We start from the raw sequence: 57,671 nt of genomic DNA, 5'->3' as shown, positions 1-57,671 counted from the left end.
ATCAACACCGCCAACAAATCCAATGACATCGCTTTTCGTTGTCATCGCAGCAAGTGCACCTGCTAAATAGCTGCCTTCCTCTTCTTTAAACGTCACAGAGGTCACATTTTTCAGCTCAGATACGGCATCGATCAGAAGAAACTGCTTCTTCGGATATTTCTTTGCGACTTTTTCTAGGTCTTCTTGCATACTAAAACCTACACCGATAATGAGATCATTACCATCTTTTACGAGTTCTGTCAGCCCTTTTTCATATGTATCAGTTTCTGCAATTTCTCTATAATCAAATTCAATGCCAAGCTCATCACGTGCTTTTTCTAATCCTTTAAATGATGAATCGTTAAATGATTGATCACCAAGACCATCATCTGTGAGCATAACGCCAATATGCTTCGCAGTTGATTTTGGCGACCCCTCCTGTTGATTACCGCATGCGGCGAGCACCATAAGCATGGCTGCCATCAGAAGCAATGAAATCTTCACTTTCATCCAAAAACACACTCCTTTTATCATCCTTACTCCTTTTTTATCGGATTTGAGGGGCGTTGTTTCAATGATATAGTGAAGGTTTTCATGACTTTTTTCATAGAAAAAATCCATTATTTAAGACAAAAATAAAAAAGTGAGCAAATGCTCACTTTTAGATCATTGACAAAGGGCTAAAATAAACTTTATTTTAGAACTTTGTCTTCTTTTCAGCGTGACCTGAAAACCTTTGCAGCCCTAGGAGGGACGAGTACCGGAGCGGAGCGAATTTGACATTCGTGAGCACCGGCACGCAGGACTGACACCGAATGCGAGGGTTTGTCTGCACGCTGAAGTGAGCAAATGCTCACTTTTTCTCGTATGTCCAGCCTTCTTTTTGATAAACGAGATCATTTTTCATCAGATGACCTAGTGCTCGTTTAAAGGCTGCTTTGCTCATTTGAAATCTTTCGCGGATATCCTCTGGATCACTTTTGTCTCCGTAAGGCATGGCGCCGTTTCTTGTTCTCATATAGGTTAAAATTTCTTCTGCATCGACAGATAATGCATCCTGTTTTCTAGGAAGCAGAGAAACGTTCACGGTTCCATCCTCTTTCACTGCAATAACGCGTCCTGTAACGGTCGATCCTAGTCTTGGCTCTTCCTTTCGTTCCGTGCGGTGAATAAACCCTCGCACGCCTGTATCTGTCAGCATAAAAGAACCTGTCGCAATTAAACGATAGATTGTTCCAGTAATTTCTTTGTTCATTAAGGTTTCTGGTGCCTCAGTAAACAATTCACTGATCACGTCTTCTGTGGCTGGTTTTGCGAACATTCTGCCGTAACTTGTGACTTTCAGCATACAGTAGAGTTTGTCTCCTTTTTTAGGCCATGCTTCCTCAAATGGCGGGAGGTGTTCTGTTGCCACAAGTGCATCCTTTGACAGTCCAACATCGACAAATGCGCCCATGTCTTCTACCACGTCTACAACTTCTACCCAGCCATATGTATGTGCGTTAATTGTAGGAATTTTCATTGTGGCAGCGAGTCTTTCTTCATGATCTACATATAAATAGACCTCTACTTCATCTCGGTCATCAAGATCCTCTGTCATTTCACTGCGGTGTAAGAGGACCGAATCTTCACCATCTGTCAAAAAGTAGCCGTATTCCATTTCGTTCTCTATTTGCAAGGTCAGTTGCTCACCTGGTCTCATGTTCTCTTCCTTCCTATCTGCCCATAAAAGAGCGTTCGTTCATCTTTTGATTCACTTTATTCTACTATACTTCTCCCCGCATGAACATCTCTAGTTCTGTTAGCTAAAGTGGACAAACTGGTCACGATTTATACCGCAGCCGGCTGAACTCTTTGCCTCATCTCTTCGATAAAGTTTCTTCTTCGCCTATTGGCATGATAAAATAGACGCAATATCAATACTTGGAGGTCATGTGTGATGGCAAAAGAAAGCTCATTTGACATTGTATCGAAGGTCGAACTGCCTGAGGTGCAAAACGCTGTTCAAGCAGCGCTGAAAGAAATTAAAAACCGTTATGATTTTAAAGGAAGTAAAAGTGATATTTCTCTCGAAAAAGAAGAACTTGTTCTCATTTCTGATGATGACTTCAAGCTTGAGCAGCTAAAAGATGTACTTGTGACAAAGCTGATCAAACGAAATGTGCCAACTAAAAACATCGATTACGGAAAAACCGAGCATGCTCTTGGCGGTACAGTACGCCAGCGTGCGAAGCTGATCAGCGGGATTGATCAAGACAACGCTAAAAAGATCAACGCACTCATCAAGCAGTCTGGCATCAAAGTGAAATCACAATTTCAGGATGACCAAGTGCGTGTGACAGGGAAAAATAAAGATGATTTACAAGAGGTTATTTCTCTTATGCGTAAGGCTGATTTGCCGATTGATGTCCAATTTATAAATTTTCGATAAATTTCAAATTTTCCATTGATTATTTCTGCATTTTTCGTTACAGTTGATGGAAGTTCAATTCATTGAAATGTTCATATTGCTTTCTTATCAAGAGAGGCAGAGGGACTGGCCCTGTGAAGCCTCAGCAACCGGTGTAGTAGAAATCTATTTTCTATGACCAAGGTGCTAAATCCAGCAAGCAACTGCTTGGAAGATAAGGAGAAGAATTACGATACAGCCAAAAAGTCTTCTTCTTATCAGAAGGCTTTTTTTGTTACATAGAAATAAGGAGGAATACAATGGGCCTATTACAAGACTTACAAAATCGCGTGCTGATAGCTGATGGAGCGATGGGAACACTTTTATACTCTTACGGCATTGACCGCTGTTTTGAAGAATTAAATTTATCGAAAGAGGATGAAGTGAAACGCGTGCACGAAGCATATGTGCAGGCAGGCGCTGACATCATCCAAACGAACACATACGGTGCGAATTATATTAAACTATCCCGCTACGGCTTAGAGGAAGAAACGAAACGCATCAATACAAAAGCGGTACAAATTGCAAAAGCAGCCGCTGGCTCTGCTTATGTTCTCGGAACAATTGGCGGCATTCGAACGTTTAACAAAAATGCCTACTCTATAGAAGAAATCAAACGAAGCTTTAGAGAGCAGCTGTACATCCTATTAAATGAAGAGCCTGACGGATTATTGCTTGAAACGTATTATGACATAGAAGAAGCGAAGGCTGTTCTCCAAATTGCTCGCAAAGAAACGACTCTCCCGATTGTCATGAATGTCTCTATGCATGAACAAGGCGTTTTGCAGGATGGTACCCCGCTGAAGGATGGTTTATCTGAGTTATCATCTCTTGGTGCAGATGTCGTCGGCATCAACTGCAGGCTGGGCCCTTATCACATGATTCAGGCACTCGAAGGCGTTCCACTTTTAGAAAATTCGCATTTATCTGTCTATCCTAACAGCAGTCTCCCCTCTCTTGAAGAAGGCAGACTCGTCTATGATACAGATAACGATTATTTCCGGAAAAGTGCACTTGAATTTAGAAATCAGGGTGCACGCATTATCGGAGGCTGCTGTGGAACAACACCTCAGCATATTAGCGCAATGGCTGAAGCGGTCAAAGGTTTAGCACCGATCACTGAAAAAGAAGTGAAAGTGTTAAAAGAAGAAATCATTTCCATCCAAGATCAGCGCACTGAACCAGGTCTTGATGAGCTGGCTGTGAAAAAACGATCGATTATCGTAGAGCTCGATCCACCGAAGAAGCTGAACTTCGAAAAATTTCTCGTTGCTGCAAATGAATTAAAGAATGCTGGCATTGATGCGTTGACTTTAGCCGATAATTCTCTTGCGACTCCGCGCATTAGCAATGTCGCTTGCGGCGCATTATTAAAGCAGCAGCTTGATATGCGTTCTCTTGTTCATATCACATGCCGCGACCGTAATTTGATAGGGCTACAATCCCATTTAATGGGGCTCGACACTCTTGGATTAACCGATATTTTAGCGATCACAGGCGATCCATCTAAAATTGGAGACTTCCCAGGTGCAACATCTGTATATGATTTAACCTCCTTTGATTTGATTCGTCTCATCAAGCAATTTAATGAAGGCCTTTCTTTCTCAGGAAAACCTCTTGGCAAAAAGACCAATTTTTCAGTGGCTGGCGCGTTTAACCCAAATGTGCGTCATATTGATAAAGCGGTCAAACGTCTTGAGAAAAAAATCGAATACGGCGCTGATTATTTTATTTCACAGCCTGTTTATTCTGAAGAACAACTTGTGAAAATTCATGAGGAAAGCCGCCACTTGGATAAACCGATTTACATCGGCATTATGCCATTAACAAGCAGCCGAAACGCCGAGTTTATTCATCACGAAATTCCAGGCATCAAATTATCTGATTCTATTCGTGACATTATGGCCAAAGCTGGCGAAGATAAAGCAAAGCAACGAGCAGAAGGTTTAGCGATTGCCCGCTCTTTATTAGATACAGCCTGCGAATTGTTTAATGGCATTTATTTAATTACTCCTTTCCTTCGATCAGATTTAACAGCAGAACTGACCACCTACATCCATCAGAAAGAAAAGGAGTCTAACATCCATGTCAACTATCACTGAACAGCTCAAGAAACGCATCCTCGTCCTTGATGGTGCAATGGGCACAATGATTCAAAACGCCAACCTGACAGCAGAGGACTTTGGCGGAGAAGAGTATGAGGGCTGTAACGAGTATTTGAATATGACAGCCCCTCACATCATCCGTGCGATCCATAGGGAATACCTCGAAGCAAGTGCCGATCTCATTGAAACAAATACGTTCGGTGCGACAAAGCTCGTTCTTGATGAATATGGGCTTGGCCACCTTGCTTATGAACTCAATGTTCGAGCTGCGCAGCTGGCAAAGGCAGAAGCTGACCGTTTCTCCACACCCGAAAAGCCTCGTTTTGTTGTAGGCGCAATGGGCCCAACAACGAAAACATTATCTGTAACAGGCGGCACAACCTTCAGTGAGCTCGTCAGAAACTATGAAGAACAAGCCCGCGCTCTAATTGACGGAAAGTGTGATGCCCTTCTTTTAGAAACAAGCCAAGACATGCTGAATGTAAAAGCTGGTTTCAAAGGAATTCAGGAAGCCTTTCAGAAGGCAGGCATTCAATTACCACTCATGGTATCAGGTACGATTGAACCAATGGGCACCACCCTTGCAGGTCAGGATATCGAAGCCTTTTATATCTCTCTTGAGCATATGAAACCCATCAGTGTGGGCCTGAACTGTGCGACTGGTCCAGAATTTATGACAGACCACATCCGCACGCTCTCCTCCATCGCAAAGTCAGCGGTGAGCTGCTATCCGAATGCTGGTCTCCCAGATGAAGAAGGCCAATATCATGAATCCCCTGCTTCTCTTGCTAAAAAAATCGCCGCCTTTGCTAAGGAAGGCTGGTTAAATATTGTCGGCGGCTGTTGCGGAACGACACCTGCACATATTCAAGCATTGTCAGATGAAGTACGCACGATTCAGCCGCGTCATATCACTCGCGAATCACCGCAGCATACCGTATCAGGAATTGAGCCCCTTATTTATGAGGATTCAATGCGTCCTCTTTTTGTAGGTGAACGGACCAATGTCATTGGTTCTCGCAAATTCAAACGGCTCATTGCGGAACAAAAGTTTGAAGAAGCAGCAGAAATTGCTCGTGCTCAGGTGAAAAATGGCGCTCACGTCGTTGATGTGTGTCTGGCTGATCCAGACCGTGATGAGGCAGCAGACATGGAAGGCTTTTTACAAGAAGCCATGAAAAAGGTGAAAGCTCCTTTTGTCATTGATTCAACGGATAAACACGTGATTGAAAAGGCACTCACCTATTCTCAAGGGAAAGCCATCATCAATTCTATTAATCTTGAGGATGGCGTGGAACGTTTTGAAGAGATTCTACCTCTTGTGAAGCTATATGGCGGTGCACTTGTTGTTGGCACAATTGATGAAATAGGAATGGCTGTGACAGCAGAACGAAAGCTTGAAATTGCTATACGTTCGCATGATTTGTTAACGAAGAGATATGGAATTCCTGCAAGTGACATCATTTTTGATCCGCTTGTCTTTCCCGTAGGCACTGGAGACGAGCAATATATTGGCGCCGCTGAAGAAACGATCAAAGGCATTAAAATGATCAAGGAAACCCTGCCTGAGTGCCTCACCATTTTAGGCATCAGCAACGTATCTTTCGGACTTCCGCCTGTTGGCAGAGAAATCTTAAACGCCGTCTATTTGTATCACTGCGTGCAAGCAGGGCTTGACTATGCCATCGTGAATACGGAAAAGCTTGAGCGCTTCGCATCCATTCCAAAGGATGAAATCAAACTAGCTGAAACCTTGCTTTATGAAACAAATGACCAAACACTGGCTGAATTCACCCAATTTTACCGCGGCAAAAAGAAAACGGAGAAAAAACCAAAGGTCTCCTTATCACTTGATGAAAGGCTGGCGCTCTACGTCGTCGAAGGAACGAAAGAAGGTCTCATCGATGATCTATCCCTTGCTTTGGAGCAATATGAATCGCCGCTTCATATTATCAATGGTCCGTTAATGCAGGGAATGGCTGAGGTTGGTCGTCTTTTTAATCAAAACGAACTGATTGTCGCCGAGGTGCTTCAATCGGCAGAGGTCATGAAAGCATCTGTTTCGTTCCTTGAGCAATATATGGAAAAGCAGCATGCGAGCGGGAAAGGAAAGATTCTTCTTGCGACCGTAAAAGGAGATGTCCATGATATCGGGAAAAACCTTGTCGACATCATTTTGAGCAATAACGGCTTTCAAGTAGTCGACCTCGGCATCAAGGTGACACCTCAAACATTGATTGAAGCTGTGCAAAAGGAAAAACCAGATATGATCGGATTATCAGGCTTACTTGTAAAGTCCGCACAGCAAATGGTACTAACCGCTCAGGATTTACAAAAGGCCAATATTTCTGTTCCTATTTTGGTCGGCGGTGCTGCCCTTTCTCGCAAATTTACGAAAATGAAAATTTCGCCTCATTATGATGGACCTGTTCTTTATGCAAAAGATGCCATGGACGGTCTGTCATTAGCCAATGAGTTAAAAGCGAATCCACTGCAATTTCAAACAAAGCCCGAAGAGGAGCCAGCGGCACCTTTCAAGGAGAAAGAAGGAAAGCAGCCGAAAGCTGTCATTGAATTACTAGAAAAACGCGCATCTCTCCCGCAAGCACCGGTATTTACACCAGAAAATACCACACGCCATTATGTGAGGGACATCGATTTGCATCATATTATGCCTTATGTGAATGAACAAATGCTCATTGGTCATCATCTCGGCTTAAAGGGAAAAGTCAAAGCCTTATTAGCTGAACAGCACCCAAAAGCATTGGAATTAAAACAGCTTGTCACAGACCTTCTAAACGAAGGCAGAGAGAAAAACTGGTTTGCGCCAGCATTTGTGTATCAATTCTTCCCTGCCGGTTCAGACGGAAATGATTTGCATATTTATGATCCCGAAAAGCCTGACCGCATCATTGAAACGTTCCAATTTCCAAGGCAGGTGAAGCTCCCGTACCGCTCCATTTCTGATTATGTACGGAAAAGTGATGAAAACGAGAAAGATTATATTGCCTTATTCGCCGTCACAGCCGGCGCGCGTATACGTGAAGTCGCGCAGCAATTTAAGCAGGAAGGAGATTATTTAAAAATGCATGCTGTCCAAGCTCTGGCACTTGAGCTTGCAGAAGGATTAGCTGAAAGAACCCATCAAGTGATTCGTGACAAATGGGGCTTCCCTGACCCAGTCGATTTTACAATGGAAAAACGATTTCAAGCGAAATATCAAGGGCAGCGCTATTCCTTTGGTTATCCAGCGTGTCCAAATCTTGAGGACCAAGAAAAGTTGTTCAAGCTGCTTCAGCCTGAAAAAATCGGCATCCACCTGACAGAAGGATTCATGATGGAACCTGAAGCATCTGTTTCAGCGATTGTCGTCTCCCACCCTGAAGCTCGATATTTTAATGTTCATTAACTCTAGAACCTCCGTGATTGGGGGTTCTTTTTTGTTATAAAAATGGAATAAATATCAATTTTTACAATAATCCACCGATAATATAAATGAAAGAAAATGAATGAATAGGAGATGTTTGTCATGTTTAAAAAGAAAATTGGTTTTTTACTGCTTGCCGGCCTCTTCATCGCTGCCTCTCTCTTCCAATCACCTGCACTAGCAAGTGAAGCATCTACGAAACAAACAAAAAATTATACAGAAGAATTGGAGCACCAGTATCCAGACAGTGATTATGCCAACAATGATACGATGGAAAAAGCTCAGTTCCTGCAGCCTTCTCTTTATTTGAATAAATCTTATTTATATCACGAGGGAAGTATTTCTTCTATAAATGACGTCGACTTTTACCATTTCACCAGTTCCAAATTTGATGGTGCGGACGGTCGTTTTTCCATTAAACTTGTGAATGTAAAGTCAGGAAATGATTTTGATCTCTATCTTTACAATAAGGACGGCGCGCTTGTGTCTTCCTCTGTGCGGACATACAACCAAAATGAGATCATTCATATGCCGAAAATTGCCGCCAGTACGGATTACTACCTAGCGGTTAAGCCTAAACAATTACTAAATGAAGAAGATAAAATGTACCGCATTGTCTTTGATAAAAGCATTGAAAAAGCAACACTCAAACGATATGGGTCGCCAGCCACACTCAACAGCTTCAATGAAGCCGGTTCTCCAAATTCTAATTTTGATTTAAGCAGTCTGCCGCAGGATGCTGTCGTAACTGGTCTTTCATTAGAGGCTGATAAAGGCAGTACCAACGCACACAATTATGTTTTCACCGTTTCTTCTTTAAAAGGCGGAGCAGTGAATGTACCTTGGAACGGTCAAAAGGTTGATATCTCTTCCTATAAAACAAGCCAGGTTCCAGCAAAAGACCGCTTTTTTGTTTCTTTCAACGCGATAGAGGTCCCTCAGCTTATCGGTGGACGATTAATTAAAGTAGGCGTCGTGTCGATTAAAAACTTGCAGCTCACCTTCGAATATGAATACAACCGTGACCTGAATTATTAATAAGAGGACAAAAGGAAAAGGATCTCCCTTTTCCTTTTTCTTATGCTTTCTTATGGTACGATACATATAGATGAAATCAGCTAAGAAGGAGTTGCGTGTATTGGAAAACGTTGTACAACGAACATTAACACTCGATGACATACCCGATCTTATCGCATTGTCAAAAGAGGTCGACTGGCCTGATTACAATGCGGATGAGCTTACATCTCTTTTAACAAACGGATATTTTACTGGTTTTTCAACAACGGATGGACAAGTCATCTCATGTGCGGGACTTTTCCAATATGATAAAGCAGCATCAATTGGTGCTGTGATTGTATCTGAGACGCATCGCGGCTTAGGCCTTGCACGGAAAATGATTGACACCCTGCTTCGCCGGAGCAATCAAAGCGTTCCTGTCGTTTTAACCGCTACTGTACAAGGACAGCCCGTTTATGAAAAAATCGGATTTCAAACGGCCGGCTACATTCATACATACAAAGCACAGACCACGAATCCATCGGCTTTTCGTGTGTCAGGTGGGATTCACCTTTCTCCTGCTGATGAAGCGGACCTTCCGTCTATTGAAGCACTTGACGAAAAAGGTGCAGGTACCAATCGATCAAGCTTTATAAGAAAGCGAATGGATCGAGCATCGTTCCGGCTGATCGCACAGAATGAACATCATGAAACAACTGGCTTTGCATTTGGCATCGAAACCCCTGCTAATCTCATGATTGGGCCGCTTGCAGCAAACGATGAACAAACCGCTCTCTCGCTCATCCAATCACTCATCTCGTCTTATTCAGGGGCAATTCGTTTAGATATGCAGGAAGAAACAGCTGAGCACCTGCATGAAACACTTGTTGAAGCAGGATTTACGAAAACAAACGTAGCCCATTTTATGATGATTCGTGGGAAAGAAAAACTAAATGATCCCGCCCTATTCTATTTCCTCGCCTCTCAAGCATTTTCTTAAAAAACAAAAAAGCTGTAGACACTAGATGTCTACAGCTTTTTTATTACTTCTCTCCAACTGATGAAAGAACATGAGCGAGTGCATTTGTGACCTTCCCATGCTCTGATGCATGCGGGCGGTCATCACCATCTCCATAGCCGTAATCAATCATTCGATTACGATTTAAGCAAAGCTTTGTCAGCTTCGGCTGGAATAGATCAAATAATTCAAAACGGTCTTTTAGCTGTGGGAATTGATTTTGATACTGCTGAATTTCTTCAGCAAGCAAACGCCAAAGAGTCGTTTCATCTAACAGATCGTGATTGTCTAATACGTTGGATACATAGCGCAGATTGCAAATAAATAATCCTGTAAAAATAAATTGTACTAAACCTTCTGGCGGCTCACTGCGCAGCACTTCTTTTAAATCTTCTTCTAGTGAAGCTAATTCAGGCAGCGGCTGGTCACTTATATTCACATCATCAACGAAATCTTTGATCGCCAAACGATGCGGCTGATGATTTTTTAACACAAGAATTGTATTTTGCCCATGCGGTGAAAAGACTGTGCCGTATTGATACATAAAGTGTAAAAGCGGCGGCATCACGACATGGAAAAACTTCGCCATCCATTCTTTTGCGGAGAGACCTGATTTTTCAATCAGCTGCTTGATATACGGCTCTCCTTCATGATCCTCATATGTGAGTGCCGCAAGTGTAACAGGGCTCTCCCCTTCATCTAAGTACGTATAAATGCTTTCTCTAAAAATGACACCGAGCATCTCGAGATATTGATACGGCGCACCAGGCAGTTTGCTGTAGTATGGATGATCGACATTGATACTTGCATTCTCACCTGGTAAAATGACGCGGCACACATCAGATAAAAATGAGTCTTGATCGGCAATCCCTTTAATATGCGCTGTAATGCGCGGGGCAATGACCGTACGTTCTGATGGGAGTCCACGGTATACAAGTGTATTTAAAATACTCATTGGCAGTTTAATATGATGCTTGCCTTTGTTTGAGATATTTGTAAAGGTTCTGATCGACTGCTGCGGGATATATTGATCCAGCCCCTCTCCCAAATACACAATCCGGCGCAAGGCCAAATCTTCCGGGAAATGCTGAATAATCATATGCGTCCACTGCCACTGATGAACAGGCATCATATAATAGTCAGCTGCATTCAGTCCTTCATCCTTTAACACACGTTGAAATTGACGAATCGTGACTTCATCTAATTCTTTGGCGATCACCTGCTCATAGTTTTCTTGATCGACTGCATGGAATGTCGCAAGTTCCCTGTGAACAGCAATCCAAGACAGCTGCACACATTCTTGACGTTCTGGTGCATAGGCTAAGTAATCATCGTAGCTGAATCCTATACGTCCTTTGTTATACACAATCCAAGGATGGCCTGTCATTTCTCCTTCAATCCATGCATAATCCGTATCTGTCAGCTCATCCGCACGAAGCGCTTTTTTCGACAGCAAATGGACATCGGCTAACAAAGTATGGTGAAGCTCTTTGATAAGATGGCCTGTTGTGTCAGAGGACATTGGAATGATCGGCTGAATGTCTAGTAAAAACACAATGGCACTGACATCCTTTGACCACTTTCCATCTTGACAGTACTCAATTGATTCAGCGATTGTATCAAAACTATCAAACAACCGAGGTTTTGCTAGATAACGATATTTCTTATGTTCGTGAATGATTAATTCATACTGCGCGATGCCATCCTTACAATCCAGCTCAACAGGATGAAGCATGTCCTCATACATATATTCAGACAGCATTTTTGCCACCATTCGCTGGTTTGCCTTTTTCCAAGCAGCAGGATTCACCGCTTTTTTCAATTCATCTTGTACACTCATCGCTTCATCCTCCTTAACCTTTGATTTCTTCAAATGTGTGTGCGTTCTTGTGTGTACCAAATGTCTGGAAGACGTGCTTTTGATAAAGTGGATACACGGTTTGACGAGCAAGTTCATTGATGATCACACTGTTTCGATAAGCCCCCAGCCCCAAATCTGGAGCGCCGACCCCATGTGTATGAAGCTCTGCATTTTGTACAAAAATATCATTTTCACCCATCGTATTTGTTTTCAAACGATATTCACGTTCCACTTGGAAACGTCCTTGATCATCCCATTGAATGTGGTGAGAAATAGGGTTGATAAATGGCGGCAGAACGGATTGATAGCCAGTCGCCAATACAACAATATCTGTCTCATGCGTAAAAGATTCTTCCTTGACCCACTGCGAGCAGGAAAGTGATAATCCGCCCGCTGTTTCCTCAATCAAGTTGACCTCCGTCATGGCTTGAAGCACTGTGTTCAGCTGCGTTCCGCAGGCAGAACGTTCATAAAGCAAATGATAAATATCACGAATCATTGCCGAACTGATGCCTTTATACAGCAAGTCTTGCTGTTTTAATAACGCATCCTTTTTTGTTTGCGGAAGCTCATAAAAGAAATCAATATAGTCAGGGGAGAAATACTCAAGCCCTAGGTTTGAATATTCCATTGGGAAAAATCCTTTTGACCGTGTGAACCAGTGAATATCCTTCGCTTCATCATCTGATAAAATGTCATAAAACACTTCTGCCGCACTTTGACCAGAGCCGATAACTGTGACAGATTTCCCTTTGAAACAGCCTTCTTTCTTTCGTTTTAAATAGTCAGCTGAGTGAAAAACCTTCTCTCCTAAAGCTGGCTGGAGCGATGCTGGCACTGCGGGCTGCGTGCCAATTCCCAAGACAAGATGTTTGCTTTCAAACACCTCTACAGTTTGGTCCTTTACATGACGGACATGCACTTCATACCGTTTTTCCCCTGACTTTTCAATCAGTGAGACAGATTCGACGTTCATGCCAAATCGGCAAGAGTCTAACTGATCAGCGACCCAGCGGCAATAATGACTGTATTCCTTGCGCGGGATATGGAAGTCCTCTAGAAAGTAAAATGAATACAAACGGTTTTGTTCCTGCAAATAGTTGAGAAAGCTATATTTGCTTTTCACATCTGCCATACTGACAAGGTCCGCTAAAAATGGGACTTGCAGTGTCGTCCCTTCAATGAGCATCCCTGGGTGCCAGTGAAAGATTTCACTTCTTTCAAAAAACAAAGCGTCGATTTCATTTACCTCTTCAGATAATGCGGCAAGTCCGAGATTAAACGGGCCAATGCCGATCCCAATTACATCCACTATATTATTTTGCTTGTTGAACCGCGTCATGGTTATACTTCCTTTCGAATCGTTCTCGATCACAAAACATCAAAAGACCTGTTTTATCCGGTAAAGTGACTGGTTTTACACGTTCAAAGCCGCATTTTTCAAATACATGAATCATTTTTTCATTGCGAATATCCGGCTCAGCGACGATTTTTTCTGTTCGTTTGTTCTGCTCAAATTGAAATGCTGTCATTGCCTGAAGGAGCGGCGTAGCAAATCCTTTTCCCACATAATCCGGCTCCCCTATTAACAGGTGAATGCCTTGATCATGCGGAGAAGGCTCATAGTAGGATTCAATGATATCTCCTTTCACGTTGTAAGCCTCAAAATAACTCATTGGCGTCCCATCAATCGTGCCTAAATAAAGGGTTTGATGCGGATCATGTATTGCCTGATAAAAATGCTTTTCAAAATCAGGAAACGGAATATTCAAATGCCAAAATGGGTGAACATACTCTTCTTGCATCCACTTATGGACAAGCTGGACGTCTCTTTCATATTCAGCACGAATAAACCTAATACGATGCCTCATCCAATCAGCGCCTCCTTATGTAAAAAGAGCGGATTCAAGACAGCTGTGTAACGAGACTGTGTTTCCAGAGATCCTGTCAGCTCATCCATATCTTCAAATCGTGTCAGCAAATTCGCTTTTGAAGGAAGTTCTTTTGAACGGAGAAGGCTGTTTGTCAGATCAGAAGCTCCATACATCTCCTCATGAGCAAGCAATGTATCTCTCACGAGTGCCAGCAAGTCTTCTTCCTTTGCTAGTCCTTCTGTGCCAAAGCCATTAATGAGACCAAATAAATGATTAAAGAAGAAATAATAACGGAGTCTCTCAACGGCGACATCATCCGCACAAATGGTTTCACTTCTTACGCTCAAGTTTTGAACTAGATTTGCGAGCTTATCTTTTTTTGATTCACTATAATAGTAGCCTTGATTGTCACGGTAATAGAAGGTGTCTGGATAACCATCCTTCATTTGCACAACAGCATTTTGCTGATGGGCCTCGAGTGCAAGACCATACGTTTCAAACAGCCAGAGCATCGGCTTTAACGAAATGGTTAAGTATTGTTTAAACCAATCTTGGCTGACCGCTTCTGTTGACCGGCCTTCTGCATCTGCAAGTTTATAAATAATTCCTGCTAATCTTGATTTTCCTCCGTACGCATGATCCTGACACAGCCCAGCAATTAAGCTTGCGCCTTTTTCACGATGCAAGAATGGATTTTGACGAATGACCACTTCAAAGCCAGATTCCGCTTCATCTCCTCGAATAGATAGATATGCAGGATCTTCAATGACCCGGAATCCAGAGAATTTTTCATATAAAGAAACGCCTAATTCTGTTTTTAAGATGCGGGACATCTCTACTCCTCGATCCAGTTCCTTTTGTTTATTGATGCGTAACGAGTTCGTAATTTTCACAGGAACAGAGAATTTGAGCATGTAAGCAGAATCCTTTTGATAGACCGTTCTAAAGGATGAGGTCGCAGTGTATTCAGACCCCAGCGGTCCTAAATAAGTCAGTTTCCCCTCCTCTATATACCGCTTCACGAATGCCTTCTCCATGACCACTTTGACTTGCAGCGGATGAATTGGAATGAGCACATATTCTCCGTTTTCTGTTAACCTATTCAGTCTCTCTGTTTCTTCTGGCACCTGACGCGAAAGCTCTTCTAACATGAGGGTTGCCGCAGGTTGTGAAATAGATGAATCCTGAAGCACAATCGAATGGTGCGCTTTAAAGTAATGAAGCTGGAAAGCCCCTTTCAGCTCAGGAGAATAGACGGCTTCCTCCTCTTCTGTCATCCCTTGTCTGCTTTTTGGTGTAGGATGTGTTAAATGTCCTAAAAGAAGTGACTGTTCAGCCTCGATGTACTCAAAATCAGCTTGAGATAAAGCAGCTTGATCACTTTCTCTCTCCCGTAAGAATCGTTCAATATTTCGGCAGCTTAAAATGATGCGAAGCATGAATTCATCCTCTGCATCTGTGCGGCCATATGCAATGAGAAGCTCCTTTGAACATAAAGCAACAAGGGTCGTGTAATCGACGATCGTCCCCTCTTGCTCGCTGCCACTCGGACGAAAGCGAATCGGAAAATCAAAGAGATGGCGGCCTACAGATGAAAAGTATCGGATCGGAATCACAAGCTCAAGGTCTTGCTTTGCTAGTTTTGCCACGAATACAAGCGAACCATCTGCTTTCGTCTCTTTTTTTGCAGATCGATCGATTCCTGTTTCACGTAAAAAACAGTTTAAAAAGCTTTGCATAGTTGCATTTTCAGCCATTTGTTTATATTGACTCAACGTAGTACCCTCCCGGATTGAATATGAGCGATCCCGATATCAACGATGTCAGAAAGGATTTCCTCAATATGTGTGATTGTCGTTCTCGGATTTAACAAAGTGAATTTCAAGCATGTTTGACCATCCACCACTGTTTTTGCAATGACAGCAGTTCCTGATGTGAATAGCGTTCGATGGATGATTTTATTGATGTCATCCGCACCCTTAAATCGAAACACTACTGCATTGATTTCTGGCTCAGGATTGATCACTTCAAGGTGATCATTGCTCTCGATAAGCGCAGCCACATCCTTCGCAAAATCAATGGTATGGTCAATCATGTCACCAAACCCTTCCTCCCCAATCAGACGAAGAGAAAGAAGCAATTTCAGTGCATCAAACCGGCGCGTCGTTTGGACAGATTTATGGACGAGATGTAGTATTCCATCCAGTTCATCTTCTTTTGGATTAAGATAATCTGCATGATAATTGATCAAACCGAAATGCCTTTTATCCTTCAGCAGAAATGCCCCGCAGGAGATCGACTGATAAAATTGTTTATGAAAGTCGATCGTGATGGAATCAGCAAGCTCAACACCATCTAATTTATCTCGGTAGTTTTCACTTAATACAAGCGCTCCACCATAGGCAGCATCTGCGTGTATCCACAGACCGTATGGTTTGACGATGTCATACACATCTCGAACCGGGTCAATACTGCCAAAATCAGTCGTCCCGCAAGTCGCCACTAGCGCAAAAGGCAGGAGATCCTGTTCCTTTAACTCAACAAGTTTCTTCTTCAAATCGTTGAGGTCCATGCGGTGATGCTCATCTGTCTCTATCAGAACAACCGCCTGCTCCCCTAAGCCTAGCTGGGATGCAGATTTTTTCACAGTGAAGTGAGCATTCTTAGAGCAAAGAATTCTCATGCGGTGAGCCTCACTCGGCAAGCCTTTCTGCTGAACATTCCATTGCCATGTGTTTTCACAAAATGCATCTCTTGCAAGAAGCAGCCCCATATAGTTTGATTGGGTTCCACCGCTCGTAAATGTCCCATCTGCTAGATTTCCATAAGAAAACTTCGCACATAGCCACTTTAAAATTTTCTCTTCAACCAAAGATGCAATACCGCTTTGATCAAAGGAATCCATTGATTGGTTAAAAGAACTTACTATCACCTCTGCGGCAAGCGCAGGAATAAGCGGCGGGCAATGCAAATGTGCCAAGCATTTAGGATGCGATACATCAACCAGATGTGGCAAAAGGTGCTGCTTTATATCTTGAAAGACAGATTCAATTGATTCGCCAGACGGTTGAAACTGAAATAATGATTCGACACTAGCCGCTAATTTCCCAGGCAATATTCCACTGTATGGTCCTTGGTCTTTTTGCCATTGGTCCAGTAAGCTGTCGATAGATGTATGAAGAGCCGCTTGGAAGGACTCTCTTCCAAGCTGGCTTTGATTGATAAATAATGAATCCACAGAAGCTTTAGTTGATTGCATCGTATACGGCCTCTTTGAAAATAGCGATAACTTGTTCAAGCTGTTCTTCTGTCATGATCAATGGCGGTAAGAATCGAATGACGCTGCCGAAACGGCCTCCTGTCTCTACAATTAAGCCTTTATCGAAGCAATTCTTTTGAATGAGACTGGCTAGCTCAGGATTTGCTGGATAACTTCCATCCACATCCTGCTTTTCATTTGGATTAACTATTTCAGCACCAATCATTAATCCTCTTCCTCGAACATCACCGATAGCAGGTACATTTTTTTGAATGTCTTTTAGATGAGCCTGCATGCGATTCCCTAACTGGTCAACATGATCAAGCAGATTCGTTTCTTTTATAAATTTAAGCGTAGCGGTTCCTGCAGCCATTGCCATTTGATTTCCTCTAAATGTGCCAATGTGTGCCCCTGGATTCCATTGATCCAAATCTTTATCATAAATCACAACTGAAAGCGGCAGGCTTCCACCAATGGCTTTAGATAATACAATGACGTCCGGCACAATTCCTGCATGTTCAAAAGCAAACATCTTACCTGTTCGGCCAATGCCTGATTGAACCTCATCGATGATGAGCGGAATGCCTTTTTCATTTGTGATTCTTCTCATTTCTTGCATCCATTCAATAGATGCTGGAATTGAGCCTCCCTCACCTTGTACTGCTTCAAAGATCATACCTGCTGGCGGAAGAATACCACTTTCAGGATCATTTAATACACGCTCAATATAAGAGCTGGAAATGCGGTGTGAATCTTTCCCGCCAATTCCGAATGGGCAGCGATATTCATATGGATAAGGCATGAAATGCACATCTGGGATTAACCCTTGCACTCTTTCCTTTGGAGACAAATTCCCGCTTAATGACATCGTGCCATGTGTCGCACCGTGATAAGCACCGTGGAAAGAAAGAATGGAACGATTTCCTGTCGCTGTCTTGACTAATTTAATCGCAGCTTCTATGGCATCACCGCCAGTTGGTCCACAAAATTGAATTTTTGCTCTCTTTGCAAACTCTTCTGGCAGGTGAGAAAAAATTTCATTCACAAACTCTTCTTTAATTTCTGAGGTTATGTCCAACGTATGCAATGGCCTTTTTTCATGAAGCATACGTTCAATCGCTTCTATCACAACCGGATGATTGTGGCCAAGTGCAAGTGTTCCTGCGCCTGCTAGACAGTCATAAAACTCTCTGCCATCCGCATCTGTCACGATCATGCCCTCGGCTTTTTGCATGGCTAATGGGAACCGTCTCGGGTAAGACCTTGCATTAGATTCTCTTTGACTTTGCTGCTCTAAAAATTGCTGATTTTTAGAAACGGTTTTGATGGACATAATAAAACACTCCTCCAATTGATAAAGATTATCATTTTCATTTACTAGCCTAGAGGATGTAAGATATGAAAGTCAATTGTATTCAAAAAGATGATTCTAAAAGCATATGAATGCAATATTCTCTTTTTAATGAGTATTTTCGAGTAATTTTTACAAACCTTACTGCCATAAGGAGATGGAACGCATGAGATGGATTGACATTGAAAAAAATTACAAATCATTTTTCCTGGTTCATTTGTTCTATTCAATTCAAAGCACTCATTTTATGCAGAAATTTGGATGAAATGAAGGTAGAAAATTGAAGAAATCACACTATTTTTTCTTGATATAAATGGTTTGGATGGTATAATTTCTCTGAAACATAAGGGGATGGAGAGGGGAATTTTGATGATTTTAACAAAGCAAGATCTTCACCATTACTTAACGCAGGATAAGAAAGCATTAGCTATCACGCGCAGAAGGCCAAAATGGTTTGGGGACGATATATGGAAATATCAAAGGTATTTACGAAAATATGAATACTATTCTAATAGCGGTGCTACATTGCGCAAATGGTTTTACCGCTATTTACATAAAAAGAAAGGGATGCAGCTTGGCTTTGATATCCCGATTGGCGTCTTTGGCCCCGGCCTTAGAATCAATCATACTGGCCTCTTAATTGTGAATAAGCACGCAAAAATTGGGGCATTTTGTGATATTCATCAAGGGGTGAATATTGGTCAAAACCATTCCGAAAAGGATGTACCAACCATTGGAGATCACGTATGGATTGGGCCCGGTGCTAAGCTGTTTGGAGACATTTATATCGCAAATCATATCTCAATTGGAGCAAATGCCGTGGTGAATCATTCCTTTCATGAAGAGGAGATCGTTATTGCTGGTGTGCCGGCTCAAAAGGTAAAAGAAAAAGGCCCTTCTTCATGAAGGCGCCTGATAAAAAAGAATTACACCGATTAAAACAGAGATGAGCAGCATGAGATAAAACAAGATGGTTAAAATCAAGATCGTCCAGCCCAGCCCCTTCCTCTCTGTCTTGATCAAATAAATACCGAGTACGATGGTACTAAAAAGCACGCCTAAAATGGCCCACAGCCATTTGTCTTTGTGATGCTTTGGCGCATCAAACCATAAATAGATAGCAACAGCAAGTGAAACGAATAGACCCGTTATTCTCAAGATTAAACTCCCCCTTATTATGTATACGCGCTCTCTATGATGCGTTTGAGTATCCGATGATCAGCAACAGGAAGTAAAAAACATAGACTAGCATAACAATAGAATAGATGATGATGGACACGATCAGAACTGTCCAGCCCAATCCTTTTCTTCCTGTTTTGATGAGGTATATCCCAAATGCAAAGAGCCCGAATAAAAGACCTAAAATAGACCATAACCATTTATTTTTCCCATGTTTTGGTGCATCTATCAATAGATAGATTGCGACTAGAATAGAAACAAACCATCCAGTTATCCAGCCCACATTCTTCTGCCACCCTTCTTCAGTTTATTTCATTATATGATTCTTTTTTCCTAAAAAATAATGATTCAGAGGATATTGCGCGGGAGGCTTCGCCATTCTTCTCTCAGCATTCCGTAGCGCATCGAATCATAATACTCTCCTTGATAATAACGGACCTTTCTCAGTCTCCCCTCAAGGACAAATCCGCATTTCTCTGCGCACCGCATCATCCGTTCATTCCCTGACCAAGTGGTTAGACCAATTCGAGGGATATCAATATGCGTAAATAATACATCAATCCATAGATTTAATGCCTTTGTCCCAACGCCCCCGCTCCAAAAGCGTGAGTCATAAATGACAATGCCGCATTCAAGCCACCGTGTACGTTCATTCTCCCAATAATATGATACGGTACCTTTGATATCACCGTCTATTTCAATACCATATAGCTTTTGGGGAATGGATTCATCCTGTAAGTAACGTTTCTTAAATGCAGAAAGCGGGATTTCGTGTTCATAAAAATAAGGGGCATTCCATTTTCTATAGGACTGGTCTGGTGCTTTAAATTTTAAATGCCACACCGCCTCTAAGTCCGTTTCGGTTAATGGACGTATGTTCACAAGCTCTTCCTTTTCTCTTTTCATCTGTTCACGTTCCTTTACTTTGTCGTTCTTTTTGCTAGATGACGGTACTCAATCGGCGTCATGCCTTCATTTTGCCGAAACAGCTTAGAAAAATAAGTAGGGTCGTCAATGCCTACATGCTCTGCAATGGCTGCGATTTTTTCATTTGTTGAGGCGAGCATGCTTTTAGCTTTTTCGATCTTGAGACGATGGCTGTACTGGTTTGGCGTCAATCCATACACCGTCTGCATACACCTTGTCATGTAGTCAGGATGATAGTGCAGCTTCTCTGAAAGCTGCTCCATATGCAATTTCTCCATAAAGTGATGCTCAAGATAGTGAACTACTTCTGATGCGACAGTCTCTTTTGCACTTGGAATATGGAATGCTTCCTTTTGCAGGTGAATGAGCAGTTCCTCAAATAGAAGCTGTTTTTTCAGCGGAAGTTCAGATGCATCATGATTTAGTGCGCTCATCGCTGAAAGGTGTTTTTCTAACACACTTCGTCCCTTCACTTTTCCTAAACGAGGCAGGCTAAATTCATATGTTGCCGGCTTTTCGAAGGTGGCTTGGTTTTGTTTCATATCAATCCAGTGTTCTCTCGGCCGGTTCGTCAGCTCAAATCGATCAATTGAGAAATGCAGCCACTCATAGTAGGTATCCTCTTCACATGGCAGATGTCCGCCATGTGACAGGCCCGGTGAGAGAATCATATATTCACCTTCTTTTACGTGAAAAGCCTCCTCGTCCTCTGTCATCCATAGTTCACCTTTTGTGACATAGAGAAGATCAAATACAGCGAAGGTTCTTGAGATATGTCTTTCTCCTTGATGAAATATCCCTCTACCTGAAGCTATATAAATAGGAAACGGCGGTACAGTAAATGTAATAAATCGATTCATATTCATCCCCTTATGAAGTCGTATTTCTCCAATAAGTTTCGGTTTCATCTCTTCTTATTATAGTCGATGCAAGGTACACTATAAATCGGATTTATACGAAAGGGGGCTTTGTGATGAAATCTCAAACCCTGTCATATGAAAAGGTTCAAGCCAAAGATGAGAAAACGCACCCTTCATTATTTGCATTAACTTGGCCTATTTTTATCGAAATCTCTTTATATATGCTCATGGGGAGCGCTGATACACTTATGCTCAGCCAATACTCTGATAACAGTGTGGCCGCAGTAGGTGTAAGTAACCAGCTCCTGAATTTATTAATTGTCATGTTCAGCTTCATTACAACAGGAACGACCATTGTGATTGCGCAGCTTTTAGGAGCTGACCGCAAGCAGGAAGCGACTCAAGTCGCCTATGTCTCACTAGGGACCAACTTCTTGATCAGCTTTGTCATTAGTCTCCTCATGTTTATGTTAGCTGTTCCAATTCTGCACATGATGGGCTTATCAAGTGAACTCATGCCGGATGCGGCGGTCTTTTTACAAATTGTCGGGCTGCTTTCTTTTATTCAAGCGCTTATTATGACGTATAGTGCTATTTTAAAAAGCTACGGATATACAAGAGACACGATGTATGTCACCATCGGAATGAATTTGCTAAACGTTGCCGGCAATTATTTGGTCATTTTTGGTCCGTTTGGCTTTCCGGTATTAGGTGTCATGGGTGTTGCCTTTTCAACCTCGCTGGCTCGATTGATCGGATTGATGGCGATGATTCTCATTGTCCGCCGCCGAATTGGATTGCGCTTTTCGCTGAAGAGCATGTTTCACATCCAGCGGACGCATTTAAAAAGGCTGCTGAAAATTGGCATTCCTTCTGCTGGAGAGCAGCTTTCTTATAACGGCTCTCAAATGATCATTACCCTGTTTATTACATTTATGGGGACGCAGGCTTTAGCAGCAAAGGTCTACACTCAAAATTTGATGATGTTCATTATGTTATTTGGTGCAGCGATTAGCCAAGGCACACAAATTTTAATCGGGCGCCATATTGGGGCGAAAGAATTCGATGCGGCCTACCGCAGATGTATGAAAAGCTTATACTGGGCCATTGCGATCTCTCTTCTTTCTTCCACTGCTTTATCTTTATCATCGACGCATTTGCTTACGTTTTTCACTAGCAATCATGAAATCATTCAAATCGCCGCCACACTTCTCCTATTGACGATCATTTTAGAGCCGGGACGCTCTTTTAATATGGTCATTATTAATTCATTGCGGGCTGCTGGTGACGCGAAGTTTCCAGTGTATATGGCGATGATTTCAATGTGGGGAATTGGGCTTCCGATCGCTTACTTGTTAGGCATTCAGCTTGAAATGGGGCTCATCGGGGTTTGGATTTCTTTTATCGTGGATGAATGGGTCAGAGGCATCTTTATGTATAGGCGCTGGCGTTCCAGGGTATGGACGGAGTATCGTTTTTCTTCCACATAAAAAGGACTGCGGGGTGCAGTCCTTTTTTACGTAATATCTTCTAAAATAAGTGCTTTTTCCTGTTTTGAAATAAATGCTCGCTCTGTAAAGACGCGGTATTCGTTTTCTCTTGTTTTATCTAAGATGGCTTTATAAAAGTGGGCTGCTGCTTTCACCGGTATACGTGAATATAACGGGAAATCATGAAGATGGTCAAAAAACTCCTCGTAGTATGCCTCTGCCTCAAAAGCAATGTACTCCCAGACGTGCTGAAAAGCTTGATTGACAATCCCTTCCTTCAATTCTTGCTCTGTGTACCCGAATTGATCCATCACTTGCTTTGGCAAATAAATACGGTCTCTTTCAGCCTGATCTTCGCCGATATCTCGAAGAATGTTGGTTAGCTGCATAGCGATCCCTAAAGAAATGGCTGCTTCTTTTAGCTGCTCTTTTTTACGCGGTGCTATAATGGGAAGGAGCATGAGTCCAACGGTACTAGCAACATGATAGGAATAGATGAGCAGTTCATCTAACGTTTCGTATCGCTGTTGCTCTAAATCCATCTCCTGTCCTTGGAGCAGGTCACGAAACGGGGCTTCATCCATCCGAAACTCTTGAAATGTATGCTCTAGCGCCACCCATATCGGGTCATTCCGGTCTACCTCACCTTGTAAAAATCGATCAAACGTCTCCCGAAAGGATGCAAGGTCCTCTTGTGGCGAAGGCGACTCATCTACAATATCATCTGCTCTCCGGCAAAAGGAATACACGGCCCAGACGGCCTGTCTTTTCTTTTTAGGCAGCATGGAAAAGGCCCGGTAAAACGTTTTTGAATGGGTTTGAATGGTTTCCTCACACACTTTTAATGCTGTTTGTACATCAACCACTTAGCTTCACTTCCTTTCTATCATTCAAATCTTTTAGTAGTACAGAAGCCATGAGCTTCGCACTTTGCATCACGATCGGCACCCCGCCGCCCGGATGGATGGAAGCACCTGCCGCATAAAGATTGTCTGTCTCACTGACCTTCACTTGCGGGCGGAAGACACCTGATTGGAACAAATTAGGCGCAAGTCCAAAGCTGCCGCCTTCAAACAATCCTTCTCGCAAGGAATCATTTGGTGTCCTGACCTTTTGCCAGACAATCGACTCTCGCAATCCCGGAAAACCTCTTTTTTCAAGACGACCCACCATGTTCTCGACAAAATCTGTCTCCTCTTCCCAGTTGATATGATCTCCTGAAGGAACGGGAACGAGCATGTATAGAACACTGCAGCCATCTGGGGCAAGAGATGGATCAATGATCGATGGATTAAATGTATAAAATGACGGGTCTTGAGGAATCGTTTTCGTTTGAAAAACCTCTTTCATATGCTGATCAAAGTGTTCTCCCATAAAAAATTGATGAACAGGTGCTTCCTGATACATCTTATTTAAACCAAGATACACCATTACACAGCCAGAGGACGGCACGTATTTTCGGCGATCTTGTTCGTCTAAACCAAACTGTTTTAACGCAGCTGGATAATCTCCATTGATCACAAATGCATCAGCGGCTACATGTTCATCATTCACTTTTGCTTTGACTGCCCGTTTTCCCTCAAACTCAAATTGCGTGACTTCTTCATTTTTTCTTACATGCACACCCATGTTGATGAGCTGACCTTCCAATATATCTACTAAACTCGCATAGCCGCCTTTTAAATAGTAGATTCCATGTGCGTGCTCACTATAGGACACAAGCGAATAAATAGCCGATGCTTCATACGGGTTTCCCCCAACATAGAGGGTTTGAAGTGCGTATGCATCTCGCAGGCGTTCGTCTGAGAAATATTTTTTCAGAGCGCTTTGTACCGTTCGATACGCCTTTAATTTCATTAAAATCTTCATATTCGCTTTTGTAAAAAATGTACGTTTTTCGTGAAATGATTTTTCTAGAAAGGCTTGCTGCCCTTCTTGAAACCGGTCCGTCATTTCTTCCATAAACCTCAGGAACCCTTGATCTTCTTTTGGAAATACACGTCTGATTTCATCTAACTGACGGAGTGCATCAGAGTATTTCGTATAGGAGGTTCCATCTTGATATTGAATTGTATACAGCGGATCAAGCTCCACAAGATCAAGAGGTGATTCGTCAATTCCTACCTCATGTAAAATGCCTTTTAACATGTCAGGAAGTAGGACAATGGTCGGACCTTCATCTACTTTATATCCTTTCTCACGTACAAAAGCAAGTCTCCCGCCAAGCCGTTCATTTTTTTCGACAAGGGTGATATCATGTCCCGCTTTTTTTAAATAAAGCGCTGAGATCATTCCGCCAATACCGCCACCTGCAATCAATATATGTTTTTTCATGAGGCGCTCCCCTTTTCTTGATGCCGCATTGTTTGGTGTGAATGTTTCTCTTTTTTAAGAATGGCATTTGTCGTGATACGTGCTGATTCTAAAATGGTTGGCAGTCCGCTTCCTGGATGTGTTCCTCCTCCAACAAGCCAGCAGTTCTTTAATTCATCAAATTCATTGTGCGGCCTTAGGACCATCATCTGCGTCAGCTGGTGGCCGAGGTTAAATGTAGCTCCTTCATATACGTAAAGGTCTTCCTCCCATTGCTTCGGTGTGATCATCCGCTCGACTTCTATATGCTGTCTCACATCTTGAAAGCCGGTTTTCCGCTCCAATGTATCCAGCACAAGCTCTCTAAATTCATCTTGATGCGCTTCCCAGTCAATACCGCTTTGGTTATTGGCAACTGGAGCCAGCACATAAAGAGCTGATTTTCCTTTTGGAGCAAGTGAGTCATCGGTTACACTTGCATTTTGAATATAAATAGACGGATCGTCTGGCAGCTCATATGTTTTCGTAATGCCTTTGACAAATCTAGCATAATCATCGGAAAAAACGATTGTATGATGCGGCTCATCATACATGGTATCCAGTCCTAAATAAAGCATAAAGGTAGAGCATGAGAATTTTTTCTTTTTTAATTTTTTCTCGCTGTATTTCTTTAAGAGTCCTGGTTCGACAAGCTTTGTCATTACATGTGCAAAGTCTCCATTGACGACAACCTCATCTGCTTGTATTTCTTCCCCAGATTCTAAACGAATGCCTTTTACTTTCCTTCCCTCCGTGAGCAGCTTTTCAACGCCTGCTGACAGATGAATCTCCGCTCCAGCTTCAAGCGCCGCCTTTGCCATCCCTTCTGACAGCTGATTGACACCGCCCTTCGGATGAAATACACCTGTGTCATGTTCCATAAACGAAAGGATCGAGAACGCACCAGGGCATTCCCACGGCGACATTCCTAAGTACTTTGATTGAAATGTAAAAGCATATTTCACTGATTCATTCGAAAAATAGTCTGACAGCACATCATACAAACTTTTATTTAGTGAAAGCTGTGGAAGTGCTTTAATCACCTTCAGGCGAAGGTAATGATGAAAGCGGTCCATTTTACTTTGTAAAATTGGTGTCAGACGATCCATTTTGCGCTTTGTATCATTCATAAATCGTAAATACCCTTCGCCCTCACCAGATGCAAAGGCTTCTAATCGTTTGTACATTTCATCGCGATCCCGGATCATATCCAGCTGATTGTCTTGAAATATTAATCTATACATCTCTTTTAATTCAATCACATCAATATAGTCATAAAGATTTTTACCAGCAAAGGTGAACAGCTCCTCTGCAATATGAATCATGCTGAGAAAGGTTGGACCTGTATCAAACGTGAAATCACCAAGCTGAAACTTAGCGTTACGCCCGCCGACAAAGGGCTGCTTTTCGTATACATGAACGTCATGTCCTTTGCTTTGAAGCATCATAGCTGCTGCAAGGCCCCCTGGTCCCGCTCCAATCACAATGATTTTCATTATCCTTTTTCCTCCAAATTAATTCACTTTAAGTTAATTATACAAATTAGAAAGATTACATCAACTTTTGATGTGCTCAAAAAGTCTCATGTTATGTATCAAAAAAGCCGGCTTCCTTTCAACATGTGCAAGAAAGCCGACTCTTTATTACGCTTCTATATCAATTCGATACGTTTCAAACCAATGATGAATCTGTGCTAGATGGGCAATCAACTGCGGGCCCTTCATGAGCTGACCATACCATGGCACATGAAAGGAAGCCCCTTCCGTTTCAATCAGCTGCTTTAATTGATGTGGATCTAAAAATTCGTGAAGTACAGAGTCTTTTTGCGCGAGGCAGTCTGTGAGCATCTCTTTCACAGCCTGAGTATAGGCTGGATGATGTGTTTTCGGGTAAGGACTCTTCTTTCGATAAAGTACTTCATTCGGTAAAATTCCCTCTAATGCTTTTCGTAAAACCCCTTTTTCACGATTTCCATGCATTTTCATTTCCCAAGGAATATTCCACACATATTCGACAAGGCGATGGTCTGCAAATGGCACACGTACCTCAAGACTAGCGCCCATACTCATTCGATCTTTTCGGTCAAGCAATGTTGTCATAAACCAGATCATATTTAAGTAAAAAAGTTCTCTCCGGGCTTTATCGACGCCGGTTTCTCCATCTAAAAGAGGCGTTTCTGCCACCGTTTCTTCATATTTGCTTTGCGCGTATTCCTTAAGTGACAGCTTTTTTTGCCATGAGTCTTGCAGGAGCTGAGTTCTAGCTTCAGTCGATCTCATCCACGGAAAACCATTCGTTTCATTTTCCATATGGAACCAAGGATAGCCGCCAAAGATTTCATCCGCACATTCACCTGATAAACCAACAACGAAGTCCTTTTTAATTTCTCGGCAAAACCAAAGCAAGGAAGAATCAATATCTGCCATACCCGGTAAGTCTCGAACCTCAACGGCTTCCTTCAGATAGGAAGCGAGCTCTTTTTGTCCAATGATACAGCTGTGATGATTCGTTTGAAACGCTTTGGTCATTTGATCAATCCAAGGACCGTCAGCATTTGGCTGGAATTGATTTGCCTCAAAGAATTGATCGTTTCCTTCGTAGTCAATGGAATACGTATGAAGCGGTGCTTTCCCTATTTTCTCAAAGTGCTTAGCGGCAATGGCAGTAATGGCACTAGAATCAACGCCCCCAGATAAAAATGTACATACAGGCACATCAGAGACGAGCTGTCTTGTCACGGCATCTGTAAAGAGATGCTTAATGTGCTGTGCGGTGTCATCAAGTGAATCGGTATGTTTCTTGCTTTTAACATTCCAGTATCTCCATACGCGCAGACCGTCTTTTGAAAAGGTCAAGGCATGTGCAGGTCTCAGCTCTTTTATCCCTTTAAACACGCCTTGACCTGGTGTTCTTGACGGTCCTAAGCCAAAGATCTCCGACAGTCCTTCATGATCGACTTTTGCTTTGATATCAGGGTGAGCAAGAAGTGCTTTGATTTCTGAACCAAATAAGAAGGAATGATGACGTTCTGTATAGAAAAATGGCTTGACGCCTAGCCGGTCTCTCCCTGCAAATAACAATTCACGCTCACTATCCCAGATCACAAATGCAAAAATGCCATTAAAATGAGAGACACACTCTTCCTTCCATTCTGTATAGGCATGAAGAAGAACTTCTGTATCAGAATGCCCAAGAAAGCGGTGCCCCCTTTTTAACAATTCTTTTCTTATATCCTCCGTGTTATAGAGCTCTCCATTGTATACAATCGTATAAGCATGGTTTTGATGTGTATATGTCATCGGCTGCTTTCCGCCTTCTACATCTACCACCGCTAACCTTTTATGCCCGAAAAGAACGTGCTCACTTTTCCATGTATTTGTATCATCTGGCCCTCTTTTAGATAATGTATCTGTCATTTGATTGATTACATGATCCTGTTGGATGAGCTGCTTTTTAAAGTCTGCCCAGCCTGTAATTCCACACATCATCATCAGCTCCCATCCGTTTTTCCTCAAGTGTTCTCATTCAGCCTTTCTTAGTTTATGCATCGTCTCCTTGATAGTTGATTTGTCCTTTTTTCCCGGCGTATAGGACAAGCTTGATTTGGTAAGAAAAGAAAGAGGAAAGGAGCTTTTGCAAATGGAGAATCGAATGAGGCAGCTTGAACGCTGCAGCAGAAGATGGTGTAATGGGTATTTGCTCATTGAAAACGGGCATTGCCTGATTGAAGATGATGAAGGAGAGATCATGCTGCCAGAAAGTCTTCAAAGCACAATGATCTGTTTGAAGGAAAATGACCAATGGACAAAAGGGGAATTGCTCGGTTCTATGATTCTTCATGAAAACGGGCAGCTAATAGAAGTACAGGGAGGAGAAAACATTCAATATACGGCGTCTCTTGCCAAAGGCTGGCTTGATCTTCTCATGTTCGTACCGGAAAACGTTTTTGATCACATCCTTGACCAGATAGAGCAGCTTGGTTTTTCCGTCTATGATTGTGTTTTCTCTTCCTTTCATTCATTGCAGCGCGTCTCTTTCTTTCAGTTTTCGGCAGATACGCAATCACTTGCACTTCAATGTCACTATGAGCCAGCCGCCAGTCACATTCGTTTTGAATGGACCACTTCAGACGGACAACGGATCGTTTCACAATTTGATTGCACATAAAAAGGACACTGCTTCGTATAAGCAATGTCCTTTTTATATTAAAAGATATGGAAACCGATCGGCAGACGTAAACCGAGAAGAATGGTCACAATCGCAAATACGATAAAACCAATCAACACACCAGTCACCGATTTTCCTTTTTTCTTGCGCACTAGGACCATTTCCATGAAACCGATCACGAGGATACCAAGAATCATTTTTCCAATATACTCGCCCCCGTAACCTGGAATTTTCATTCCTGTGCGAACATACAGCTCTACGCCTGTTGCAATGATGATCAAGTAGAATAAACGAACGATCATATGCACAATTTTAGCGCCTTTGTCATTTTTACCTGCTAGAGCAAAGGCTACGAAGAATAAAATAATCCCCAGCACCCATGCTGTGATATGTAAATGTGTTCCCATTTGTAATTTCCCCCTTTATCAGAACAAGTACCTTCTCATCGTACCACGAAATAAGTCGAACACAAAGCGACAATCCTGTGTCATCACGCGCTTTATTTGACGTGATTTGTCAGCGTTCCAATCGGTTCAATCGTGATGTCAATTCGATCTCCAGAAGCTAAAAACTTAGGCGGTTCAAAGCCCTTCCCTACCCCAGAAGGTGTACCTGTTGCAATGATGTCACCCGCTTCTAATGTCATCCCTTTTGAAAGAGTGGAGACAATGTCCTCAACTGTGAAGATCATTAATTCCGTACTGGCAGACTGACGAACCTCTCCGTTTACCTTTGTTTCCACATGGAGCGCACCATGATCCTCGATCATTGACTTATGAACGATATAAGGTCCTATCGGGCAGGTTGTATCTAAGCTTTTGCCAATGAAAAATTGTTTATGTTTTTTCTGCAAATCTCTTGCCGTCACATCATTTAAAATGGTGTAACCGAATATATAATCTTGGACCTCTTCAGGAGCAATGTTTTTCCCTGATTTGCCCATCACGATGGCAAGCTCTCCTTCATAATCCAATTCATTTGTCACATCTTCATGAAGGAGAATGTCCGCTTCGTGTCCAATGACAGAAGTAGGTGCCTTTGTAAAAATCATCACGTCTTTAGGAATATCCGCCGCACTTCCCATCTCCATCACATGATCTTGATAATTCTTTCCGACACACATGATGTTTTTAGACGGCTTTGGAATCGGGGCATGGAGTTTCACGTCCGAAAGCGGATATACATAAGAACCGCGGTCTTCTTCTTTTTTCTCAGCCCAATCAAGAAGCTGCCCGACATGTTCAACAAACTTGTCCCCCATTTTAATACACTCAGATAAAGAGTTTGGCAGTGTCTCAAGCTCAAATAATTTGGCTTCTGCCTTTTTGACGTCCATCACCCATTCATCATCAATGACTACCCCAATAAACATGCTGCTATGTATCTCACCTGTAAAAAACTTCATGTCTTCCCCTCACAATCTTCATTTCGCTAAGTTATGATGTCTCATTTTATTTCTCTATGAAATAAAAAAAACCCTTTTTTATCATACTCTCTTTTAAAAAGGGTTTCAAAAATGATGATTGAATGCCTAGCGGAAACGGCGGTATTCCCACATATTCCCTTGATCCCATTTACGCTCAACATTTCCTCTATTTCGGGAACGATGCGTTTTCTTTCCACATCTTCGGCAAGAGCGGCTGCGTTTATGGTGATGAGAACGTTTAGATCGATGGCTGCGGCGCGACTTGCGGCTCTTCTTATTGTGGGATCTGTGCTTGCTGCGATGTGACTTGCGGCAGCTCTTCTTATGATGAGATCTGCATTTGCTGCGGTGTGACTTGCGGCAGCTTTTCTTATGATGAGATCTGCATTTGCTACGGTGTGATTTGCGGCAGCTTTTCTTATGATGGGATCTGCATTTGCTGCGATGTGACTTTTTCGGTTCACTCTTTTTGCTTCTGTAAGATTTTTTGCTTTTACATGACTTTTTGCTCTTCATGCTTTTCTTCGAACGATAGCTTTTCTTAGAGCGATAACTTTTCTTTGAACGATAGCTTCTGTAGCTTTTTTTACTGCGGCGTGATTTACGGTGTCCACCACCGCCAAAGAACCAATGACCGCGACTTGAATGACGAGAACGAGCTGACTTATGCGAACGGCTCGATTCTGGTTCACGATCCAAGTGATGATCACGTCCCTCACTTCGGAGTGAAGCCACTGCATGTTCAATGTGTGAATGATCAAATGTACTCACGAACAATTCCCTCCCAGTCTATGCTACGACAAAACAAACAGACAAAGCTGTTTATCTTCTCTGCTTTATGTTACGAGACTCGGTAGACAAGTGTTCGTGACGAATGCCTCTTTCCTTTAAAACTCCATGAATACCTACCAGCCGGTACAGGACATTCCTTCGCTTTCATATTGTAAAGAAGAGCATATAGGAGGCTGATGGACGTATGAACACAGAACCTTTAAAACAACTTGATATGTGGATTCATCCAAAGGACCTGATTGAATTAAAAAAAGACATTTGGAACGATGAACCTGTTGAAGCTATTCTAAAAACAGGCCAAACCAAATCACATATTTATGCTTCATACCGCGGATCACACATTAGAAAGCTTAAGAAAAAGTCCTATCAAATTGAATATCGAAAGCCGAAACAAAGACAAGGCGAATCGATCTTTCATTTAAATGCAGAGTACAATGACCCTTCGTTTATCCGAAACAGGCTGTCCTTTTATTTCTTTGAGCAGATGGGGGTGCTAAGTCCAGCCGCTTCTCATGTGTTTCTCACCATAAACGGAAGAAAAGAAGGCATTTATTTGAAAATAGAATCCGTCGATGAGTTTTTTCTTCAAAAACGGCAGCTTTCAGGAGGCGGCATTTATTATGCGGTTGATGATGACGCGAACTTCTCCCTTTTGAGTTCTTTTGATAAAAAACCAAAAAAGCACCTTCTTCTCGGATACGAGAAAAAAACGGGAACTTCTCAACATGATCAGCAGCTGAGTGAATTTATTTACTTTCTCAATACAGCGAAAGATGACACTTTTGCAGAAAAAATTGAACAATACCTAGATGTGACACAGTATTTCCGCTGGCTCATCGGTGTGGTATGCACACAAAACTTTGATGGTTTTGTTCATAACTACGCTCTTTATGTAAATGAACAAGGGAGGTTTCAAGTACTTCCTTGGGATTATGATGCAACATGGGGTCGTGACATTCATGGAGAAGAAATGCCGTTTGATTATATCCCAGTAAACGGCTTTAATACATTAACTGCTAGATTACTAGATATCCCTTCGTTTAAAAGAGCCTATTACACACTTTTCCAGCATGTACTCGATACACATTTTGTAGAAGACCGGCTCTGCCCAATCATCGAGAAATGGCATGAATCGATTGAGGATCGAATTGGAGATGATCCATATACGAAAGATCGAAAAGACATCTTGCAGTCTGAAAGAGACTTAATTCGGCAGTATATCAACAAAAGACGACGCTATTTACAGACTGAGATCAAAAAAGAGATATTTGGTACGTAAGAACACTTTCGAATTTTGTCACTTTATTACTCATATTGACGAAACAGCTTTTTTTATAGAAAAATAGGGTATACTAACCATATCCTTCTATTTGATAAAAAATGTGAGAGTTGGCGTCCGTTATGATCAATTATGAAATTGAACAAAAAAGATTACATTTAATTGAGACTGCGAAAAAATTCGGGATGAATGCCGAAGAAACGATCAGGTGCAGTCAAGAGCTTGACACACTCTTAAATAAAGGCATCAAATCCACCTCTAAAGATTGCTCAAAAAAAGGGTAAGCGATACATCTAATTCCTCTCATCAAAAGCTTTCAAAAAGACAATCACACATTAAAAGACCCATCATAAGCTATGGTGAAACGCCCAAAACAAGTGCCCTAATTTTATAAAGGATGTGCACCGCTATGCCGGCTATTGTGGGAGCCTTTAAAGTAAATGCCGTCGGAACGAGCGGAGTCGTTCATGTTGGAGACTGCATCACCATTTCTCCAAATAGTCAGGTTAAAACGTTTGCTGGCGCAGGCAGTTTTAATACAGGTGATCAATTACAAATTAGCAACTACAAAAGTGTGACAAATACGTACGACAGTGATGTCATTGATCAACCGCTTGTTGGTAACTTGTAAGGAGTGAGGATCCGTTGAACTTCTATATTAATCAAGCGATACAAATTAATTATTTACGTGTAGAGTCTGTGAGTAACTCCTCTGTTCTGCAAATTGGGAGTGCTGGATCCATCAAGGCCCTTTCCAACCTGTATAACACGGGAAGCTATGTAGAAGCAGCGCCTGCCGCAGCAGGTACACAAGGAATTGAAGAATCTCAAGGCGCAAGCACAGCACCTTTTGTACCGCTTCAGTCACCAACAACTTAAGCCATCTGCAATCCCCGGAGGTGTATGTAAATGTATGATTATCAGAGCAACGCTTCACAAGTATATGGCATCATTCAAAAACACTCGCAACAAATCATGATGCTGGAAAAAAGGCTTAACGAGCTTCAGCAGGAAATACAAATGATCAAAGATAAACCGACAACGAATATTGAACGGATTGATTATCAATTTGATCAACTGAAAATCGAACGGCTGGAAGGAACGCTGAATATCGGCCTCAATCCATCTGATCCAAACAGTGTTCAAAACTTTGAAGTGGGCCAAACAACAACCCCGGGAATTGGAATGATGCAGCAAGAAATGGCTGGTCAATTTTTCAATCAAACACGGCAGCTTGTCGATGCATTTTTAAATGAAGAAGCACCAGAACTTCTTGAAGAACTAGAACAGCGATACGAAGGGTCCCTCGATGAAAGCAACAAACACCATATCATTGAGGATATTCGCAAGCAAATTGACAGCAGGATCAAATACTATGCGGGACAGCTGCCACACCGGGAAGATATGACACCGCTGCAGCGTTCAGAGCAAATTGCTGAATATGTGAAGCATGATGTAAAGCGAGCGATTGAGCACTTTTTAGCCCATATTCCAAGTGAAACGAAAGGAGAGGAAAACGGATGAATTTCACAGTTGTCAACCGCAACATCGAGACTGGAAGCATTAAAGTAGTCGGGGTATCGTCTTCTTCCCTATTTATCATCGGGGACACAGACCATGTACAATTATCCTCGATTTTCGATACTCCGCCAGAATCACTGATTATTGGCCCGTTTGTTCCTCTGGCGCCTCGATAATGATCAAGCGCACATCTCAAGTAAAGTTCTCAAAGGTGAATTCTGTCGGGATTTCGAGTGTGGTTCAAATTGGTGATACTCAGGAGCTATGCCCGAAAGTCAAGGTATTAGCTGTTCAACGAACCATTAGTTTATTTTATGGCTATGAAGCAGAAAATTTAGATGCGAAAGAATTTGAAGTGTATTATGAGCCCATTCCTTTGATGCTGCCAGAGCGATCAGTGAGAACAGCATTTTACCATGAAAAGCCTGTGATTAAAGTGTCTTCAATCCATGTAGAAGGGGTATCATCGTCCTCTGTCTATCAAATCGGCTCTACTTGTAGAATGAATGGCGTTGCGCGAGTGAAGCATATTAGAGAGCTGTTTAGCAATGATGAAAGTCCGCAAAACTCACAAATGGACCTACCTGCGCATATGATGGTGATATGACTTCGAATAAAGGATGTCGATTATGCCAGCAATTGTCGGACCCATTTACATTAACTCTATTTCTGGAGGCGTCGTAAACGTCGGTGACTCATTTTACCTGTCGCCTAAAAGTTCGTCAAAATCTGCTTTAGGCTCTGGAGCGGGGAATACCGGAGATTTCTTGATATTAAATAATGGCATTAGCGCCACCAACTATGTGGATCCTGACTTAAATGATCAGAATATGGTAGGCAATGCATAAAGCAGCTCCTCTACATCCATTTCAAATAGAGGAGCGCTTTTTTATGCTTATTTCTTTCTGCGCTGTCTCGATTTTTTTGTTTTGACCAGCTTGCTTGCCGGCTGTTTCCGAATCCATTTGATGTACGAAGCAAGCTTTTCATCCTGCCTCAGCGCATCAATTGTGTTCAAACGTGCGGCAAGCTCCTGGTTTGTATAGAGGGCATGTACTTGTTTATGACAAGGGATGCATAGGTAGGCAGTCGGTAAAAAAGCCCCGCCTTCTTCTCTTGGGGTTAAGTGATGTTCTGTGAGCAGGACATCTTGTCTTCCGCACATCTCACATAATCCAATTGTTTGCTTTGCCACCCGTGTCATCACCTCAATATTTACATTAATTCCATTGAGACTGTTGTCCCTTTCCCGCTTGGATCTGCCGGATGGACAATCAGTTTCTTCGGCAGCCGCATTTTCAATTCTTCCACATGGCTGATGACACCAACAGCTAAGTTTTGAGACTGTAATTTCTCTAATGCAGTAATCACTGTATCAAGCAAGTCTTGATCAAGGGTACCAAAGCCTTCATCAAGGAAAAAGAATTGCAGCGGGAACTCACCTCTCAGCTGAATCTGCGCTGAAAGAGCTAGCGCAAGCGCAAGCGACGTCAGGAAGGTTTCCCCGCCGGACAAGCTGGACACTGGACGTCTGACACCGCCATTCGCATCATCACGCATGACAAAACCGCCTTCTGAATCAACCTCAATCGCATACCTTTGTCTTGTCAAAATACCAAGACGGGCAGATGCATCACGACTGACACTTTCCAGCTGTTCTTCTGCTAAAAACTCAACAAATGTATTTCCTTTAAACACGGTTTGCAGCTTATCGAGCCGATCAATTTCTTGCTGCAGCTCCGCCAAACGTTCATGAATACTTGCAAATCGCTGGTGATTTTCTTCCATTACACGCAGATGTTCATATGCAGAGCCGCTCATCACTGTTGCTTCTTCCAATGCCTTTTCTGCCGCTTCTTTCCTCAGTTGAATGTCAGTCCATTGCTTTTCATCTAGTGACTCATCTTTCAGCAGTTCAGAAATTCGCTTTAAGTTTGCGGCACATTGCTTTCTTTTATCCTCAAATTCGTCAATTTCTTGTTTAACAGTTTGACGTACTGATTGATTCATGAAAGCAGATTCAATCTCTTGAGGCTTATCAAAAGGAGAAGACTCCGATTCTTTAGTCCATGCTTCACTTGCTTCTTGTTTTCTTCGGTCAGCCTCTTGAAGCTGACGCTCACAGCTTGAAAAATGACTTTGTGCTTCACTAAAGAGCTCCTGCGCTTGCTGTAATTGCTTGTACGATTGCTGTTCCATTTCATTGAGACGAGCAAGCGTGTGTTCAACCTCGATCAATTCATCAGAAATGGAGACAGCTTTCAATGGATATCTCCCTAAATCTGTTTCATATTGATGAATGAGCTGCTGCTGGCTTTCTAGCTGATGCGCTAGTTTATCAAGTTCCTTCTCTACATCGTATATGGCTGTTTGCAGCTGTTCTTTTGCCTGCTGTTTTTCTTCCAAAAATGAAATACTTTTCTCAATACGCTCTTTATAGCCTTCCGCTTGCTGGTCCTTTTCGTCGATCTGCTTTTGCATCTCTTGTACTTGGTGCAATGGAAAGTGCGGGAAGGCCTGTTCAAATTGAGACATTTGCTCTGCAAGCTCAGATTGAAGCTCCTTGATCAGCCCGTCTAATTCTTCGGTACGCTGCTGATCAAATGTCATTTGATCTTTCGTCTTGCTTATCTCTGCTGCTTGATCATATGTTTCATCCATTAAACGAGCTCGTTTACGTTCAACTTCTTGAATATCTTGTTTCAAGCCTTTCCATTCTTGCATGAGATTCTGCAAGGACTCCGGCTTTTGCACTGCTTCTACTGCTGCTGCAACTTCCGCACCTGGAGCTTTCTGAGATAAAAAGGCAAACTGCTTTACTAATTGATTGGCGTGCGTTTCCAATAACTGCTTGGCTGCATACATGTCTCTTGTATATTCCTCTGCTTGCTTGAGCTCTGTGTCCATCCGTTGAATCACTTCATCGATTTGTGCCACTGTTTCTTCATGATCAGTGTTTTCCAGTGCCTTTGGGTCATGATGAATCGATCCACAAACAGGACATGGCTCACCATCTACAAGCTCTGCCGCTAATTCTTTTCTTAATTCCGCCGCCCTAACAGCATCACGCTGTTTTAATTTTTCGAGCTTCTGACTTTGTTCTCTTTTACTCCATTCTGTAAAAGCCCGTTCGAATTCACATACATAGAAATAAAGCTGTTCAATCGCTTGAAACGATTGGTCTATTTTTTCATGATGGTCTTTTTGCTGTTTTTGAAGCTTTTCATATGCTGCTGCGGTCTGTGTTGATCGCTTTTTGAGCTCCTCCATCTTTTGTTCTTCCTTGTGTATGCTTTGGTGTATTCTTTGAATATTTTCGCTTAAACGCAAAGCATCCTGTACACTTTTCCGTTCTTTTACAGAGACTTGTAATTGCTCCAGCTCACGCTTCAGCTGTGTTTGTTTTGCCAGTGCACGTTCTAACAAAGATTGGAGATTGTCTGCTTCTTCTTTCTTTTGTAATAATTGCTGCGCTGTATCGGTTTTTCGCTGTTCGATTGCCGTCTTTTCCTGAAGAGCCGCCTCTTTTTTTCGTTCAATTTCCTTTAGCTGAAGCAGCTGCTCTTTCTTTTGAAGAAGTTCTGGCTCAGTTTCTATTTTCTTTTGCCTTGCTTGCTCATAGTTCTGTGTCATTTGATCATAGATCGTTCGTTGATGCAGTAGCTGATTTTCTGCTTCCTGCTTCTCTTTTAATGCTTGAGAAAGCTGATTTTCAGCCTTTGTTAATGCATCCGCATAAGGCTTTAATGCCTCTGCCTGCTCAGCAATATGAAGCTTGGCCTTTTTCTCTTCCATTGATGGTGCCAGTTGATTCAGATGGTTTAGTTCCGTCTCATAAGCTTCTCGTTCCTTTTGATACTGCCAAATTGTTTGCGCCTTTGTAAAAGCAGTGAACGCTTCATCCCGCGCTTGTTTTTTCTCATGAAAAATAGCCTTTGCCTGCTCAGCCGCTTCCTTTGCCTTTGCGAGCGCCTCTGGGCCAGCTTCTCCTAAGCCATTCAGCTCAGCAAGCAGTTCATTTTTTTGTCCATACTGATTCTGCGCCTTTGCGCGCAAACGTTTAACGAGCTGATCCCCATACTTCTCTAGGTTAAACAATCGCTGAAGCATTTGTCGTCTATCGGCTCCTTTTAAAGAAAGGAATTCTGCAAACTTCCCTTGGGGCAAGACAACCGCACGCGTAAAATCATCAATGGTTAACCCGAGTAATTCTTCTATTTTACGATTGACCTCACTCGCTTTATCTGCAAGAACTGTCTGCGTATCTCCAATTTCAATCAGACGGCATAGTGTCGTTCTGACTTTCATTTCATCTGCTCGCTTGAAAGCACGTTCGACTTTATAAGAAATGTGGTGTTCCTTTTGTAAAGCGAACGTAAAGGAAACTGACAGCTTCTCTTCCGCTTGGTTCAAAATACCATGTGTATTATTTAACGCACGTTCCACTTTGCCATAAAGTGCCAGGGTCATAGCGTCTAATATGGACGACTTTCCGCTTCCTGTCGGTCCAAAAATGCCAAACACACCTGCATCACATAATGAGCTAAAGTCAATTGTTTGTTCTTCTCTGAAGCTATGAAGTCCTTTAATGGTTAGTGTAATCGGCTTCAAGTCGCTTCCTCCTCTTGCATTTCATTGGCGAGCTCCAAAAACAGCTTGACTGTTTTTTCATCAGGAAGACCGCCGCCTGTCTGGCGCTCATAAAATTTCACGAACCGCTCTTCGATTGAGAGCTTTTCGGCTTGCTTTTGTTCTTCCATTTGCTGAAGTTCTTTAAATTTCGGTCTAATATGGACAAACCCGCTATGCTGCTTTCGGAGCTGATGAATCTCTTCTATGGAGAGCTGATCTGTTAAATGAATCTCTAAATCAATCCATGCCTGAAGATCCCGTTTTTCATCCAGCCACTCATGTACTTGGCTCAATCCTTCAGTTGCCTTCCATTTCACAAGTGGTTTTCCGCTTGATAACAACACTTCTTTCCAGCTTGCTTTTTCATTAGGTTTTGCCTCTACAATCGTGACTGATTTGGCATATCCTGATTCAGAAAAGCTGTAAGCAAGAGGGGACCCGGAATAGCGGGCAATCGTTTTGGCACGTTTGATGGTTTGCGGGCGGTGCAAATGACCAAGGGCCACATAGCAGGCTGCTTCTGGCAGACTTTCAGCCGCAACGGTATATGCACCGCCTACTTCAATCGGTCTTTCTGAATCTGTTTGACTTCCTCCTGCCACATAAATATGGCTTGTTGCGATATTGACCGTATCGGCTTGAAATTGAGCGCTTAAATGTTGGAACGCTTGCTGTATTTTTAAATTGTAATGATCACGAAGCAATTTCTCTTCAAATGTTTCAGCCAGCACCTCGTTAAGTCTCGCTTCAGACGGATAAGCGAGTGCTGCAATAGATAAACGTTCACTCGAAGAAGGAACATCGACGCGGATGATGTCATTTGTCGGATATCCAATTAAATGAATCCCCTGATCATTTGTTAAAGGCGATGCGGCAGATAGTCGATCCGGATTATCATGGTTGCCTGAGATGACCACGACCTGACGTTTTCCTTTATCAGATAAGGCAGATAGACTTTCATAAAAAAGCTGTTCTGCTCTAGCAGGCGGATTCACTGTATCAAAGGCATCTCCAGCCATGACAATGACATCAATGTGTTCGTCTTTTACGATTTGATACAGCTCATCTAAAAACTGTGCTTGCTCATCAAGCCGGCTCCGGCCTTCAAGGGTTTTTCCTAAATGCCAATCTGCCGTATGCAGAATCCTCATTTGATTCACCTCTCATTCCGATACATTTATAATGAAATTTCTAAATTCCCATCAAAGAAATAAAGAATTTTCTCCTCTAATGTTCTGTTTGTTAAACGTTCTACTGCTTTTGCATATAACGCTATTTGAGTTTCATAGCGCTTTTTCAAAATAGGTACAGCTGCTTCAAGACCGCCTGTATATCTGCCTTGCACTCTATCTGTTTTATAATCTAGTAAATATAGTTTTCCATCCGTTTCAAATAAACAGTCAATCATCCCTTGAATTAGGACAGGCTCCCCCTCTGCATCAATATGGCTGTATACCTCTTTAACAGGTAACACCATACTAAATGACACTTCTCGTTTCACCCAGTCCGCTTTCAGCAGCTTTTGACCAATAGAAGTAGAGAAAAAAGCGGAAATTCCTTCTTGATCAATTGACTGAACTTGCTCATTTGTTAGCAAGTCTCGCTGCTGTAAGGAATCGAGCAGCTGATCAATACGGATTTCATCGAGGGGCTCGTCAGAAGAAAGCGGAATATGCTGCATGACTGTATGCATTGCGGTGCCTTGCTCTGCGGCAGTGAGTGCTTTTTTCTTCATGAAAGCCGGCCGGTCATACAACGTTGCATGAGCTCTTCTAAGAGAAGAAGGAACACTGTACTCATCCTGTATTTCTTTCATTCTCTTTATCTCTGAAACAGACTGCTTTGTGCCGACTTGTGAGGTCGCTAGATACGGGTATCTCCATGAAAGTCTCTCTGCTACTTTCTTATCAGCATCACCATATCCTTCAACAGGTAAGCCGTCCATCAATGCTTGTACCACCTCATCTTGCTGCTTCTTTTCAAGTGACATATCTTCTTTTAGAAGATCGGAAGCTTGAGTAAATGAGATTGTGAATGCTGATGGGTGCGAAAGAACAACTTCACCTGTTTCTTCTAAAATAGATGACATTGCTTGGTGACGGATGAGAGCAGGACCAATAAAATCTAAGTATGTTTTCGATTGATAACGTTCAAAATCAGGGAGGAGCCAGTCCTCTCCGGTTGCAGCATTTTGCCATTTGCTTAATGCCTTCACCTGATTTTTGACAGAGCCGACAAGAAATAATTTTTCCTTAGCCCTTGTGAGCGCTACATATAGAACTCTCAGCTCTTCAGATAATAGCTCTTTCCTCATCTTTTTTTTCATCGCAACAAGCGGTAATGTTGCATAACTAATTCTCAGCTCTGGATGAATATATTTGCTTCCAAAGCCTAATTCTTTATCAAGTAAGTAGGACTGGTTTAAGTCCATCATATTAAAGTTTCTGCCGAGTCCTGCGGTAAAGACGACTGGAAATTCTAATCCTTTACTGCTATGGATCGTCATCATGCGAACAACGTCCTCTGTTTCACTGAACGTTTTTGCCGCCCCAAGATCATCTCCACGCTCCTGCATTCTTTCAATAAAGCGAAGAAAACGGAACAGCCCTCTAAAAGCAGCTTTTTCATACTGCTTCGCTCGATCATAAAGAGCACGGAGATTCGCCTGTCTCTGTTTGCCTCCAGGCATCCCGCCGACGTAATCTAGATACTGCGTATCGCGGTATACTTCCCAAATCAATTCCGCTACTGAATGATTCATAGAGAAATCACGCCACTTACGCAACAACCTGAAAAATCGTTCTAGTTTTTTGCATGTAGGGTGATCTGAATGAGTCACACTCATAAATGCTTTCACAGCATCATAATAGGTGCCTTTTTTATCACTCGTGCGGATCAGTGCCATTTCATTTTCGTCTAAATGAACAATTGGTGATCTTAATACAGCTGCAAGCGGGATATCTTGATATGGATTATCAATGACTTTTAACAAAGAAAGAATCACAGACACCTCTGTTGCTTCAAAATAACCAGAGGAAAGATTCGCATACACAGGGATTCCCTGCTTCTTCAATTCCTCCATCATTTGCGGTGCCCACGGCATGGAGCGAAGCAAAATCACAATGTCCCGATACTGCAAGTTACGGGTCATTTGCTGTTTTGAATCATACACTTGAAATGGCTGCTCCACTAATTGTCTTATTTTTTTAGCAATGACTCTCGCTTCAAGCTGTACGGTTTCTAGCTCTTCTCGTTCTTCGTCAGTTTCTGCTTCCTGTTGATCTAAATGTACAAGAAGCATTTCTGTCGTTGTATCTTCGCTTTCTGGATAACTCGCTCCAAGCTTTAATTCAGCTTGTTCATCATATTCAATTTCTCCAACTGTTTCCCCCATCAGCTGTTTGAACAAAAAGTTCGTACTGTCTAACACATCTGAACGGCTGCGGAAGTTTTTATTTAAATCAATTCTCTTCCCTGTTTCTTTGCCGTCTGGTGTAAATTGTTTATATTTGTTTAAAAAGAGCATGGGCTCAGCCAGTCTAAAACGATAAATGGACTGTTTTACATCACCAACCATAAACAGGTTGCCCTCTGCAGCATGTTCCCCTTTAGATACAAGCTTTAAAATCGTTTCTTGCACAAGGTTTGTATCTTGATATTCATCAACGAGTACTTCTTCAAACTGCTGTTGATAGTACTTGGCCGCTTCTGTTTCGATCAAATTTCCTTCCGCGTCCTGCTCTGCTAAAATGCGTAAGCAATAATGCTCTAAATCCGAAAAATCCACGATTGATTTTTCTTGCTTCGCTCTTTCGAAACGCTGTCCAAATTGGATGACAAGCTCCACAAGTGTCTCGACCACCGGCTTCATTTCTGCTAAGCTTTTCAAATGCTGGGCCGGACTGCGCATAAAGTATTCATCTTTAAGCTTTTCTAATTGTTTTTTTGCTTGATTGCGTGCATCTGTGGCTTTTTCTAACAGCACAGGGTCATATTCGTCCCCTTTACATGTTTTGAGCCTTTTAAAATTGATGTTTGGCAAAAGCTCGTAAAGCTTCTCAAAATCATCTTGGTGCCTGATTAATTCATTGACTTGCTCTAAATCATCAATAAAATTTTCTGCTCTCGGTGCCGGCCCGCCCGGTTCTTTTGATAGGGCGAGAGCTCGTTCGAGCAGTTCCAGACAGCTTCGAAAAACGAGAGAAAGATCCTCTTTGATATATGGGTAAAACGGTAATTGTTCTACTTTTGTTTGAGCATCTACATCATAAAGAGAAAGGAATGCCCTCATCCATTGCTCAGGTGAAGGGTGAGATCTGGAAAACTCATAAATTCTCTTTACAAGCCATTGCAAGTCTAAATCATGACGATCAGAAGTGTAGCGATCAACCAGTTCAAAGAACGCTGGCTTTCCAGCCTTATATTCATCCTCAAACAGTTCATCTAACACTTCATCTCCTAATAATTCTCCTTCTGTTTGATCAGCCAAACGAAAGCCTGGATCTAGGTCAATCTCATAGTAAAAGGTGCGCAAAACCTGCAAGCAAAAGGAGTGCAGGGTGGAAATATTGGCACGATTCATGAGCGACAGCTGTCTTCTCATATGAAGGGACCCGGGGTTTTGGGCTAATTCCTTTTCAAGTGCTTCTGTGATCCGATGCTTCATCTCTGCCGCAGATGCATTTGTGAAAGTCACAACGAGCAGACGATCCACATCAACTGGATCTTCAGGACGGGTCATTTTTCGAATCAGCCGTTCAACCAAAACAGCTGTTTTACCTGACCCTGCCGCCGCCGCAACAAGGATATCTTGTCCTTCTGAAACGATGGCTTCCCACTGGTCATCCGTCCAAGTACTGTTATTCGGTTTTGGTATTTGCATACTGATCCCCTTCTTTTTTGATCCGGTCTATCACAACATCATCCTTTTCAGATGAAAGCACTCTAAATTCATTATCCTCTATCGATTCATCAAATTGGCAAATAGACTTAAATGAACAAAAGCGGCATGGTGTTTGATCCTTCAATTTATATGGATTAATGGCTACCTCGCCATTTGTAATTCTTTCGCCAGCCTCTTCAAACGTGCGCCGAACATGCTGTGTGAGTATATGGAAATGATCTTCACTTAAAACAGCAGAGTCAGAACGGAAAGACCCATCTTTTTTCAAACCGGCTTGAATGACTTGTGATCTTCCTGATTCAAGCGTTTGATCCATTAGCTTTACCGCTTCTACATCTTCAAGCAATAGACCTTTCATTTTAAATTTCTTGAATATTTCCTGTTCAATTTCATCCTCTGCAAGCGGAATCGGTGCTTGAATGAGCGGATCATGAATATGGAAGTATAAAATGCCAGCTGGTGTTGCTTCTACACCGAGCCACTCCTTCGAATACGTAATGGTCAGATCTAAGTATGTGAGCATTTGCAAGGCCAGCCCATAGTATACTTCTGCTAGATCAAGACCTTTCTCACTCGATTTGTAGTCGACGATTCTCAACAGCAGCCCTTTTGAACCTTCTGCTTTATCCACCCGGTCAATTCTTCCGACAAGCTCCATCGTGCAGCCATTTTTCAATTGAAAAGTAAACGGTGGAAGTGGTCCTTGGCCGCCAAAGCCTAACTCAAGCCCGACGGGAGAAAATCCACTCACTCTTGCATGCTCACTTAATATAGAAGAGACTCGAATCAAGATTTTCTGGAGCTTTTCTTTAATATAAGCATGCCGATTAGAGCTTAATAGGATTTCCTTTTGAAGACGCGGAGCAAGCTGTTCGATTGCATGTCTTGAATAGTTGACACAGTCATCCTTCGTTAGGTTTTTCCAATCCTTTTTTTGTTCAACAAGCGTATCTGAAATATGCTTTAAGGCCGAGTGAAACAGCTGGCCGATATCGGGTGCTTCCAATTTATAAAATTGCCGGTCCTTTAGTTTTAACCCGTGGGAAGCAAAGTGAGAAAATGCACACGCATTGAATTTCTCCATTCTTGAAACACTGCCTTGAATGTGATCACCATAAAGTTCTTTTGTGACGTTTGGTTTTAAGCGTTTCGCTCGATTTGAAAAAAACAAACTCGACAAGATGTTTTTTGACACATCCCGATGAGATGACGTCATCAAATAATTATAGACACTCCACCATACACCACTGATGGGATATTGGTTGAGCCATTGCTGCAGCTGCGAGACAGTATACGATAACGAGACATGCTCATTCGCTACAAATTTTAATTGCTCCTTGTCCTCCAGCTGTTCCGGGTCTAACACATACAAAGCATGCTCATGATTTGGCATAAGCTCCTGACAATACTTGATAAGAGTCGAAGGCAATAGAGAGCGCCCCTCTTCATCTGACACTGAATAAGACAGATACAAATGATGGGATGGACTCGACAGCGCTTGGTAAATTAAAAATTGCTCATCTAGCAGCCGTTCCTTTCCTGTCTCTGCAAGCTCTGCTCCTGCTCGCTTTAACCATTCCCTGTCATCCTCAGACAATACACTTTCGTCAGAAGGGCGTGCGGGAATAACGCCATCATTTACCCCAATGATAAACATGCACTTCACTTGATACATTCTCGATAAATCCATACTTCCGATAAATACTTGGTCGAGTGAAGGCGGAATTAAAGCGAATTTTAGAGATGCCAGTCCTGTATCCATCATCTGTTGGAATAAAGGAAATGAGAGCTCCTCCTCACCGAGCATTTCAACAAATTCATCCATTAATTGAATTACAGCATCCCATACTTGTCCATGCTGCATGGCTTCAGCTAATCTACCTGCTTCCTCAGCCTCCAGCCTCGCCTTTTCAAGTTTTTCCGGCACTTGTATTTCCTCTAAAAAGATATAGACTGCCTCCACCATGTCTTTTACCTTTTGCGCTTTTTTCAGCCTTTTTTGCAATTGGAAAAGCGGAGGTGCGATCCATTCCTTTACATCATTCAGCATTTGTTCCATTTCAATTTCTTGATCTGTTTGTCCAAAATCCTCATCTAAGGATTGGAACCGCCTGTAATGGAAACGAGAGCCGTTTGTCCAGCGTTCTCCTTTTACACCATAAGCAATACAGTAGTTTTCAAGCTGATCTGCCTGTTCTCTCGCTTTGTTTCTGGCAAGTTCGAGCGGAAATAAGAACTCTGTCTTCACGCATCGAAACACGGCCTCATACCGCCAGTTTCCTTTTATGACATCCATGCTCGAACGAATCAATTCAATGAGCGGGTGATACTGCATCGATTCATTTCCATCAATAAAAAAAGGAATATCGTAATCTCGAAAAACCTCTTTTAACGTATCTTTATAGTCGTCTACATGCCGCGCTACAATCGAAATATCTCGCAGTCTAAGTCCTTCTTCTCTCACTAAGTGAAGAATTTCTCTCGCTACTCCCTCAATTTCAGCTCGTTTACTCGCACTTTTAGATACTGTGAGATGAGGAGTGACTTCCTGATATGGCTGCACCGGTCTCTGCTCATATTGCCGTTCTAAATAAGCAAGATCCGGCGTATGAAGATGACGTTTATTTCTCTCCAAAATGTGCTCAGAAATGGCCGCTCCGCACTCTTTGGCAAGCTGATAGAGCTGGAAATACGTTTTACCTGTCATACGAAATAAATCAAGTTCATTTGGCTGCTTATCATGATAGGAACGATCCACTGTGAAAGCAGCCGTTATTTTCTCAGCATGCAGCAGAAGCTGTTCAATGACGAGGAGCTGCTGTGGTGTAAATTGATAAAAACCATCTATATAAATGTGTGCTCCTTTTATTTCTTCAGATAAAGGAATTTGCTGCGTGAGAAGTGTCAAATAGTCTTCTGAGTGCACATATTCATCTTGTAAATGCTGCTCCATCTGCTGATAAAGAACATGCAGATCATGCAATTTCTCGGCTGCCCGTCTTTCTTCTGTATACTCTGAATGCATGCTCGATAATGAAATTTTTTCAATATCCTCCGGCAACATGCAGTATCTCTTGAACTCAGCCATCGTCTTTTCGATTTGCTCCACAAACCCCGGCTTATCACTCGCTTTTTTGAATACCTTAAACTTTTCTTTCTCCTCTTCAATCACTTTTCTTAAAAGCATTTGAATTCCTGTGCTTGTCACAAATTGCCGGTTCGCTCCGCCAGTCTGCTGTAAAATAGACCAAGCAAGACGCGTGAAACTAAATACTTTGGCCCTGATCATCCCGCCAGCTTCAGACGTTTTTGCAAGCTCGTATTCCATTAAGAATGTCATTTGATCCGGGACTAAAAAAATGATTGGCGGACCCAACGGATCAAGCCGAAGCTGTTCTTTGATTTCCTCTAAGATTGCAGTCGTTTTTCCACTCCCCGATCTGCCTGCTAATAACTGAATCTCCACGCTCCACAACACCTTTCTTATGTACTCATATTCTAGCGAAAATAAAAGTAAATAGCTATTTTCCCCTTCTCCTTCCTAAAAAGATATAGGCACCTTTCCTTACTCTTCTCATATCATAAACCATCATGAACTCAAAGGAGGCTGGCAATATCATGTATTACAGTTATTATGACTACTCGCCATATGACATGCGCCAAAACACAAGAATCATTTCAGATCTTGAAAAAGCAATCAATGGTGAATATTCTGCGATCCAATGCTACGAAAAACTTGCCCAAAGAGCAAAAACTCCTGAGGCAAAAAAAATCATTCAAGAAATACGCCAGGATGAAGTCAGACACTATCAACTATTTTCAAAGCTATATTATTCTTTAACAGGTAAAAACCACAAACCAAGCATAACAGAACCTTGTCCAGATCAATTTAGAGAAGGGCTTCTTTTCGCATTTAAAGATGAACAAAGAACGGTCGATTTTTACTTAACGATATCAGATTATGTCCGGGATCAAGGAACAAAAGAGCTGATGAAACGTATCGCTCAAGATGAACAGCAGCATGCTGTATGGTTTTTATATCTTTTAACGCACCATGTGTCTTAGATAGTCCTATTTTAATAGGAGATCGTATGTTCCGTCAAAAAATGAAATTGTCTTTTTATTCATTCAATCTATAAAATAAAGGAAGGATTCTCAGCAAACCTCTCATCTCTTTCACTTTTTCAAACGTGAAAACGACAATTTGATAAATAAAAAAACTCCTCTGCCACAAATAGCAGAAGGAGTTTTTTTCATGATCGCTTAATGAAATTTTGCTTCATTGCTTTGCTGCTGATGTTTTAGCATCCCATCAATGGACAGCATCTTACTGCCGCTAAGTGTTAAATAAAGCGCCATGACAAGCAGCGATAGTTCAAATTCATAACCGCCCACAAATCCTTTAGAAAAACCAACCGTCATAATCGCCACAGCCATAATGGGTACAAATAAGGCTGCGAAAATACGTGTTCCTAGACCTAAAATCAAGGCGATACCACCGACCAGTTCAATTGTCTTCACAATATAGGCCATAAATTCCGGTATACCGATTTGTCCAAAGAATGCCGCTGTTCCTCCCAGACCTCCTTGATATGCCTGAAGTCCGTGTAGAAAGAAGATGATACCTAAAATAACACGTACGAAAAGTGTTCCTATTTCTTGATTTGTTTTCATATAGTGATTTCCTCCTGTTTTTACACTACATAATGTAATGTTAATAAGTAAAAAAAATTAGTAATTTAGATTAAGCATAATGATTAAGGCCACCATGAGAATCGTTGATGTGACAATGGGAATGATGGGTACATTGAAAGGAATATTGTATGTTGGGTTTAAGATCTTCTGTATTCTTAAATTCAATGCCCGATCTCCAAAGGATACCGCAAACTTCGTTTGTTTTTGAAACTGCGTTCTCTTTTTAATCAGTTTCAAAAGGGCTTGCCCTACTCCAAGCTCAGTGCCTGTCTGCCGAATCGCGTAGTCATCTGCGATCACTTCACGAAAAACGGAATAGCTTTGTCTCATATGCTTTAACACTGGAATGTACCAAATCACTTTTGTAAGCATTGAGAATGTGAAGGCCTTTAAAGGATCGTAGCTGTATTTGTGGTGCAATTCATGATGAACAACAGCATCAATTTCCTCTTCATCCAGCATGTCCATGAGAGATGTTGATAAGTAGACCTTTGGATGAAGCATCCCCATGGCAAAAGCAAGCGGTTCATGACAATGAAACACAATGATGTCGTTTGCATATTTTTCAGATAAAGATTCGGTCGACTGGTAATCGACTGCAAGCATCAGATTTTGCTTGAATTGAATGTATGTTTTGATTTGCTTCGTCATATAAAAAATTGCAAATCCCAGTGTGTAGAGGACTAAAGCATCTAGAAAATATTTCAAAGGAGTGAATCCATAGAATTCGAGAACAGACTGGCATACATGAATGAGATTATATGCTTGATTCCAGCCAAAAAAGCTTGAAAGCACGTAATACCCCATCTGATAAAAAATCGTTAAACCAATCAATATACCGCTTAAAAATAGCAGGCTCGATTTCATTTTATTCATTTTGCTGCTCCTCTTTTTTGGATGCCAGCCTTGCTTCAAGCACTTTGAGTAATTCAGGGTCAGCACTTTCAATTGCATCCACCATATGATTCACTGCCAGTGGACCAAAATCGTCCATCAGCCCTTGCGTAATCCATTTTGTCTGCTCATTTAGAAATTCTTCTTTTGTTAAAATGGGATTATAAATAGATGAACGCCCTTTTGTTTTCTTCTCGACAATTCCCTTTTCGGTTAAGCGGTTCAGCACAGTCATCACTGTGTTGAAATTAATCGGCTTTTCATCTGACAGCTTCTGCTGCACTTCTTTAATCGGCATATCCTCACCTTGATAAAGGATTTCCATAATTCTTCCCTCTAAAGGACCGAAAAAACGATTCAATCCCTTTTCATTATATTTAAAAGAAGGAATTTTCATGTAATCACCTCACACTAAGGATTGTAGTGTAATTGAAAATGATAGTCAACTGATAACTAAAATAGGGGAAAATCGTTGTATATTGTTTTTGTTTTTGGTAAAAATTATATCTTTACTTTTATCAAGAGGCTATCTTGCTCTTGATAAGATAATCTTATGAAAAAGGTAAAAAAAATCGTATTTTATTTATAAAGACTTTTGTATTATAGTAAAGATAACAACATTTCACTTACTGAACAAATTTATAGGAAGAAGGTTTACATGTGATGAAACAAGGAAACAGCCTTCGAACCGATCTCATTTTGATCGCGATAAGCGGTTTAGGTGGATTTCTTTTGTCTTTAACAGGAATGTCTATTGGCTGGATGGTCGGTACATTAATCACAGCTGCATTTATTGCCATGCGACGTCCCACCCTGTTTCAGCGTAAAGGAAACAACACCTTGCGTATTCACAGCAGATGGCTACTCCTTGGTCAATTCATTCTCGGAATCGAACTCGGACAGAAAATGAACATGAAAGTTCTTCATATTTTCGCTGAACATTGGCTCCCTGTGAGTTTCATGCTCGTTTTTTCTATTCTACTGGCGATGCTCTCTGGCTTTGCCTTATGGAAGCTGAGTAAAACAGATATGCTGACCAGCTTTGTCGGAACAGCCCCAGGCGGTTTATCTGCTATGCCAGGGATTGCCCAAGAGGTTGGAGCAAATACAGCCGTTGTCAGTCTCGTACAAACAACACGTGTATTAATGGTGGTACTCACCATCCCATTTACGGTGTTCTATTTAAATACAAAAAATCCAGCGGATTCAGCTGCAGGCGTGCAAGGGAGCGCCTTTTCATCCGGCGTTTTCACCCTGTCAAATATCTCGTGGACTGCTGCACTTATTTTAGGTGCCTGGCTTATGTCACGCCTCGCGGTTCGGCTTCATTTCCCTGCCCCTTGGCTGATTGGCAGCATGTTAGGAGTTGCGGCTCTTCAAGTAGGTGCAGGTGCGCTCATAGGTCATGATTTGATTCCTTATTGGCCAGCACAAGCGAATGTCGCATCACAGGTATTTCTCGGTGCAACCATCGGTTCAAAAATGAATAAACAGATGTTTGTCGGGCTAAAAAACACGTTAATTGTAGCCATCGTCAGCTCAGCTGGATTGATTGCTGCAACGGTTCTCAGTTCAATTGCCATTGCAGAGGTCACAGGCATTTCTGTCATTACAGCCATTCTTGCCTTTTCGCCTGGCGGTATTGCAGAAATGGCAACAACAGCAGTCACACTCCATGAGGACTCAACCTTTGTAGTAGCTGTACAAGTCGTTAGAATCATTCTTGTCATTGCGATGCTGCCACCGTTTTTTCGATTCTTACATCATGTCTGGGCAAAAAGACATCCTGAATATAAAGCCGCAAAATAAAAAAAGAGACGCTTTGCATGTGCAGAGCGTCTCTTCTTTTATTCATCCTGATTTCTTTTGACACCAACTACTTGCTCCTTTGAAATCGTTCCAAAATGCCGGCTGTCGAAGCTATGTATTCGGTTATCTCCGATTACGAAGTAATGGTTTTTTTTGATTTTATCTTGTCCTGTGATGGCTTTCAGCTGAAAATCTCCTGTCAGGACATTCCCCATTTTATGTTTTTTCTGCTCTTTTAAATAGGGTTCTTTCCATTTTACCCCATTGACAAATAACTGATCATCTACATACTTGATTGATTCTCCTGGGAGTCCAATGACCCGTTTGATCAAAATTTGATTTTTGGGTCCGTGAAATAACACATAATCAAACCGGCTAATTTTCGTGAGTTTTGGCGAGAACTTGTTGATTAATAATTCTGTTCCATCTGTAAATGTGGGGTCCATACTAACCCCTTCTACTTTATACTTCACAAACATGAAATTCTTTACCTGGAACAATAAGACGATGCATGTAATAATCATCAACCATAGCAATGGCTTCTTTTTCATTAAGAGCCTCCTTTGTCCTCACGCTTGCTCATTCGAATGTTCAACCTATTTTCTACTCTCTTTCCAACATACCATAATAAAACGATAACTAGAACCGCAAAAACACTTCTTAACGGATTCTTTACTAAAGCAGAAAGATCATAACCGATAAAACTAATGATAAAGAGCATGACACACTTACCAGCTAAAGCAGCTAATGAAAATTGCCACATGCTAATTCTTGATAAGCCTGCGACAACATTGACAGCCGCGGAAGGTGTAAAAGGAAAGCAGAGTAAAATAAATAACGGACCAAATCCCCGTTTCTCTACCCAAAGCATTAATTTCTTAATGGAAGGGTGTCTGCTGATAAAGTTCAGCATTCTCATCTGTCCAAATTTTCTGATCAGTAAAAAGACAAGAATAGAACCTGCACTTGCACCGATCCAGGTTAATAAAAAGCCTTCCCAAAGGCCGAATGCATTCGCATTTGCCACCGCAAACGCCACGAGTGGTAAAAACGGAAGAAATGCTTCAATCAGAGGAAGCAATATAGCGACAATTGGTCCAAAGGCCTTGTAGCTTTCAAAAAATGATGTGATATTTTCATGAGTAAATAGAGAAAGAAATGATGTCAACTTGTTTGACTCCTTCAAGGTTTGTCTACATTTCATTTTACATGGAAAACATAAAAATATACAAATGAATCCCACTCGCCCCCTTGAGATTATTTGACTCATTCGATATAATAAATAAGAACGTTTGTTCTATTTTTAAAGAAAGCAGGCTTGGACATGACGAGACTATCAAGAATACAGCTTCAGATGATGGAACAGGCCATCTTTCTTCCAATGGTCATCTCCATCCTCAATCGTGATCTGACACACTTAAAACAACATCAAACATTTAAATTAAATGAACCATACATTCAGCTTGTGACCTCTGTGTTAAAGGAAGCTCAGAAAGCTCTTTACGAACTGAAGCAGCATTTACGTAAAGAAAACATGAAGGTACAGCAAATTGAACACGATGAAGGATTTACAACGTATCTATTTATCATAAATGGCTATGAAGAAAAGCATAAATATTTTAATCCGCGTATACGTCACCGGGTAGAGGAACTGCTGACTGCATATTTTCTGCATCAAGCAAATTAACTTCTTGCTGACATGCGGCGTGGTACCCATGCAAAGAAAAAAGCCTGCCGCGGCGGCAGGCTCCTTCTTATTTATGATAATTCAAGCTGTTTTCTCAGCTCTGTTCTAACTTCTTCTAATCCTGGTCCATCTAACTCAAAGTAATACACATTCCCAGGCTGATAATCATGGCCCTTTAGCTGAATCGTATCCACTGATTTCAATGAGCTCAGTAATGGAAAAAGACCGATGAACTGCTTCATGGAAAGATTGGTTGAGACATTATCACCAAGCGTATCAATGATGTTGTCATATGACGGGATCGAAGAAATCGATTTAGATTTTTCGAAGATGGCTTGAAGTGCTTCCATTTGGCGTTTTCCGCGCATGAGGTCACTATCAGCCTTTCTCGTTCTCACAAAGGCTAAAGCTTCTTCACCATTTAACGTATGTGTTCCTGTTTGCACATGAACTTTCCCTTTTGAATCCTTTTCCATTTGTTTTGCGATGCCTTCATCTTTAATCGTTACGTCAATTCCATTTAACTCATCCACAATGTCTTGAAACGCCTTAAAGTTCCCTGAAATCACATAGTCTACAGGAATGTTCAACAAGTTTTCGATCGTTTTGACTGACAAATCTGCACTCCCAAACGCATGGGCGTGAGCAATTTTATCATATCCTCTCCCCGGTATATCCACATAAGCATCACGAGGAATACTGAGAAGCTTAATGGTTTTGTCTGTTCGATTCACCGCCGCCAGTAAGACCGCATCACTTCTTGCTTCGTCTACCGTTTCACCTGGACGGCTGTCAATTCCAAGCAGCAGCACCGAAAAGCTGTCCTTTCCTGGATCAAAAGCTTTCACACGCTTTTGCGAGGTGTCTCCTCTTTCTAATGATACTTGCGCCTTATTCGACGCTTTTGAAATTTTATAGTATGCGTATCCAGTCACGGACACTGCCATCACCATGACAAATGCCATGATAAACAGCACGGCTTTTACCCAAGGCCTTAGTCTTCTTTTTGATCTTTTTTCCTTCATCCTTTCCGAACCCTCACTCTATCTTAGTCTATCAATGTAGGTTCCACTATAACATATTTTGATGAAAGTTTCCTGCACGCAACATATTTTTATGAATCCACAATAAAAAAGCCGCTCAAGATGAGCAGCTTTCGTCCATTATTTTTGGCTAATTCCTTGTTTTACTTCATCAATCATGGCAGTGAATGATTCAAAGCCGCCGCCAGATAAATACCACATGTCAGAGTTCAAATACACCACATGGTTGTTTTTGACTGCTTTCACTGATTTCACATAATCATTTTCAACAAGCTGTTTCGCAGACGTTTCTTCTCCGATCGCTGCGCCTCGGTCAACGACAAATAGATAATCTGGATTCGTTTTGACCATGTATTCATACGAAATGCTTTGTCCGTGTTTATCAGATGGCTCAAGATTTTGATCTGCCGGTGTGATACCAAACACATCGTGGATGAGACCGTATCTTGACTTAGGACCAAAGGCTGTCATTTTGCTGTCGTTCGCCATGATTACCAGTCCATTTTTCTTTAACTCTTTTGCGTCTTTCTTTAAAGCATCCACTTTTTGATCAATGGCAGCAAGTTCTTCTTTGACTTTGTCTTCTTTATCAAAAATCTTCCCTAAAGTTGTGGCATTCTTTTTAAATGATTCCATATAATTGGCATTGTCTACATCCATATAAATCGTAGGGGCAATTTCAGAAAATTCATCGAATGCATCTGCTTGACGGTGCTGGATAATGATTAAATCCGGCTTGATTTCTGCAATTTTTTCAAAGTTCGGCTCTTTTAATCCGCCGACATTTTCATATTTGTCTCCTTCATATTTAGATAAATATTTAGGCACCACTTGTTTCGGTAAAGCTGTTACATTCACACCTAGTTTGTCTAGCGTATCAAGGCTTCCCATATCAAACACGACCACTTTTTTCGGGTTCTTCTTGATCTTTACACCATCTTTATTCAGCATGTCTTTTACCGTCACAGTTTCTTCTTTAATTCCTTCTGTTTTCCCTTGATTTCCGCAGGCAGCGAGTACCACGATCGCTGTTAATACAGTCATCATCCATATCCATTTTTTCATACGTGATCACCTCTTTATTTTTTAAGAAAAATATAAGCAAATACGCTCACCGCGAATAACTTCAATCGGTATGCGCATGTCATAAATTTGTTCAAGTGCATCTGTTTGAATCACTTCGTCCACTCCACCTTCTTTAATAACCTGTCCATCTTTTAAGGCGACGATATGATCGGAATACACAGAAGCAAAGTTAATATCATGAAGAACCACAACAATTGTTTTCCCAAGATCTTTGACGAGCTGCTGAAAGAGCTTCATCATCTCGACAGAATGATTCATATCCAAATTGTTTAAAGGCTCATCTAAGAAAATATAATCTGTATCCTGCGCCAGCACCATTGCAATAAAGGCTCTTTGTCTTTGTCCACCGCTCAGTTCATCTACATATTGATGCTGGATATCAGCAAGCTTCATGTATTGGAGGGACACATCGATCATCTTCTCATCCTCTTTAGTCAGACGGCCCTGTGAGTAAGGGAAACGGCCAAAACTGACAAGCTCCCGAACGGTCAGCCGCACATTCATATGATTGGCCTGCTTTAAAATACTCATCTTCTTCGCAAGTTCCTGCGGAGGGTAAGCGCTATATGGGTTGTCTTCTAAATAAGCTGCACCTGAGTCTGGCTGAATCAGCCGGCTCATAATGGATAAAAGCGTGCTTTTCCCCGCACCATTCGGACCAATGAGAGAGGTCAGCTGTCCCTTTTTCACACTGATTGTTGTGTCGTGAAGCACTGTTTTTCCGTTATACGTCTTACTGACGCCCTTCATCAAGACCATGAACGACTCTCCTTTAACAGTAAATAAATAAAATACAGTCCGCCGACTAAATCAATCAACACACTAAGCGGCGTTTGAAAAGTAAATACTTTTTCTACAAGAAATTCCCCGCCTACAAGGGCAATCACACTAATAAAAAAAGAGCCTAATAGCAAGTATGTATGCCGGTATGTCCGAAAAAGCTCTCGTGCGACGTTTACGACGAGTAAGCCGAGGAACGTAATCGGTCCGACAAGTGCCGTTGCGATAGACACAAGGACAGCTATTACGATCAGCATCTTTTTTGTGACACTGTCGTAGTCAATGCCTAGATTCACCGCATGCTCCTTCCCAAGAGACATGACATCTAATTTGGAGCGGAATGTCCAAATGTAAACACACAGCGCCGCAAATAAAACAGAAGCAATCAGTAAGATGTCCGTGTTCATGTGATTAAAGCTTGCAAAGGATTTATCCTGTACGACTTGATATTCATTCGGATCGATCAGCATTTCCATAAACGAAGAAAGACTTTTGAACAATGTCCCAAACACAATTCCAACAAGCAGAAGCAAGAAAATATGTTTATTTTTGCGTTTGAACATGACTGTATACAGCAGCACAGAAAATAGAATCATCAGCCCAACGCAAAGGAAAAAATTAAAATTCTTATTGACGATCATTAAATGAGTCGACCCAAACACATAAATAATTGCTGTTTGCAAAAACAAGTACAGTGCGTCTAAACCCAATATGCTCGGCGTTAAGATTCGATTGTTGGTCAAAGTTTGGAAAACAACAGATGAAAAGGCAATCGCGCCTCCCGTTAATGTCATCGCAAGCACTTTCTTTAAACGACTTGGGACTGTGTACGGCCAGTACCCCATTTGAAAGGTAATAAAAATTACGATCAACACGGCTGCAATGGCTGCAATCAGGCATAATATACGTTTCTTATGCATAGCGTTTCCTCCTTAATAACATGTACAGGAAGATCGCACTTCCGATGATGCCTACCATGAGTCCAACTGATATTTCATATGGATAAATGATCACCCTTCCGAGCACATCACAAATCAGAACAAAAATAGCTCCTAGTAAAGCTGTATGCGGGAGGCTTTTTTTCAAGTGATCGCCGCGGTAGATCGATACAATATTCGGAATGATTAATCCAAGGAATGGCAGCATTCCGACAGTTAAAATGGTGACAGACGTAATCATTGAAACGATCACCAACCCAACCGCCATCACACGTTTATACGTTAAACCTAAGTTAACGGCAAAGCTCTCGCCCATGCCTGCCACTGTAAAGCGGTCAGCATATAAATACGCAATGATCAATAGTGGAACGCTCACATAGAGCAGTTCATAACGCCCTTGGACAATAAGAGAAAAATCTCCTTGAAGCCATGCGGATACGTTTTGGATCAAATCATATTTATAGGCTATAAACGTAGATATTGAACTGACAATCCCCCCAAACATTAAGCCGACTAATGGTACATAAATCGTATCGTTCACCTTAATATGCCGCAGGATTTTTAAGAAAAGAAGATTCCCAGCTAAAGTAAATAGAAACGCAATCCCCATTTTCATAAGCGGATTCGCTTGTGTAAAAACAAGCATTGCTACTAAAATACCAAGCTTCGCCCAATCCATCGTTCCTGCAGTGGTTGGTGAAACAAATTTATTCCTCGTCATGCTTTGCATAATAAAGCCGCATAAACTAAGGCTCATACCAGCAAGCACAATACTCACGAGACGCGGGAGACGGCTTGAAACTAACGTGTGCACTTGTTCATCTGTTAAATGAAACAGCTGTAAAATGGACAGATCCTGTACACCGACAAACAGAGATATACATGCCAAACA

The 57,671-nt window shown here is 41.8% G+C and carries 53 protein-coding genes and 1 riboswitch (2 of these 54 cut by a window edge); of the genes, 19 read left to right on the top strand and 34 right to left on the bottom strand.

Annotated elements, in window-relative coordinates; genetic code table 11:
* Together MHI23_RS05450 and MHI23_RS05445 are read right to left on the bottom strand one after the other, a co-directional pair.
* On the bottom strand, window positions 1-489 hold the start of the coding sequence (locus tag MHI23_RS05450) for a BMP family ABC transporter substrate-binding protein (protein WP_107163854.1). It extends 489 nt beyond the left edge of the window; the window shows 489 of its 978 coding nt (coding positions 1-489); the start codon lies at window positions 487-489; its stop codon lies off the left edge, out of view.
* Between the two features lie 343 nt (window positions 490-832).
* The gene (locus tag MHI23_RS05445) at window positions 833-1,681 is read right to left on the bottom strand and encodes a S1 RNA-binding domain-containing protein (RefSeq protein WP_041089776.1); all 849 of its coding nucleotides are present in this window, start codon (window positions 1,679-1,681) and stop codon (window positions 833-835) included.
* A gap of 237 nt (window positions 1,682-1,918) precedes the next feature.
* On the opposite strand from MHI23_RS05445, the gene MHI23_RS05440 reads away from it, so the two are divergent.
* From MHI23_RS05440 to MHI23_RS05420, 5 genes are all read left to right on the top strand, one after another.
* The gene (locus tag MHI23_RS05440) at window positions 1,919-2,410 is read left to right on the top strand and encodes a YajQ family cyclic di-GMP-binding protein (RefSeq protein ID WP_012009527.1); all 492 of its coding nucleotides are present in this window, start codon (window positions 1,919-1,921) and stop codon (window positions 2,408-2,410) included.
* A gap of 81 nt (window positions 2,411-2,491) precedes the next feature.
* A riboswitch (SAM riboswitch) is annotated at window positions 2,492-2,610 on the top strand.
* Window positions 2,611-2,688: 78 nt separating this feature from the next.
* Window positions 2,689-4,530, top strand: coding sequence for a bifunctional homocysteine S-methyltransferase/methylenetetrahydrofolate reductase (locus MHI23_RS05435; protein WP_342492357.1), 1,842 nt, complete (start codon window positions 2,689-2,691; stop codon window positions 4,528-4,530).
* Complete coding sequence (gene metH / locus MHI23_RS05430) at window positions 4,514-7,942, top strand: methionine synthase (RefSeq protein WP_342492356.1); 3,429 nt, start codon at window positions 4,514-4,516, stop codon at window positions 7,940-7,942. Before MHI23_RS05435 ends, metH begins: the two co-directional genes overlap by 17 nt.
* A 120-nt stretch (window positions 7,943-8,062) precedes the next feature.
* Window positions 8,063-8,998, top strand: coding sequence for an anti protein (locus MHI23_RS05425; RefSeq protein ID WP_107163853.1), 936 nt, complete (start codon window positions 8,063-8,065; stop codon window positions 8,996-8,998).
* Between the two features lie 100 nt (window positions 8,999-9,098).
* Window positions 9,099-9,956 (top strand): GNAT family N-acetyltransferase, encoded by an 858-nt coding sequence (locus tag MHI23_RS05420; protein ID WP_107163852.1) that lies wholly within the window; start codon window positions 9,099-9,101, stop codon window positions 9,954-9,956.
* A gap of 43 nt (window positions 9,957-9,999) precedes the next feature.
* On the opposite strand, the gene MHI23_RS05415 is transcribed toward MHI23_RS05420, so the two are convergent.
* From MHI23_RS05415 to MHI23_RS05390, 6 genes are read right to left on the bottom strand one after another with little or no spacing between them, the layout of a single operon-like run.
* The gene (locus MHI23_RS05415) at window positions 10,000-11,814 is read right to left on the bottom strand and encodes an IucA/IucC family siderophore biosynthesis protein (protein ID WP_342492355.1); all 1,815 of its coding nucleotides are present in this window, start codon (window positions 11,812-11,814) and stop codon (window positions 10,000-10,002) included.
* Between the two features lie 13 nt (window positions 11,815-11,827).
* Window positions 11,828-13,177 carry a lysine N(6)-hydroxylase/L-ornithine N(5)-oxygenase family protein gene (locus tag MHI23_RS05410; protein WP_342492354.1) on the bottom strand — a complete coding sequence of 450 codons (1,350 nt, stop codon included), beginning with the start codon at window positions 13,175-13,177 and terminating at the stop codon, window positions 11,828-11,830.
* A complete protein-coding gene (locus MHI23_RS05405) occupies window positions 13,152-13,706 on the bottom strand; it encodes a GNAT family N-acetyltransferase (protein ID WP_212040188.1) in 555 nt (184 codons plus the stop codon). The genes MHI23_RS05410 and MHI23_RS05405 overlap by 26 nt, the downstream gene beginning before the upstream one ends.
* Window positions 13,703-15,484 carry an IucA/IucC family protein gene (locus tag MHI23_RS05400; protein WP_342492353.1) on the bottom strand — a complete coding sequence of 594 codons (1,782 nt, stop codon included), beginning with the start codon at window positions 15,482-15,484 and terminating at the stop codon, window positions 13,703-13,705. Before MHI23_RS05400 ends, MHI23_RS05405 begins: the two co-directional genes overlap by 4 nt.
* Entirely contained in the window at window positions 15,481-16,968 is a 1,488-nt protein-coding gene (locus MHI23_RS05395) for an aspartate aminotransferase family protein (protein ID WP_342492352.1), read from the bottom strand. The genes MHI23_RS05400 and MHI23_RS05395 overlap by 4 nt, the downstream gene beginning before the upstream one ends.
* Window positions 16,955-18,301 carry an aspartate aminotransferase family protein gene (locus MHI23_RS05390; RefSeq protein WP_039177704.1) on the bottom strand — a complete coding sequence of 449 codons (1,347 nt, stop codon included), beginning with the start codon at window positions 18,299-18,301 and terminating at the stop codon, window positions 16,955-16,957. Before MHI23_RS05390 ends, MHI23_RS05395 begins: the two co-directional genes overlap by 14 nt.
* Window positions 18,302-18,688: 387 nt before the next feature.
* Here MHI23_RS05390 and MHI23_RS05385 point away from each other — a divergent pair, with 387 nt between their 5' ends.
* Window positions 18,689-19,225, top strand: coding sequence for a serine acetyltransferase (locus MHI23_RS05385; RefSeq protein ID WP_039177702.1), 537 nt, complete (start codon window positions 18,689-18,691; stop codon window positions 19,223-19,225).
* Here MHI23_RS05385 and MHI23_RS05380 read toward each other — a convergent pair.
* The 4 genes from MHI23_RS05380 to MHI23_RS05365 form a co-directional block, all read right to left on the bottom strand.
* The gene (locus tag MHI23_RS05380; protein ID WP_039177699.1) at window positions 19,220-19,477 is read right to left on the bottom strand and encodes a hypothetical protein; all 258 of its coding nucleotides are present in this window, start codon (window positions 19,475-19,477) and stop codon (window positions 19,220-19,222) included. The two genes, MHI23_RS05385 and MHI23_RS05380, sit on opposite strands and share 6 nt — an antisense overlap.
* 34 nt (window positions 19,478-19,511) lie before the next feature.
* Window positions 19,512-19,781 (bottom strand): hypothetical protein, encoded by a 270-nt coding sequence (locus tag MHI23_RS05375; RefSeq protein WP_039177697.1) that lies wholly within the window; start codon window positions 19,779-19,781, stop codon window positions 19,512-19,514.
* Window positions 19,782-19,846: 65 nt separating this feature from the next.
* Window positions 19,847-20,404, bottom strand: coding sequence for a GNAT family protein (locus MHI23_RS05370; RefSeq protein ID WP_047202334.1), 558 nt, complete (start codon window positions 20,402-20,404; stop codon window positions 19,847-19,849).
* Between the two features lie 14 nt (window positions 20,405-20,418).
* A complete protein-coding gene (locus MHI23_RS05365) occupies window positions 20,419-21,285 on the bottom strand; it encodes an AraC family transcriptional regulator (protein ID WP_039177692.1) in 867 nt (288 codons plus the stop codon).
* Window positions 21,286-21,398: 113 nt separating this feature from the next.
* Here MHI23_RS05365 and MHI23_RS05360 point away from each other — a divergent pair, with 113 nt between their 5' ends.
* Window positions 21,399-22,775 carry an MATE family efflux transporter gene (locus MHI23_RS05360; protein ID WP_039177690.1) on the top strand — a complete coding sequence of 459 codons (1,377 nt, stop codon included), beginning with the start codon at window positions 21,399-21,401 and terminating at the stop codon, window positions 22,773-22,775.
* Window positions 22,776-22,801: 26 nt separating this feature from the next.
* On the opposite strand, the gene MHI23_RS05355 is transcribed toward MHI23_RS05360, so the two are convergent.
* From MHI23_RS05355 to asnB, 4 genes are all read right to left on the bottom strand, one after another.
* On the bottom strand, window positions 22,802-23,641 hold the full coding sequence (locus MHI23_RS05355) for a phytoene/squalene synthase family protein (protein WP_212043333.1): 840 nt from the start codon (window positions 23,639-23,641) through the stop codon (window positions 22,802-22,804).
* The gene (crtI, locus tag MHI23_RS05350) at window positions 23,634-25,109 is read right to left on the bottom strand and encodes a phytoene desaturase family protein (protein ID WP_342492351.1); all 1,476 of its coding nucleotides are present in this window, start codon (window positions 25,107-25,109) and stop codon (window positions 23,634-23,636) included. Before crtI (MHI23_RS05350) ends, MHI23_RS05355 begins: the two co-directional genes overlap by 8 nt.
* Window positions 25,106-26,623, bottom strand: coding sequence for a phytoene desaturase family protein (gene crtI, locus MHI23_RS05345; protein WP_342492350.1), 1,518 nt, complete (start codon window positions 26,621-26,623; stop codon window positions 25,106-25,108). The genes crtI (MHI23_RS05350) and crtI (MHI23_RS05345) overlap by 4 nt, the downstream gene beginning before the upstream one ends.
* Window positions 26,624-26,770: 147 nt before the next feature.
* On the bottom strand, window positions 26,771-28,612 hold the full coding sequence (asnB, locus tag MHI23_RS05340; RefSeq protein ID WP_024426522.1) for an asparagine synthase (glutamine-hydrolyzing): 1,842 nt from the start codon (window positions 28,610-28,612) through the stop codon (window positions 26,771-26,773).
* A 154-nt stretch (window positions 28,613-28,766) separates the two neighbouring features.
* Here asnB and MHI23_RS05335 point away from each other — a divergent pair, with 154 nt between their 5' ends.
* A complete protein-coding gene (locus MHI23_RS05335) occupies window positions 28,767-29,294 on the top strand; it encodes a DUF2777 family protein (protein WP_277722170.1) in 528 nt (175 codons plus the stop codon).
* A gap of 38 nt (window positions 29,295-29,332) precedes the next feature.
* On the opposite strand, the gene MHI23_RS05330 is transcribed toward MHI23_RS05335, so the two are convergent.
* The 3 genes from MHI23_RS05330 to MHI23_RS05320 form a co-directional block, all read right to left on the bottom strand.
* Window positions 29,333-29,701 carry a YisL family protein gene (locus MHI23_RS05330; RefSeq protein WP_024426524.1) on the bottom strand — a complete coding sequence of 123 codons (369 nt, stop codon included), beginning with the start codon at window positions 29,699-29,701 and terminating at the stop codon, window positions 29,333-29,335.
* A 92-nt stretch (window positions 29,702-29,793) separates the two neighbouring features.
* The gene (locus MHI23_RS05325; protein ID WP_024425509.1) at window positions 29,794-30,699 is read right to left on the bottom strand and encodes a fumarylacetoacetate hydrolase family protein; all 906 of its coding nucleotides are present in this window, start codon (window positions 30,697-30,699) and stop codon (window positions 29,794-29,796) included.
* 41 nt (window positions 30,700-30,740) lie between these two features.
* Window positions 30,741-31,184 carry a hypothetical protein gene (locus MHI23_RS05320; RefSeq protein ID WP_342492349.1) on the bottom strand — a complete coding sequence of 148 codons (444 nt, stop codon included), beginning with the start codon at window positions 31,182-31,184 and terminating at the stop codon, window positions 30,741-30,743.
* A 512-nt stretch (window positions 31,185-31,696) separates the two neighbouring features.
* On the opposite strand from MHI23_RS05320, the gene MHI23_RS05315 reads away from it, so the two are divergent.
* The 8 genes from MHI23_RS05315 (at window position 31,697) to MHI23_RS05280 (ending at window position 35,160) form a co-directional block, all read left to right on the top strand.
* Window positions 31,697-32,791: a CotH kinase family protein gene (locus MHI23_RS05315; protein WP_034621809.1), complete on the top strand. Its 1,095-nt coding sequence runs from the start codon at window positions 31,697-31,699 to the stop codon at window positions 32,789-32,791.
* A 122-nt stretch (window positions 32,792-32,913) separates the two neighbouring features.
* Window positions 32,914-33,075 (top strand): aspartyl-phosphate phosphatase Spo0E family protein, encoded by a 162-nt coding sequence (locus MHI23_RS05310; RefSeq protein ID WP_029707539.1) that lies wholly within the window; start codon window positions 32,914-32,916, stop codon window positions 33,073-33,075.
* Between the two features lie 125 nt (window positions 33,076-33,200).
* Window positions 33,201-33,422, top strand: coding sequence for a spore germination protein (locus tag MHI23_RS05305; protein WP_024425506.1), 222 nt, complete (start codon window positions 33,201-33,203; stop codon window positions 33,420-33,422).
* Window positions 33,423-33,436: 14 nt separating this feature from the next.
* A complete protein-coding gene (locus MHI23_RS05300) occupies window positions 33,437-33,670 on the top strand; it encodes a spore germination protein GerPB (protein ID WP_003210877.1) in 234 nt (77 codons plus the stop codon).
* Window positions 33,671-33,700: 30 nt separating this feature from the next.
* Window positions 33,701-34,315 (top strand): spore germination protein GerPC, encoded by a 615-nt coding sequence (locus MHI23_RS05295; protein WP_024425505.1) that lies wholly within the window; start codon window positions 33,701-33,703, stop codon window positions 34,313-34,315.
* Window positions 34,312-34,488, top strand: a complete 177-nt coding sequence (locus tag MHI23_RS05290; protein WP_003210893.1) for a germination protein GerPD — start codon at window positions 34,312-34,314, stop codon at window positions 34,486-34,488. Before MHI23_RS05295 ends, MHI23_RS05290 begins: the two co-directional genes overlap by 4 nt.
* Entirely contained in the window at window positions 34,488-34,919 is a 432-nt protein-coding gene (locus MHI23_RS05285; RefSeq protein ID WP_024425504.1) for a spore germination protein GerPE, read from the top strand. Before MHI23_RS05290 ends, MHI23_RS05285 begins: the two co-directional genes overlap by 1 nt.
* Before the next feature lie 22 nt (window positions 34,920-34,941).
* A complete protein-coding gene (locus MHI23_RS05280) occupies window positions 34,942-35,160 on the top strand; it encodes a spore germination protein (protein ID WP_003211468.1) in 219 nt (72 codons plus the stop codon).
* Window positions 35,161-35,207: 47 nt separating this feature from the next.
* Here the strand turns inward: MHI23_RS05280 and MHI23_RS05275 are convergent, their stop codons facing one another.
* The 5 genes from MHI23_RS05275 to addB are packed head-to-tail and all read right to left on the bottom strand — an operon-like array spanning window position 35,208 to window position 47,313.
* Entirely contained in the window at window positions 35,208-35,507 is a 300-nt protein-coding gene (locus tag MHI23_RS05275; RefSeq protein WP_024425503.1) for a hypothetical protein, read from the bottom strand.
* 20 nt (window positions 35,508-35,527) lie between these two features.
* Window positions 35,528-38,923, bottom strand: coding sequence for an SMC family ATPase (locus MHI23_RS05270; protein WP_197172760.1), 3,396 nt, complete (start codon window positions 38,921-38,923; stop codon window positions 35,528-35,530).
* Window positions 38,920-40,095: an exonuclease subunit SbcD gene (gene sbcD / locus MHI23_RS05265; RefSeq protein WP_024425501.1), complete on the bottom strand. Its 1,176-nt coding sequence runs from the start codon at window positions 40,093-40,095 to the stop codon at window positions 38,920-38,922. Before sbcD ends, MHI23_RS05270 begins: the two co-directional genes overlap by 4 nt.
* A 26-nt stretch (window positions 40,096-40,121) precedes the next feature.
* Complete coding sequence (gene addA, locus MHI23_RS05260; RefSeq protein WP_197172759.1) at window positions 40,122-43,826, bottom strand: helicase-exonuclease AddAB subunit AddA; 3,705 nt, start codon at window positions 43,824-43,826, stop codon at window positions 40,122-40,124.
* Window positions 43,804-47,313 carry a helicase-exonuclease AddAB subunit AddB gene (gene addB / locus MHI23_RS05255; RefSeq protein WP_149125792.1) on the bottom strand — a complete coding sequence of 1,170 codons (3,510 nt, stop codon included), beginning with the start codon at window positions 47,311-47,313 and terminating at the stop codon, window positions 43,804-43,806. Before addB ends, addA begins: the two co-directional genes overlap by 23 nt.
* 152 nt (window positions 47,314-47,465) lie before the next feature.
* On the opposite strand from addB, the gene MHI23_RS05250 reads away from it, so the two are divergent.
* The gene (locus MHI23_RS05250) at window positions 47,466-47,912 is read left to right on the top strand and encodes a ferritin-like domain-containing protein (RefSeq protein WP_024425498.1); all 447 of its coding nucleotides are present in this window, start codon (window positions 47,466-47,468) and stop codon (window positions 47,910-47,912) included.
* A gap of 198 nt (window positions 47,913-48,110) precedes the next feature.
* On the opposite strand, the gene MHI23_RS05245 is transcribed toward MHI23_RS05250, so the two are convergent.
* From MHI23_RS05245 to MHI23_RS05235, 3 genes are read right to left on the bottom strand one after another with little or no spacing between them, the layout of a single operon-like run.
* Window positions 48,111-48,521, bottom strand: a complete 411-nt coding sequence (locus MHI23_RS05245; RefSeq protein WP_024425497.1) for a DoxX family protein — start codon at window positions 48,519-48,521, stop codon at window positions 48,111-48,113.
* A gap of 57 nt (window positions 48,522-48,578) precedes the next feature.
* Window positions 48,579-49,418, bottom strand: coding sequence for a M56 family metallopeptidase (locus tag MHI23_RS05240; RefSeq protein WP_024425496.1), 840 nt, complete (start codon window positions 49,416-49,418; stop codon window positions 48,579-48,581).
* A complete protein-coding gene (locus MHI23_RS05235) occupies window positions 49,411-49,833 on the bottom strand; it encodes a BlaI/MecI/CopY family transcriptional regulator (protein WP_024425495.1) in 423 nt (140 codons plus the stop codon). The genes MHI23_RS05240 and MHI23_RS05235 overlap by 8 nt, the downstream gene beginning before the upstream one ends.
* Window positions 49,834-50,099: 266 nt before the next feature.
* Here MHI23_RS05235 and MHI23_RS05230 point away from each other — a divergent pair, with 266 nt between their 5' ends.
* The gene (locus MHI23_RS05230; RefSeq protein ID WP_149126690.1) at window positions 50,100-51,245 is read left to right on the top strand and encodes an AbrB family transcriptional regulator; all 1,146 of its coding nucleotides are present in this window, start codon (window positions 50,100-50,102) and stop codon (window positions 51,243-51,245) included.
* A 38-nt stretch (window positions 51,246-51,283) separates the two neighbouring features.
* On the opposite strand, the gene lepB is transcribed toward MHI23_RS05230, so the two are convergent.
* Together lepB and MHI23_RS05220 are read right to left on the bottom strand one after the other, a co-directional pair.
* Entirely contained in the window at window positions 51,284-51,796 is a 513-nt protein-coding gene (gene lepB, locus MHI23_RS05225; protein ID WP_149125793.1) for a signal peptidase I, read from the bottom strand.
* On the bottom strand, window positions 51,796-52,413 hold the full coding sequence (locus MHI23_RS05220) for a TVP38/TMEM64 family protein (RefSeq protein ID WP_024425492.1): 618 nt from the start codon (window positions 52,411-52,413) through the stop codon (window positions 51,796-51,798). Before MHI23_RS05220 ends, lepB begins: the two co-directional genes overlap by 1 nt.
* Window positions 52,414-52,569: 156 nt before the next feature.
* Here MHI23_RS05220 and MHI23_RS05215 point away from each other — a divergent pair, with 156 nt between their 5' ends.
* On the top strand, window positions 52,570-52,932 hold the full coding sequence (locus MHI23_RS05215; RefSeq protein ID WP_034282166.1) for a hypothetical protein: 363 nt from the start codon (window positions 52,570-52,572) through the stop codon (window positions 52,930-52,932).
* Between the two features lie 71 nt (window positions 52,933-53,003).
* Here the strand turns inward: MHI23_RS05215 and MHI23_RS05210 are convergent, their stop codons facing one another.
* From MHI23_RS05210 to MHI23_RS05190, 5 genes are all read right to left on the bottom strand, one after another.
* The gene (locus MHI23_RS05210) at window positions 53,004-53,957 is read right to left on the bottom strand and encodes an LCP family protein (RefSeq protein ID WP_149125794.1); all 954 of its coding nucleotides are present in this window, start codon (window positions 53,955-53,957) and stop codon (window positions 53,004-53,006) included.
* Window positions 53,958-54,095: 138 nt separating this feature from the next.
* The gene (locus tag MHI23_RS05205) at window positions 54,096-55,040 is read right to left on the bottom strand and encodes a siderophore ABC transporter substrate-binding protein (RefSeq protein ID WP_149125795.1); all 945 of its coding nucleotides are present in this window, start codon (window positions 55,038-55,040) and stop codon (window positions 54,096-54,098) included.
* A gap of 21 nt (window positions 55,041-55,061) precedes the next feature.
* Entirely contained in the window at window positions 55,062-55,820 is a 759-nt protein-coding gene (locus MHI23_RS05200; RefSeq protein ID WP_024425488.1) for an ATP-binding cassette domain-containing protein, read from the bottom strand.
* Window positions 55,811-56,761 (bottom strand): iron chelate uptake ABC transporter family permease subunit, encoded by a 951-nt coding sequence (locus MHI23_RS05195; protein ID WP_024425487.1) that lies wholly within the window; start codon window positions 56,759-56,761, stop codon window positions 55,811-55,813. The genes MHI23_RS05200 and MHI23_RS05195 overlap by 10 nt, the downstream gene beginning before the upstream one ends.
* A protein-coding gene (locus MHI23_RS05190; protein WP_149125796.1) for an ABC transporter permease crosses the window boundary here: on the bottom strand, window positions 56,754-57,671 show its 3' portion. Its footprint extends 33 nt past the window's final position; 918 of the gene's 951 nt are visible here — the last part of the coding sequence; the start codon falls outside the window, past its right edge; it ends in the stop codon at window positions 56,754-56,756. Before MHI23_RS05190 ends, MHI23_RS05195 begins: the two co-directional genes overlap by 8 nt.

It is taken from the genome of Bacillus sp. FSL M7-0003 (assembly GCF_038628485.1).
GTDB lineage: Bacteria > Bacillota > Bacilli > Bacillales > Bacillaceae > Bacillus > Bacillus safensis.
This window is presented reverse-complemented; position numbering and strand designations above follow the sequence as displayed.

What these genes read in the sequence shown, in the direction of transcription:
- MHI23_RS05330 (WP_024426524.1), bottom strand. Translation starts at nt 29,701, where the DNA reads ATGGGAACACATTTACATATCACAGCATGGGTGCTGGGGATTATTTTA.
- MHI23_RS05415 (WP_342492355.1), bottom strand. Translation starts at nt 11,814, where the DNA reads ATGAGTGTACAAGATGAATTGAAAAAAGCGGTGAATCCTGCTGCTTGG.
- asnB (WP_024426522.1), bottom strand. Translation starts at nt 28,612, where the DNA reads ATGTGTGGAATTACAGGCTGGGCAGACTTTAAAAAGCAGCTCATCCAA.
- lepB (WP_149125793.1), bottom strand. Translation starts at nt 51,796, where the DNA reads ATGAAAAAGAAGCCATTGCTATGGTTGATGATTATTACATGCATCGTC.
- MHI23_RS05370 (WP_047202334.1), bottom strand. Translation starts at nt 20,404, where the DNA reads ATGAAAAGAGAAAAGGAAGAGCTTGTGAACATACGTCCATTAACCGAA.
- MHI23_RS05310 (WP_029707539.1), top strand. Translation starts at nt 32,914, where the DNA reads ATGATCAATTATGAAATTGAACAAAAAAGATTACATTTAATTGAGACT.
- MHI23_RS05425 (WP_107163853.1), top strand. Translation starts at nt 8,063, where the DNA reads ATGTTTAAAAAGAAAATTGGTTTTTTACTGCTTGCCGGCCTCTTCATC.
- MHI23_RS05335 (WP_277722170.1), top strand. Translation starts at nt 28,767, where the DNA reads ATGGAGAATCGAATGAGGCAGCTTGAACGCTGCAGCAGAAGATGGTGT.
- MHI23_RS05230 (WP_149126690.1), top strand. Translation starts at nt 50,100, where the DNA reads ATGAAACAAGGAAACAGCCTTCGAACCGATCTCATTTTGATCGCGATA.
- MHI23_RS05250 (WP_024425498.1), top strand. Translation starts at nt 47,466, where the DNA reads ATGTATTACAGTTATTATGACTACTCGCCATATGACATGCGCCAAAAC.
- MHI23_RS05410 (WP_342492354.1), bottom strand. Translation starts at nt 13,177, where the DNA reads ATGACGCGGTTCAACAAGCAAAATAATATAGTGGATGTAATTGGGATC.
- MHI23_RS05365 (WP_039177692.1), bottom strand. Translation starts at nt 21,285, where the DNA reads ATGAATCGATTTATTACATTTACTGTACCGCCGTTTCCTATTTATATA.
- addA (WP_197172759.1), bottom strand. Translation starts at nt 43,826, where the DNA reads ATGCAAATACCAAAACCGAATAACAGTACTTGGACGGATGACCAGTGG.
- sbcD (WP_024425501.1), bottom strand. Translation starts at nt 40,095, where the DNA reads ATGAGGATTCTGCATACGGCAGATTGGCATTTAGGAAAAACCCTTGAA.
- MHI23_RS05215 (WP_034282166.1), top strand. Translation starts at nt 52,570, where the DNA reads ATGACGAGACTATCAAGAATACAGCTTCAGATGATGGAACAGGCCATC.
- MHI23_RS05405 (WP_212040188.1), bottom strand. Translation starts at nt 13,706, where the DNA reads ATGAGGCATCGTATTAGGTTTATTCGTGCTGAATATGAAAGAGACGTC.
- MHI23_RS05285 (WP_024425504.1), top strand. Translation starts at nt 34,488, where the DNA reads ATGATCAAGCGCACATCTCAAGTAAAGTTCTCAAAGGTGAATTCTGTC.
- MHI23_RS05245 (WP_024425497.1), bottom strand. Translation starts at nt 48,521, where the DNA reads ATGAAAACAAATCAAGAAATAGGAACACTTTTCGTACGTGTTATTTTA.
- crtI (WP_342492350.1), bottom strand. Translation starts at nt 26,623, where the DNA reads ATGAAAATCATTGTGATTGGAGCGGGACCAGGGGGCCTTGCAGCAGCT.
- MHI23_RS05325 (WP_024425509.1), bottom strand. Translation starts at nt 30,699, where the DNA reads ATGAAGTTTTTTACAGGTGAGATACATAGCAGCATGTTTATTGGGGTA.
- MHI23_RS05390 (WP_039177704.1), bottom strand. Translation starts at nt 18,301, where the DNA reads ATGTCCATCAAAACCGTTTCTAAAAATCAGCAATTTTTAGAGCAGCAA.
- metH (WP_342492356.1), top strand. Translation starts at nt 4,514, where the DNA reads ATGTCAACTATCACTGAACAGCTCAAGAAACGCATCCTCGTCCTTGAT.
- MHI23_RS05290 (WP_003210893.1), top strand. Translation starts at nt 34,312, where the DNA reads ATGAATTTCACAGTTGTCAACCGCAACATCGAGACTGGAAGCATTAAA.
- crtI (WP_342492351.1), bottom strand. Translation starts at nt 25,109, where the DNA reads ATGAAAAAACATATATTGATTGCAGGTGGCGGTATTGGCGGAATGATC.
- MHI23_RS05305 (WP_024425506.1), top strand. Translation starts at nt 33,201, where the DNA reads ATGCCGGCTATTGTGGGAGCCTTTAAAGTAAATGCCGTCGGAACGAGC.
- MHI23_RS05395 (WP_342492352.1), bottom strand. Translation starts at nt 16,968, where the DNA reads ATGCAATCAACTAAAGCTTCTGTGGATTCATTATTTATCAATCAAAGC.
- MHI23_RS05240 (WP_024425496.1), bottom strand. Translation starts at nt 49,418, where the DNA reads ATGAATAAAATGAAATCGAGCCTGCTATTTTTAAGCGGTATATTGATT.
- MHI23_RS05360 (WP_039177690.1), top strand. Translation starts at nt 21,399, where the DNA reads ATGAAATCTCAAACCCTGTCATATGAAAAGGTTCAAGCCAAAGATGAG.
- MHI23_RS05195 (WP_024425487.1), bottom strand. Translation starts at nt 56,761, where the DNA reads ATGCATAAGAAACGTATATTATGCCTGATTGCAGCCATTGCAGCCGTG.
- MHI23_RS05280 (WP_003211468.1), top strand. Translation starts at nt 34,942, where the DNA reads ATGCCAGCAATTGTCGGACCCATTTACATTAACTCTATTTCTGGAGGC.
- MHI23_RS05435 (WP_342492357.1), top strand. Translation starts at nt 2,689, where the DNA reads ATGGGCCTATTACAAGACTTACAAAATCGCGTGCTGATAGCTGATGGA.
- MHI23_RS05385 (WP_039177702.1), top strand. Translation starts at nt 18,689, where the DNA reads ATGATTTTAACAAAGCAAGATCTTCACCATTACTTAACGCAGGATAAG.
- MHI23_RS05440 (WP_012009527.1), top strand. Translation starts at nt 1,919, where the DNA reads ATGGCAAAAGAAAGCTCATTTGACATTGTATCGAAGGTCGAACTGCCT.
- MHI23_RS05210 (WP_149125794.1), bottom strand. Translation starts at nt 53,957, where the DNA reads ATGAAGGAAAAAAGATCAAAAAGAAGACTAAGGCCTTGGGTAAAAGCC.
- MHI23_RS05295 (WP_024425505.1), top strand. Translation starts at nt 33,701, where the DNA reads ATGTATGATTATCAGAGCAACGCTTCACAAGTATATGGCATCATTCAA.
- MHI23_RS05235 (WP_024425495.1), bottom strand. Translation starts at nt 49,833, where the DNA reads ATGAAAATTCCTTCTTTTAAATATAATGAAAAGGGATTGAATCGTTTT.
- MHI23_RS05200 (WP_024425488.1), bottom strand. Translation starts at nt 55,820, where the DNA reads ATGGTCTTGATGAAGGGCGTCAGTAAGACGTATAACGGAAAAACAGTG.
- MHI23_RS05315 (WP_034621809.1), top strand. Translation starts at nt 31,697, where the DNA reads ATGAACACAGAACCTTTAAAACAACTTGATATGTGGATTCATCCAAAG.
- MHI23_RS05205 (WP_149125795.1), bottom strand. Translation starts at nt 55,040, where the DNA reads ATGAAAAAATGGATATGGATGATGACTGTATTAACAGCGATCGTGGTA.
- MHI23_RS05445 (WP_041089776.1), bottom strand. Translation starts at nt 1,681, where the DNA reads ATGAGACCAGGTGAGCAACTGACCTTGCAAATAGAGAACGAAATGGAA.